The organism is Curtobacterium pusillum (assembly GCF_007673235.1).
Taxonomy (GTDB): Bacteria; Actinomycetota; Actinomycetes; order Actinomycetales; family Microbacteriaceae; genus Curtobacterium; species Curtobacterium pusillum_C.
This window is the reverse complement of record NZ_VDZH01000002.1, coordinates 215,882-265,641: the sequence shown is the minus strand read 5'-3', so window position 1 is coordinate 265,641 and position 49,760 is coordinate 215,882. Positions and strand designations below refer to the sequence as shown.

The window sequence follows — 49,760 nt, the reverse complement described above, 5'->3', positions numbered from 1 at the left end:
CCCCCCGGCGAGGGACGGGGGGCCCGCCGCGCCGGCGCCGACCGCCCCACGCGAGTCGCGCCTCCAGTCCGGTTCCCGCAGCGCGTCAGACGCGCGCCGCCAGCGACGCGTCGGCGGCCAGCAGGACGCGCGCCGCCACGGCGACGCCCTCCTCGCGCCCGAGCTCGGTGTCCTCGTGCTCGATGTTCACCCACATGTCCGGGTCGACCTCGCGCAGGGCTTCGAGGAACGCCGACCAGTAGGCCTCGTCGTGCCCCTTGCCGAGCGCGACGAAGTCCCAGGCCGACGGCTTCGGCCACTCGTTCGCCCACTCGTCCCCGCCGAGGTTCGTGCGCTGCTCGTCCGGCGACAACCGGCGGAACGAGTTGTCGAGCACGCCGTTGATCGCGGCGTGCGGGTTGATCCGGACGTCCTTCGCGGCGGCGTGGAACACGAGCGGGCCGAGGTCGCGGACGACCGCCACGGGGTCCATCTGCTGCCAGAACAGGTGCGACGCGTCGAGCTCGACGCCCACGTTGGTCAACCCACCGCGCTCCACGAGCTCACGGATCGTCGCCGGGTTGAACACGACGTTCTGCGGGTGCAGCTCGAGCGCGACCTGGACCCCGTGCTCCCGCGCGAGGGCGTCGATCTCCTGCCAGAACGGCACCGCGACGCTCCACTGGTACTCGATGACGTCGAGCGCCGCTGAGTTCCACGCGTTCACGATCCAGTTCGGACGCGTGCCACCGGGCTCCCCCGCGGGGAGGCCCGACATGGTGACGACGCGGTCCTGGCCGAGGCGTGCGGCGAGGCGGATGCTGCGGCGGACGTCCTCCGCGTGCTCCGGTCCGATCGCGGGGTCCGGGTGCAGCGGGTTGCCGTTGCAGTTCAGGCCGGCGATCGAGACGCCGGTCCCGTCGAACTGCGCGAGGAAGGCATCGCGGGCCCCGTCGTCGTCCAGGATCTCGTCGACGTTCGGCACGTGCACCGGCGGCAGGAACCCGCCGGTGTTCAGTTCGATGCCGGTGAGGCCGTTGCCCGCGATGGCCTCGAGCGCCGCGGCGAGCGGGCGGTCGTGGAAGATCGCGTTGTAGAGACCGAGCTTCATGCGTGCACTCCAGCGTTTGCGGTGAGGTCGACGCTTGCGGCGAGGTCGACGGTTGCTCCCCCGTCAGCGGCGGACCGTGCCACCGCGTCGAGGACCTCCATGTTGTGGACGCCGTCGTCGAACGTGGCGTTCGCCGGCAGCGGGTCGGTCGTGTTGCCCACGACCTCGTCGAGGAAGGCGCGCGCCTGGTACTCGAACATCTGGTTCTGGCCCCAGCCGACACCGGGGGCGTCCATCGCCATGCCGCCGGCGACGTAGGGGTGGTCCGGGCCGAGGACGACCTGGCGGTAGCCACCGAGGCGGGACCCGTCGGACTGCAGCGCGAGGCCGATCTCGGAGGCGCGTTCCTGGTCCCAGCGTGCGGCGCCGTTCTCGCAGAACACCTCGATGACGAGGCCGTTCGGGTGCGACGTGGCGACCCGCGACACCTCGAGCGACCCGACCACCGAGCCGTCGCCGAAGCGGGCGTTGAACGTGGCGTAGTCGTCGTTCTCGACGTCGGCGAACTCGCCGGTCAACGGGACGGCCTGGCCGCGCAAGGCAAACCCGGCGGCGATCGGGCGCTTCGTGATGGCGGTCGTGAACATGCCGCCGTTGACGCTCTGCACCTCGCCGGCGAGGAACTCGGCCACGTACGCCAGGTGGGACCCGACGTCGGCAAGGGCTCCGGTGCCCGGGGCTCCCGCGAAGCGCCACGAGAAGGGCACGTCAGGCGAGGAACCGTAGTCGGTCCAGTAGCGGGCGGAGACGTGCAGGACGCGACCGAGGGTGCCGTCCTCGACGAGCTGCTTGATCGCCGCGAGCCCGGGAGCCCGGCGGTAGGTGAAGCCGACCCGTGCGACGAGCCCGCGGGCGGCGGCCTCCGTCGCGGCCGAGGCCATCGCGCGGGCGTCGTCGAGCGAGTCCGACAGTGGCTTCTCGCACAGGACGTGCTTGCCGGCGGCGAGCAGCCCCTCGACGATCTCGCGGTGGAGCGTGTTGGCGACGACGACGCTCACGACGTCGATGTCGTCCGCCTCGGCGATCGCTCGCCAGTCGGTGTCGTGCCGGGCGTACCCGAAGCGCTGCGCGGACTCGGCCGCCAGCGGTTCGTAGACGTCACCGATCGACACGAGCCGCACCGGCGGCAGCGTCGATCCGAAGAGGGACGGTGCGTTCCGCCACGCGGCCATGTGGGCCTTGCCGGCCATGCCCGCGCCGATGACGGCGACGCCGATGCTGTCGCTCATGTTCTCTCCTTCGAGACGGTGGGATGCAGATTCTGGAACGTTCCAGAACGTGTCGCTAGACTGTAGCCCCACCACCCCATGTCCTGTCAAGGAGCCGCGTGTCCCGACCACCGACGATCATCGACGTCGCCACCCGCGCCGGTGTCTCGAAGTCGCTCGTGTCGATGGTCATGCGCGACGACCCGGGGGTGTCCGACGCCCGCCGGTCCGCGGTACTCGCCGCTGCCGCAGAGCTCGGGTACCGGCCGAACCGCGCCGCCGCGATCCTCGCCGGCACACGCACCCGCACGATCGGCGTCGTCGTCGACGACTTCCGGAACCCCTGGTACGTCCCGATGCTCGACGGCGTGCGCGAGGCCCTCGCCCCGCACGGCCTCCGGCTGACCCTGGCCGACACGCGCGCCAACGCGCACCTCGGTTCCTCACCGTTCGACGACCTCGTGTCGTTGCGGGTGGACGGCGTGGTCCTCGCCGCCGAGGGGTTCCCCGACCTGGTCGTCCCGGCGGACACCCCCGTCGTCATCGCGGGCGAGCGCTCCGAGGTGCCCGGCGGGCTCGACGTGGTCGCCTCGGACGAAGCCGCCGGCGGCCGGTTGGCAGCGGATCACCTCATCGGACTCGGTCACCGCCGCATCGTCCACGTCACCGGCTCGGGAGGCCCGGCTGCCGTCCGCCGCGCCGCCACCGTCGCACGGATGGTCGAGTCCGGCATCGAGCCGCTGGTGTTCGGCGACGGCCCGACCTCGGAGCAGACCGGCTACCAGGGCACACGGCGCGCATTGCAGGACCACCCGGACCTGACCGCCGTGTTCGCCGCGAACGACGTCATGGCGATGGGCGCGATCGCGGCGGTGCGCGAAGCAGGCCTCCGGGTGCCGGAGGACGTGTCGGTGGTCGGCAACGACGAGACCCCGCTCGCCGCTTCACCCCTGCTGCGCCTGACCACGGTCGACCCGCACAACGACGAGGTCGGGCGATTGGCGGCGAACCGACTCGTGGAGCTGATCGGTGCCGCCGAGCGGCCGGAGGCGACCAGGACCCTCGTGCCGCCGTCGCTCGTCGTCCGCTCGACGACCGCTCCCCCGCGCGCGTGACGGCGAGTCAGCCGGTCGACGCCGTGCGTGGGCTCTCCGGGACCACCGGGGCCGGCTGGGACCGGGTGTAGTCGACGTACGGGACCACCGTGATCGTGATCGTCGACGGCGTGCTGGTGTTCATGTGGATCTCGCTCCTCACCCTTGAGACTGCCTTCCAGCACCGTACCCACGCCGTACATGTGATCGGAATGCATTCCACATGCTCGTTACGGGGTCGTTACTCGAGTGCGCGCGGAGAACCTACGCTGGGGTGATGCTCTCCCGACGTGACGCCGCCGTCCGGCTCGACATCCCCCTCGAGATGGCGACCCACCACGGGATCCCGCCGCGCCTCAGCGAGGCCGACCTGGCGGCGATCGAGCAGGACCCGCCCGCCTGGCTCGTGCAGTCGCGAGCGAACCGAACCGGCGGCAAGAAGGTGTGGGTGCGCCTGGAGTGCGTGGTGTGCGGGTACAGCGAGACGGCGCGTCCGAAGAAGTGGTGGCCCGACTGGGACCACCTGATGTGCGACTACCACGCCCCGTACCAGGCGCCGGAACCCACCGCGGGCTTCACCCGACGCGAGGTCGAGGGCGTCGGCAGCCGCTTCGTCGCACTCGTCGACGAGCGGTCACGGTAGGAATGCCTCCGGCAGGGGCCTCGGTGCCTGCTCGCGCGGCGTGGATCGCGCTCCCGGCACAGGTCGTGCTGACCGGCGCGATCTCCTGGGTCGTCATCGCCGTCTGGATCGTCGTCGGCGGGTTGTTCACCGAGGGTCTCCAGGTCGTCGGGATCGCGGTGTTCGCGACGGCGCCCACGATCCTGGCCTTCGTCGTCGGTCTCCCGTTGCGTCTCGCGCCGCGCGCCCGGGCCTGGTGGTTCCACCGTCGAGCCTGGGCACCCGCGGTGTTCGGGGTCGCCGTTCTGGGACTCGTCTCGTCCTACCTCGTCGGGGGCGCCGGTCCGGTCCACAACGCTGCGGGACCCGAGTGGCCGGCGACGGACGGCTACGATCCGGACGTGTGGGTCTTCGCGGTCGCGCTCGGCGTCGTCGCAGTCGCGTCGATGCACCTGCTCCCGCCACGCCGCGTCTGGCCCGCGACGTCCTGACGCCGGTGGCCTGCGTGCGAACGTGCGCCTCGGCGACCGGGCCGCTTCACCGGCGTGGGAGCCCCTCACCGGCCCGGACACCATGACGCTGTGGGCGATGACGAAGGCACTGCCCGATCCCGGAGTGACGCCGGTGCGTCTCCCGATCCCGGGACGGACAGGTCGGGCGTTCCGCGACGGAGCACTCCTGCCGAGGGACGGGACCGAGGTCGTCGGACCACACCTGCGCGACTGGATCACCGGAGCCGGCCGACTGCACGGCGGCTGACCCCTGCCCCTGCGTCAGGTCGCGAGCTGCACCCAGCGCCCCTCGGAGACCACCCGCACCGAACCGCCGTCGACCGCGATGGCGGTCTGCTCGTCGATGGCGTAGGCCGGCCCGCCGATGTCGGCCGCCCACCGCTCCGCGTGGTCGAGGGTGTTCTCCGGGAACGCGTCGAGGTGCGGGAAGACCGAGAAGTCGACGATCCCCAGTGTCCGGTCGTCGACGGCGCCGTGCCACTCGACGAAGGACGCACCGATCCGCGGTGTCATGACCATGCTCCCGGCACTCACGCCCACCCACACCGTGTCGGGCAACTCGGGCAGGATCTCCGCGAGCCCGGACGCCCGCATCCAGTGACTCAGGTACGTCGCGTCACCGCCGTCGACGAGCAGCACGTCCGCCTCCCGCACCCAGGCTCCCCATCGTTCGACGCCGATCGTCGGGAGCGCGGTGAGCTCCAGGACACCGACCGAGGCCCAGCCCAACCCGGCCAGGTACCGCGAGTCGCTGCCGCCGGCCACCAGGTTCCGCACGGAGGCCGGCCCGCACATCGGGTGACCCCACTGCGCGGTCGGGACGACCAGCGCGTGGCTCTGCTCCACGGGCTTGCCGAGCATGTCCACGAGCGCCGCCCGGATCGTCCGGTTCGTCACGCCCCCTGAGGTCAGCAAGAGCTTCACGTCGTCTCCGTCTCGGGCAGGGCCAGGGTGTTCAGGGACCAGAGTGCGACACCGTGCAGCCCGAGGTCCTCGGCGAGCGCGACACGGACACGGTAGGACCGGGCGTCGGACCAGTGCAGTTCGCGCCCGTCGTCGAGCGTGGCCGACCACTCGCCGGTCCGCGCGGACCACGCCGCAGCGCTCCCCGCGGCCGCCCGCGCGGCGTCCGGGCTGAGCTGCGCGTCGCCGGAGCCACTCCAGACGTAGCCGTACCCGGCGATGCCGAGGTCGATCCGGTCCGCGGGGATGCCGGAGCGCTCGGCAGCAGCGACGACTCGCTCAGCCCACGGCAGGGACCCGATGGATCCGGCGCCGGTCCAGGGACCGTGCTGGTCGTACGTCATCAGGACGAACCGGTCGACGTGGTCGGCGAGCGCACCGAGGTCGTACCCGGTGTCGCGGTAGCCGCCCGCACTGGTCGACGCCATCACTGCCATCGACACCTCGGCGTCCTTCCCGAGCCGGTCGTCCACCGCCGTCCGGAGTGCGGCAGCGAACGCCACGAGCCCGGTGCGGTCGCGGCTCCGGAGCGACTCGAGGTCGATCTGCACCCCGTGCATGTGCTGTTCGGACGCGAGTTCCGCCAGGCGCGAGGCGACCCGCGACCGGTTCCCGGCGTCGGAGAGCAGGGCCGTGCCGACCTCGGGCGAGAAGTCCCCGATCGACTCGGAGTAGTTGCTGACGAGCAGCTCCGGAGCCGCTCCACCGTCGGTCGCCGTCCGGGCGAGCGCCCCGACGCCGGCCGGCAGGTCGTTCAGACCTGCGCCGTCGTCCGCGACCGTGACCCCGTCGATCCCGATCGTCGCCGCGCGACTGGACGCGTCGGCCACCAGCCCGGCCGAGTCGTCACCCGGCTCGACGTACCCCTCGACGGCGAGACCGGCAGCGGCACCAGCACCAGCACCGTCGGCACCGTCGGCACCGTCGGCATCCGGCCCGGCGGCGCAGCCGCCCAGGACCATCGCGACCACGACCGCACCGGTGACCACGAGACCCCTCCGCCGCACCATGCGCACACCGTAGCGCGCGGGGCGGGGAGGAGCCGCGCCTCCCGTCAGACCGTTGCGCCCTCGAGCCGGTCGACCGCGATCGCGAGCTCCTCGAGTTCCGGGACCTCTCGTGCTTCGGCGAGGGCCGCTTCCAGCGCGGCCGCGTGGATCGGCGTGGCCGCGTCGAGCAGCCGCTGCCCCGCGTGGGTCAGCTCGGTGTAGAGCCCGCGGCGGTCGTCGGCGCAGAGGACACGGGTGAGGAGCGCTCGCTCCTCGAGCCGGTTCACCAGACGGGTGGTCGCACTCGGGCTGAGCGCCGCGGCGCGGGCGAGCTGCTGCATGCGCATGTGGAAGCCGTCCTGGCGGCGGAGGGCGTCGAGGACGGTGAACTCGACGACGGAGAGGTCGACCTCGCGGAGGCCGCGCTCGAGCCGCGTCTCGATCAGGCCGTGCAGGGCTGCGAGCGTGCGCCAGCCGTGGGCGCGGACGGCGACGGACGTGTCGTCGACGGACATGGACTCTCCCAACTCGTGGTCGCGGGCGCAGATGGTTGCTTGCGCGGATACCCCGCGTGTGCAACTATCTATATCCCGCGTCTGCAACAACCAGCGTACGCGGCACAGCTGCACCGCACAACGGAAGGACATCCATGCCCGCGGGACTCATCGCCCTCGCACTCGGCGGATTCGGCATCGGCCTGACCGAGTTCGTCATCACCGGGCTCCTGCCCGAGGTCGCCGCCGACTACGGCGTGACCGAGCCGACCGCCGGCTGGCTCGTCACCGGGTACGCCCTCGCCGTCATCGTCGGGGCGCTCGGCCTCACCGCCGCCACCACCCGACTCCCCCGCAAGCCCGTGCTCATCGGCCTGCTCGTGCTGTTCGTCATCGGCAACACGCTCTCCGCGGTCGCGCCGGTGTACGGCGTCATGATGCTCGGCCGTGTGATCGCTGCACTCTGCCACGGAGCGTTCTTCGGCATCGGCTCCGTCGTCGCGTCGAACATGGTCGAGCGGTCGAAGCGCGCCTCGGCCGTCGCCCTGATGTTCACCGGACTCACCGCGTCGAACGTGCTCGGCGTCCCGTTCGGCACGTTCCTCGGTCAGGCGCTCGGCTGGCGTGCCACCTTCTGGACCATCGCCGTCATCGGCGTGGTCGCCCATGTCGGCGTGGCGCTGCTCGTGCCGAGCGTCCGCTCGGACACGGAGCAGCCCACGTCGCTCGTCCGTGAGCTCAGCGCCTTCCGCTCCGGCCAGGTCTGGCTCTCCCTCGGCATGACGGTCCTCGGCTACGGCGGCATGTTCGGCGCCTTCACGTACATCGCGTACACGCTGACGTCGGTCTCCGGCTTCGCATCGGGTGCCGTCCCGTGGCTGCTCATCGTGTTCGGCGTCGGACTCTTCGTGGGCAACTTCGTCGGCGGCAAGCTGGCCTCGAGGTCGATCGACGGCACCCTCCTGGTCGTCCTGGTCGTGCTCACCGTCGTGCTCGCGCTGTTCGCCGTCGTCGCGACCTCGCCCGTGCTCACCGTGATCGCGCTCGTGCTGATGGGGGCGTTCGGCTTCGCGACGGTGCCGGCCCTGCAGACCCGGGTGATGCAGTACGCGGACCACGCGCCGACCCTTGCCAGCGGTGCGAACATCGCCGCGTTCAACCTCGGCAACGCACTCGGGGCCTGGATCGGTGGCCTCACGATCGCGGCGGGGCTCGGCTACACCTCGCCGATCTGGGCGGGGGCCGGCATCACGCTGGCTGCGGTCGTGCTGACCGTGGTGGCCGCGGGCGCGGCACGCCGCGGCCGTTCGCACGGTGCGGTGACGACGGGGAGCGTCGCGACGGTCTGATGGTGCGTACCCACCGGCCCGGAGGCGCGGTGTCGGCTGGCACCGCGCCTCCAGTCCGTCCGTGGTCGCGGCGCCGTCCGTCCGTCGTCGCGCCGCGCGCCGTGAGTGAGCAGCAATCGTCGGGTCGCCAGCGCGCACCCGACGATTGCTGCTCAGTCGATGCCGCGCGGGACCTGCCCGGAACGACGAAACCCCGGTCCGACTGGACCGGGGTTCGTGTGGTGCGGAGACGGAGGGATTTGAACCCTCGGTCCCCTCAAAGGGGACTCCACCTTAGCAGGGTGGTGCACTCGGCCGGACTATGCGACGTCTCCAAGCACTCTCGCGAGCGCTCCGACCACCATACAGGAGGACGAGCCGAGTCTCGACCTCGGCGGCTCCCGGCCGGGCGCGGCGGGTCCCCCGAAGTGGGGACACGTGGGGGTTGTCCGGGCGTACCCCGCTCAATACCATCTACGGGACGCGGCGATCACGTTCCGGAGGGTTCCCCTCCGTAGTCGCGACACAGCACCGACGTCGCTCCCCGGAGCCGAGCTCGACGCGCCCGATCGCGGCGCTCGGCCGGGGAGCGACCGAGGGGGCGCGGCCCACCACCGCGCCCCCGACCTCGGTGGTGGCGTGCGGTGCTCGCGCGGGGCACGTTTCGGCCCAGGCGACAGTTCTCGGCTGCCTGGACGCGAGAAGTGTCGCTGGACGCGAGACTCGCGCGGCGGGTCAGGAGCCGAACGCCTTCGAGCAGGTCTGCTGGTCGGCGGACTGGCCCTGCAGGCCGTCGATCGTGTCGGACGGTGCCGTCGCCGCGGAGGTCTGCGCCGCAGAAGGGGCAGCAGCAGCCGGAGCGGACGGAGCAGCAGCCGGAGTGGTCGGCGCAGCAGCCGATCCGGCGGCGGGCGCCGAGCTGGCCGGCTGCCCCGCGGACGCCGCGCTCTCGGACCCGATTCCGGTGCTGTCCGCCCCGAGGGAGAACGACTGGTCCGCCTTGATCTTCGTGAACAGCTGCGTCGCGAGCTCGGTCGACGGCTGCACCTTGCCCGCGTACACCCCGGTGCCTCCGGTCGTGCCGGGGTACTGCACGAAGTTGACCTGCGCGAGCGGGAGATCCTGCAGCGCCCGTCCCATCTGGACCATCGTGCCGATGTCGTTCAGGCTCTGGGACAGCTGCATGTTCGACGCCGCCGCGCGGGCCAGCTTGTACAGGGTGGTCGGCGAGGTGAGGGTGTCGTTCGACTTCACCGTCCGGAGCAGCGAGGACAGGAAGACCTGCTGGCTCGAGATGCGCCCGAGGTCGGAGCCGTCACCGACACCGTGCCGGGAGCGCAGGAACGCGAGGGCCTGGTCACCCTGGAGCGTGGTCGTGCCCTGCGACAGGTCGAGCCCCGTGTACCGGTCGTGGATCGGCTGGGCGACGCAGACGGGCACGCCGCCGATCGCGTTCGACATCTCGATCACACCGTTGAACGACACCGCCGCCGAGTACTGCACGGGCAGGCCGGTGAGTCCCTGGACGGTCTGCACGACGCAGTTGAGCCCGCCCTCGCCCCACGCGCTGTTGATCGGCTGCGCGGCCATGGCCGGCGTGGTGCCGGACCCGTCGGGCTTCTGGCACCCGGGGATGGGCGTGATGAGGTCACGAGGGATGCTGACGGCCGTGGCGTTGGTGTGATCGGCGGACACGTGCAGCAGGATGTTCACGTCGTTGAGGGTGGCGTCGCGTTCGCCGTACGCGGTCCCCTGCTCCGGGTCGTTGTCCGTGCCGACGACGAGCATGTTGAACCCGCCCTTGTAGGAGCTGAGCGCCGTGGCGCCCTTGGCCTTCGGCGCAGCCTGCCCCTGGATCTGCACGCCCTCGCCGAGGTCGTCGGTCACCTGCTTGGCGGCGATCGCGGCGACGGACGCCGAACTGACGAGGGCGACCGCTGCCACACCGGAGAGCACCTGCATCGCCGTGCTGAGGGGGTGGCGGTGGCGGAGACGTCCGTGCCGTGCGATCCCGTTCGCTCGGTTGAGTCGGTGGGATCGGTCGCGGACGTCGTTCACGGGCACTCCTGTCGTGTGCGGACACAGTGCACGCCGATGGAGCTGGCGCACGGGCAGCGCCCACCCTTCCGGGCGCCGGGGCGTCCCACACGGGCCCGGTCGGTCCCGGGCCGCGGAGACGGCAACCGGACCACCCTGCCACGGGCACACCTGGCGATTCAGTGCGAGCGTCCCCGGAATCCGCGGTGAGTGTTCAGGCCGCGGTCCGGAACCGATCCGGCATCACGATGAGCGCATCGGCGAGCTCGACGAGCGCCGCGGCGCACTCGTCGAGGGCTTCACGCTCCGCCGCGACGGTGGCCCGTTCGACGATCCGGACCCGCTCGCGTCGTGCGACGACGGCGTCGATCCCGTTCGCCAGCGCGACCTCGTCCGTGAAGAACGCGTCGAGGACAGCGCGCTGCGACAGCAACCAGTCCGCGCTGACGGACGCACCGTTCCGCCGCAGCCACCACGCCCCGAGTTCCACGAACGCGCCACCCTCGGTCGCGCACTCACGCAACCACGCCACGTCGAAGCGGTCCGGACAGGTGCCAGCTCCCACGGACGGTTCGGTGATCATCGTCCGCGCGATCCGGATGCGCTCGATCATGTGATCCACCGTCCAGTGCGAGATGACGACCCCGACGTACCGCTGGACCGTGACGAGGCAGAGGGTCTCCAACGGCACGAGGGCCTCACGCACGGGGGTGCGGGAGACGCGCATGTCCGCGGCGATGGTGTCGAGTCGGATGCGCTGCCCGCGGCGGTACACGCCACGAAGGACGTTGTCGAGCAGCCGCGTGAACACGGCGTCCCGCAGGAGACTCCGCCGGATGCCGTACGGATCCTCGCCCCCGCGGCCCGCGCAGCTCGATGATCGCTCCATGTCGCCAGGATCACCCACGACCGGTCCCGCGGGGTTCCGTGGGCGCCGTGCCGTGGAGGGTGTCGGGAACGCGGGTGCTGTGGAGGAGTGCCATGCCTGCACGATGACAGGCGCCGGAACGACGTGCTAAACACTCCGCATACGGAATACTACTTCCGCGGAGCGTCGGCTTCCTTCGTCAGGACCGACAACGGCTGCGTGACGTCCTCGAGCCCCTTCCGTGCCGCGTCGACCCCGAAGATCAGCGCGACGACGCCGCCCGCGATCATCACCGCGGACCCGAGCAGGTACCCCCAGAACAGCGGCTCGCGCGACGACCCGTCGCCGATGAGCGCCCCGTAGATGAGCGGCGCGATCGCACCGAAGATCTGCGCCAGCGCGAAGAAGTACGAGATCGCCTGCGACCGGAGCTCGAGCGGGAAGATCTCGCTCACGGTCAGGTACGCGCTCGACGCACCCGCCGAGGCGAAGAAGAACGACACGCACCAGAAGACCACCTGCACGCCGGCGCTGATCGCGTCCGCCTGGAACAGGAACGCCGAGGTGGCGAGCACGAGCCCGGACACCAGGTACGTCGAGAAGATCATCTGCCGGCGACCCCAGGTGTCGAAGAACCGACCGAGGATGATCGGGCCGAGAAGGTTGCCGATCGCGAAGGGGAAGAAGTACACCGACGTCTCGGCGGTCTTCAGACCGAAGAAGTTCGTGAGCACCAGTGCGTACGTGAAGAAGATCGCGTTGTAGAGGAACGCCTGCGTGATCATCATCGTCGCGCCGACCAGGGTCCGGGTCGGGTACTGCCGGAACAGCACCTTCACGATCGTCCGGAACTTCACGTTGTCCATCGGCGTGACGGTCATCGCCTTGGACGCGTCGACCTCCGGCAGCCGGTGTCCGGTGGACTTCTCCACCGACTCCTCGATCTGCGTGACCGTCGCCTCCGCCTCGTCCTCGCGTCCGTGGGTCATCAGCCACCTCGGACTCTCCGGGATGTGCCGTCGCAGGAAGATGATCGCGATGCCGAGCACCGGGCCGAGGAAGAACCCGATGCGCCAACCGATGTTCTCGGCGAAGTTGGCCGTGTCGAGCAGGTAGATGTTCGCGAAGGCACCGAGCGCGGCACCGCCCCAGTAGGTCCCGTTGATCGCGATGTCGACGTGCCCGCGGTACTTCGCCGGGATGAGCTCGTCGATCGCCGAGTTGATCGCCGCGTACTCGCCGCCGATGCCGAGACCCGCGACGAACCGGAAGGCCGCGAGGAACCAGAAGTCCTGCGCGAGCCCCGCGATGCCGGAGCCGATCAGGTAGATGGCCAGCGTGAGGATGAAGAGCTTCCGACGACCGAGTCGGTCGGACATCCGGCCGAAGACGATCGCGCCGACGACCTGACCGATGAGGTAGATGGTGCCGAGCGAGGTCACCTGCTGCGTCGACAGGTTCAGGTCTGCCTGGAACCCGGCGTTCGACACGATCTGGATCTCGAGTCCGTCGAGGACCCAGGAGACACCGAGTCCCACCACGACACTCCAGTGGAACCGTGTCCACGGCAGTCTGTCCATCCTGGCGGGGACCAGGCTCTTGATCGCCCCGTTCGTCGTCGCGCTGCTCACGAAAGGGGAACCTACGCCGAGATCGGCGCGATGGTTCGGAGACGGAACGACACGTGTCCGGCGGCGGAGCCGGATCCCCCTATCGAATCCGGCTCCGACGCCGGAATGTCAATCATTGCAATTGCTATGAAAACTCACAAGCGGACGGGAGGCACGTGGCGGCCCCGCCACGTACCTCCAGTCCGCAACGGCGTAACGTCCAAGAGGTGACCCGACCCGACATCCGAACGGTCGGCGAGCTCCGCACCTCTGGCCACGTCCAGAAGACGGTCCGCGCCGAGATCCGCGACAACCTGCTCAGCGCCCTCCGCGAGGGCCGCGACCCCTGGCCCGGCCTGCACGGCTTCGCCACCACCGTCGTCCCGCAGCTCGAACGTGCCCTCATCGCCGGGCACGACGTCGTCCTGCTCGGCGAACGCGGACAGGGCAAGACCCGTCTGCTGCGCACCCTGCAGGGCCTGCTCGACGAGTGGACGCCGGTCATCACCGGCTCCGAACTCGGCGAGCACCCGTACGAACCGATCACGACCGCGAGCATCCGACGTGCCGAGGACCTCGGCGACGCGCTCCCGATCAGCTGGCGGCACCGCGACGACCGCTACGTCGAGAAGCTCGCGACGCCGGACACGTCCGTCGCGGACCTCATCGGCGACGTCGACCCCATGAAGGTCACCGAAGGCCGCAGCCTCGGCGATCCGGAGACCATCCACTTCGGCCTGGTCCCCCGCGGCCACCGCGGCATCGTCGCCATCAACGAGCTGCCCGACCTCGCCGAGCGCATCCAGGTCGCGATGCTCAACGTGATGGAGGAGCGCGACGTGCAGATCCGCGGGTACGTCCTGCGGCTGCCGCTCGACGTGCTCGTGGTCGCGAGCGCCAACCCCGAGGACTACACGAACCGCGGCCGGATCATCACCCCGCTCAAGGACCGCTTCGGCGCCGAGATCCGCACGCACTACCCGATCGAACTCGAGGACGAGATCGCCGTCATCCGGCAGGAGGCCCAGCTCACCGCCGACGTGCCGGACGCGCTGGTCGAGATCCTCGCCCGGTTCACGCGTGCCTTGCGCGGGTCGAGTGCGGTGGACCAGCGCAGCGGTGTCAGCGCCCGCTTCTCGATCGCGGGCGCCGAGACGATCTCCGCTGCGGCCGTCCACCGTGCCGCTCGTCAGGGCGAGGAGCACGCTGTGGCTCGTCCGATCGACCTCGAGACGGCGGTCGACGTGCTCGGCGGCAAGATCGAGTTCGAGAACGGCGAGGAGGACCGAGCCGACGAGGTGCTCGAGCACCTGCTCCGGACCGCGACCGCCGAGACGGTCCGCTCCCGGTTCCGCGGGCTGGACTTCGCGGTCCTCGTCGAAGCGCTCGACGGCGGCACGATGGTGACCACCGGCGAGCAGGTCAGCGCCCGGGCGTTCCTCGAGGGCCTGCCGAGCATCGGCGAGTCCGACCTGTACGACCAGGTCTGCGAACGGCTCGGGGCGACGAACGACGGCGAGCGTGCCGGCGCGATCGAACTCGCACTCGAGGGGCTGTACCTGGCCCGGCGCATCAGCAAGGAGTCCGGCGGGGGCGAAGCCGTCTATGGCTAGACAGAACCGACGGCTGGCGCGCGATGCCCGGTACGGCAAGTACGAGGACGGGCCCGACCCGCTCGCTCCCCCGGTCGACCTGGCCGAGGCGCTCGACGCCATCGGCGAGGACGTGATGGGCGGCACCTCGCCCGAGCGCGCCATCCGGGAGTACCTGCGGCGCGGTGGGCGGGACCAGCGCGGCCTGGACGACCTGGCCCGTCGCGTGGCCGAACGACGGCGCGAACTGACCGCGAAGAACAACCTCGACGGCACGCTGCAGCAGGTCAAGCAGCTGCTCGACGAGGCCGTGCTCGCCGAACGCGGACAGCTCGCCCGCGACACCGACCTCGACGACGGCGACCGTGCGCTCGCCCAGATGCAGCTCGACAGCCTCTCCCCGTCGCCGGCGTCAGCCGTCCAGGAACTCGGCGGCTACGACTGGAAGAGCCCCGCCGCCCGCCAGAAGTACGAGGAGATCAAGGACCTGCTCGGCCGCGAGGTGCTCGACCAGCGCTTCGCGGGCATGAAGCAGGCGCTCGAGGGCGCCACCGACCAGGACCGCGAGGACGTCGCTGCGATGATGCGCGACCTCAACGCACTGCTCGAGGCGCACGCCCGCGGCGAGGACACCCCCGAGCAGTTCGACGCGTTCATGGCGCAGCACGGGCAGTACTTCCCGTCGAACCCGCAGGACGTCGAGGAGCTGCTCGACGACCTCGCCGCCCGGGCCGCCGCCGCTCAGCGGATGCGGAACTCGATGACCCAGGAGCAACGCGACGAACTCGACGCCCTCGCGCAGCAGGCGTTCGGATCCCCCGACCTCATGGGCCAGCTCTCCCAGCTCGACGACACGCTCCGCGCACTCCGGCCGGGCGAGGACTGGGGCGGGTCCGAGCGGATGGAGGGCGAGCAGGGGCTCGGGCTCGGCGACGGCACCGGCGTGTTCCAGGACATCGCCGACCTCGATGCTCTCGCCGACCAGATCGCGCAGTCCGGCCCGGGCTCCGACCTGGACGACCTCGACCTCGACGCCCTCGCCCGCCAGCTCGGTGCCGAAGCCGCCGTCGACGCGCAGACCCTGCAGCGGCTCGAGAAGGCGCTGCGGAACTCGGGAGCGATGCGCCGGGGCGCGGACGGCGCGCTCCGGCTCACCCCGAAGGCGATGCGGCAGCTCGGCAAGAGCCTGCTCAAGGACGTCGCCGAACGGATGTCCGGCCGACAGGGTGCACGGGACCTCCGACGCTCCGGTGCCGCCGGGGAGCCGTCCGGCTCGACCAGACAGTGGCAGTACGGCGACACCGAGCCGTGGGACGTGACGCGGTCCATCACGAACGCCCTCACCCGCACGGCCGCGTCCGGTCGGATGGGCCCCGGCGTCCGGCTCGAGATCGACGACGTCGAGGTGCAGGAGACCGAGGCGCGGACCCAGGCCTGCGTGGCGCTGCTCGTCGACACCTCGTTCTCGATGGCGATGGAGGACCGCTGGGTTCCCATGAAGCGCACCGCCCTCGCGCTGCACACCCTCGTGTCGACCCGGTTCCGCGGGGACGACCTGCAGCTGATCGCCTTCGGACGCGAGGCCGAGGTGATGGACATCGAGCAGCTCGTCGGCCTCGACGCCATGTGGGACAAGGGGACCAACCTGCACCACGCGCTGCTGCTCGCGAACCGGCACTTCCGGAAGCACCCGACCGCCCAGCCCGTGCTGCTCATCGTCACCGACGGCGAGCCCACGTCGCACCTCGAACCGAACGGCCAGGTGTGGTTCGGCTACCCGCCGGACCCGATCACGATCGCGCTGTCCGTCCGGGAACTCGAGAACGCCGGACGTCTCGGCGCGCAGACGACGTTCTTCCGACTCGGTGACGACCCCGGCCTCGCGCGGTTCATCGACGCGATGGCGAAGCGGGTCGACGGGACCGTGGTGGCGCCGGAGAACGACGACCTCGGGGTCGCAGTGGTCGGGTCGTACCTCGGGTCCCGACGTGGCGGCACACCGCTCTTCGACTGGTACGGCCGCGACCCCTGGGGGTCCTGAACCGCGGCTTCCGGTACGGACCCTGTTGCGGACGGCGCCCCCGGTCGTATGCTGTCGCCACAGCTGCCCCAGACCCCGGCCGCGACCACCGTTCCACGCGCACCGACGACATCGGCGTGCGTGGACCCGGCCGACCGAGTGCACCTGATCCGCCCTCGACCGGCCGACCCCCGTGGAGTCCCGGAGAGCAACGGCGCTCGCCGCCAGACCTGCCACGGGTATCCGCGCCCCGGCAGGCGGGGCGCGGTGCGGGTCGGTGGGCTCTGTACCCGACGGAGCCCACCGACCCGATCTCCGTCGGTGTCGGCGCTAGAACAACGGCCAGGGCACCGCGGGACCGTGCCCGGCGGGCGGTGGGAAGACCGCGACCGCCCGGAGCGCGGCGCACCGTGCGCGGAGCGTGTCCACCTCGGCGACCGTGAGGTGCTCGTCGAGTGCGGCTCCGAGGTCACCGTGCAGCGCCTCGGTCACACGGTCGATGCCCTCGAGTTCGTCGGCGTCGAGCGGCTCCCCGATCCACCCCCACAGCACCGTGCGGAGCTTGTGCTCGACGTGGAACGCGAGCCCGTGGTCGACGCCGAACCGGTGCCCGTCGGGCATGGCGAGCACGTGCCCGCCCTTCCGGTCGGCGTTGTTCACGACGACGTCGAACACGGCCATCCGCCGGAGCGTCGTGGTGTCCTCGTGCACCAGGGTCACCGGACGGTCCTGCTCGTCGATCGCCTCGAGCACGGGCAGCCACGGAGTGTCCTCGGCGTCGGCGTCCTCGGTGGGGACGAGGTCCACGGCGTCCTGCTCGGGGTCGATGTCCTGCCAGCGCTGGACCATGCCCCGACCGAACGGCCCGTCGCCCATCCACGTCGGCGGGACGACGCCCCACCCGAACGCCTCGGAAACCAGGTACGCGGCGACCTCGCGGTCGGCCAGCGTGCCGTCGGGGAAGTCCCACAGCGGGCGCTCCCCCTCGATGGGCTTGTAGACCACGGGTTCGCCGTCGAGGTCGGCCAGGAACGTGGCGTTGGATGCTTCGCGGATGCGTGCCCGGATGGACAGGGATCCGTCGCTCATGCGTCGCCGGGAGGACGGCCGGCAGCGACGATCTCGCGGGTGCGCGCGACGAACGCGCGGGCGGTGCCGACCGGGATCTTCACCTGGAACAGCTCGGCGGGTTCGGGGATCTCGACGACGGCCTCGATCTCCTCGCCGTCCTCGTCCGTCTCCGCCACGATCTCGATCTCGTCGTCGATCGGGTACGCCTCGATGACCACCTGCGCGGTCGCCGGGTCGAACCCGAGGCTCAGGGCACCCGCGCGGAACTCGGCCTCGACCGGCTGGTCGAGCGGCGCACCGTCGTGGAGTTCGGTCGGAGCCGACGGCGGGACGCTGAAGCGGTTGTCCTCCACCGTGGCGACCTCGTCGAGGAGCTCGTCGATCTTGTCCGCGAGGACCGCCGACTGCTCCTTCTCGAGCGCGACGCTCGTCACACGGCGGCCGTCGCGCGCCTGGAGGTAGAAGGACCGCTCGCCCGGGAGGCCGACGGTCCCGACGACGAGACGGTCCGGCCAGTCGAAGCCGTGCACGATGGTGGGCATACCCGCATTGTAGGAGCGCCGGCCGACACGCGTTCAGGCCCGGTCGGTACCCGTCTCGGTCGCAGCCGTCGTCCCGTCCCCGTGACCGGCACCACCGCCGACCGCCGCGTCCCCGGACGGCGCGGGAGCGGCGGCGAGCCAGGCGAGGTCACCGGACTCGGTGTTCGACGCGACGACCTCGGGCCGGTGCTCCCCGTAGCGCACGATGGACACCGACGCCGGGCCGACCGCGATCCGCTGGAACAGGTCGAGGTGCATGCCGAGGGCGTCGGCGAGCACGGACTTGATGACGTCGCCGTGGCTCACCGCGACCCACACGGCGTTGGGCCCGTGCGCCGCCTCGACCTCGGCGTCGATGCGCCGGATCGCCGCGACCGCGCGGGACTGCATGCCCTGCATGGACTCACCGCCCGGGAACACCACCGCGCTCGGGTTCGCCTGGACGGTCCGCCAGAGGGGCTCCTTCGCGAGGTCGGCGAGCTTCCGCCCCTGCCAGTCGCCGTAGTCGCACTCGGTGATCGCCCGTTCGATGCGGGTCTCGGGCGTGCCCGGCTGGCGTTCGAGCACCGCGCGGGAGGTCTGCCGGCAGCGCTCGAGGGGGCTGGACACCACCGCGGCGAGGGGAACCGCGGCGATCCGCTCGGCCGTGCGCGCGGCCTGCTGTCGTCCGACGGCGTCGAGCGCCACCCCCGCTGTCCGTCCGGCGAGCAGGCCGGTCGCGTTCGCGGTGGTGCGTCCGTGCCGGACGAGGAGGACGGTCGCCATGTGCCCGATCCTAGGCGGCGTCCACCGCGGCAGCCGCGCGAGACGCCGGAGCCGCGGAGGCCACGGAAGCCACGGAAGCCGCGGGCACCGTGTCGACCACCCGCCCGTCGACCACCGTCACGAGTTCGTCGAGCACGTCCCGGTGCACCATGTCGTGCGTCACGAGCATGGTCGCCGTGCCACGGTCGTGGGTCAACTGCGCGATGAGGCCCATGATCGCCGCACCCCGCTCCTGGTCGAGTGCGCTCGTCGGTTCGTCGACGAGCAGGACGTCCGGCCCGTGCACGAGCGCCCGGGCGATCGCGACGCGCTGCCGCTGTCCACCGGAGAGTTGCGCCGGACGCTTGTCCGCGTGCCCGGACAGTCCGACCGCGTCCAACAGCTCGTCGACGCGGGCGCGGGTCACCGTCCCGCGACGACCTGCGACCCCGCCGCCGAGGTGCGCCATGACGAGCACCTGCTCGCGGGCGGTCAACGACGGCAGCAGGTTCGACTGCTGGAACACGATGCCGATCCGCTCCCGACGGAGCGCCGTGGCCTCTCCGGGCGAGAGCGCAGCGACGTCGACGACGGAGCCGGAGCCGGAGCCGGAGCCGATCAGCACCCGCCCGGAGTCGGGTCGGATGAGCGTCGCAGCGACCGCGAGCAACGAGGACTTCCCGGAGCCGGACGGGCCGGTGATCCCGGTGACCACGCCGGCCCGAGCGGTGAGGGACACGTGGTCGACCGCGGTCACGCGCCGGTCGCCGTCGGGGAAGGTCAGGGTGACGTCGTCGAGGGTGATCATCGGTTGCTCCCGAGTGCGGTGAGGGGGTCGGCTGCGGTGACGGTCCGGAGGGCGACGGCCGCTCCGGCGAGTCCGAGCGCGGCCATGGCGACCGCGGGGACGAGGGTGGTGAGCGGACTGAGCAGGAACGGCAGGGCTCCACCGGCGAGCGCTCCGAGCCCGACGACGGCGGCCGTCCCGACCCCGATGCCGACGACGAGCACGACGAGCGCCTGCCCGAGGGCATCGCGGACGAGCGACCCCGTGCTCGCGCCGAGCGCCTTGAGCACCGCGACGTCGCCCGCGCGCTGCATCGTCCACACGGTGAAGAAGGCGCCGACGACCAGGGCGGACACCCCGAACAGCATCGCGATCATCAGGGCGAGGGACCCGACCTCCGACTTGAACGTCTCGAGCGCCGTCAGCGAGCCGAGGTGCGACGCCGCCGACGTGTGCGTCCGATCGGCCACGGCGTCCCAGTCGGGCGAACCGCTCACCGCGAGCGCGGTCGGTGCTCCGTCCCCACCGAGCCGGCGGTCGGCAGCAGCCCAGGCGTCCGGCGTCATCGCGAGCACCGGTGTGTGGCTGTACCAGGCGTCACCGCCCACCGAGGCGACCCGGTAGGTCGTGCCGGTGATCGTCACGCGGTCGCCGACCCCGACGCCGAGGTCGGACGCGGCGGCGGCCGACAGGCCGACCTCGTCGTCGCGGTCCGGCGCGAGCGAAGCGACGGTGCCGGCACCGGAACCAGCAGCCGGCAACCCGAACAACGCGACGCCGACGGCCGAAGCCGCACCCGCGGTCGCCCGTCCCTGCACGATGCCCACCGGGACCACCTCGTCGACGCCGGCCGCCGTCTGCCAGCCGACCCGCGCCTCCCGGCCGATCGTGGACTCGCCGAAGGACGGCTGCCCGCTGGACGACTGCTGCAGCACGAGTCGGTCCCCCGGCAGACCCAGCACGGCCGAGACGTTCTGGGCGGCGAGCCCGCCGGTGAGTCCCGCGAGGAACCCCACGAGCAGGGTGATGAGCGCGACGACGGAGCCGATGAGCACGAAGCGTCCGCGGGCGAACCGGAGATCGCGCCAGGCGACGAACACGGTGGTCCCTTCCCGGTCGCGGACCGTCCGCAACCGTGATTCCAGCCTCGCGAGACCGGGCCGGGACGACATCGCCGACCGGGTTGGTCCTCCGATCGAACTTTCGGTTGATCCGCCGCGCCCCGCCGCTCCGTACGCTGGGAGGGACATGGCGCACAGCACCCTCACCCCGGTCTTCGTCGGTCTGCGGACCGGCCTGCACGTGCTGTTCGCCGCGCTCCTCGTGCTCGTCGTCGTCCGCATCGTGGTCGTCGGCGCACCGGGCTCGTGGATCCCGCTCGCACTGTCGATCGTGTTCGCGGGGGTCTACCTGCTCGGCGCCCTCGTCGCCCGGAGTGCCTCGCGGCGAGGACTCGCGGGAGCCGCCTGGATCCTCGCGCTGACCCTCGTCTGGATCGCGCTGCTGGTCCTGGTGCCGGAGGCCGCGTACCTCGTCTTCCCGCTCTTCTTCCTCTACCTGCACGTGCTGCCGCGCGTGGTCGGTCCCGTCGCCGTGGTCGTCGCGACCCTCGTCGCGGTCGTCGCGCTCGGGCTGCACGGCGGCTTCACGGTCGGCGGCGTCGTGGGCCCCCTCGTCGGTGCCGGGGTCGCCCTCCTCATCGGTCTCGGCTACCGGGCGCTCGCGCGGGAGGCCGTCGAGCGCGAAGCCCTCGTCGCCGAGCTCCTCGCCACCCGCGACCGGCTGGCCGCCACCGAGCACGAACAGGGCGTGCTCGCCGAGCGCGCGCGACTCGCGCGGGAGATCCACGACACCGTCGCGCAGGGCCTGTCGAGCATCCAGATGCTCCTGCACGCCGCGGAACGTGCCGACGGCGAGCGCCCCGGGCTCGAGCACATCCGGCTCGCCCGGGAGACCGCGGCCGACGGTCTCGCCGACACCCGGCGGTTCATCCGCGAGCTCACACCCCCGTCGCTCGACCAGGGGCTCGGTGCAGCGCTGCGGCGTCTGGCCGAGCAGCAGTGGACGCGCGACGGGCTGACCGTGGAGGTCGACGTGCCGGAGGTCTCGCTGCCGATGGACGTGCAGACGGCGCTGCTGCGCATCGCCCAGGGCGCGGTCGCGAACGTGGTGCAGCACGCAGGCGCGGCGACCGTCCGGCTGTCGCTCGCGGTGGACGGACGGGAGGCGCGACTCACGGTCGCGGACGACGGCGTCGGTTTCGAGCCGGTCACCGCCCGGGACCGCGCGTGGTCGACCGACTCGTTCGGGTTGCGTGCCATGGAGGACCGCGTCGGGCAGTTCGGCGGTCGGCTCGACATCACCTCGGCCCCGGGTGGCGGCACCACGCTCGTCGCCGTCCTGGAGGTGCCGTGATCCGGATCCTCATCGCCGACGACCACCCCGTCGTCCGGGCCGGGTTGCGGGCGCTCCTCGACGCCGAGGACGACCTCGACGTCGTGGGCGAGGCGTCGACCCCGTCCACCGCGGTCACCCTCGCCGAGTCGTTGGCGCCGGAACTCGTGCTGATGGACCTGCAGTTCGGACAGGACGCCACCGGCGCGGACGCCACGCGCCGGATCCGGGCACTCGACGCCGCACCGTACGTGCTCGTGCTGACGAACTACGACTCCGACGGCGACATCCTCGGCGCGGTCGAGGCGGGTGCGAGCGGGTACCTCCTCAAGGACGCGCCGCCGCACGAGCTCGTCGCAGCAGTCCGCGCCGCGGCATCGGGGCAGAGCGCGCTCGCGCCCGCGATCGCCGGGCGGCTGATGGCCCGGATGCGGTCACCGCAGGTCGCGTTGTCGGCCCGTGAGATCGAGGTGCTGCGGCTCGTCGCCGAGGGCGCCTCGAACGGTGACGTCGCCGCGCGCCTGCACATCAGCGACGCCACCGTGAAGTCGCACCTGGTCCACGTGTTCTCGAAGCTCGGGGTGTCCTCCCGCACGGCCGCGGTGTCCGAGGCACGATCCCTCGGCATGCTGCGCTGATCCCTTGACTCCGCCCGTGTGGGACGTTCTGATGGACCCATGATCGGGCGCCACCGCGCGGCACTCTTCGCCACGTCGACGATGACCGGGTTCGGGATCGCCTCGTGGATCACCCGCACACCCGCGGTCCGTGACGAGCTCGGGGCGTCGATCGAGGCGATGGGCATCGTCCTGCTCGGCCTGTCGATCGGCTCGATGATCGGGATCCTCGGCGCCGGGGTGCTCGTGCGCCGCCTCGGCACGCGGCCGCTCATCGTGCTCGGCGGGATGCTGCCCGTCGCCGGAATGCTCCTCGTCGCGCTGCTCGCCCCCGCGCAGGTCGCGGTCGGGGTGTGGGCCGGGCTGTTCCTCGTCGGGTTCGGGTCGGGCGTCGCCGAGATCGGTCTCAACGTCGAGGCAGCCGCGGTCGAACGACAGCTCTCCCGCCCCGTCGTGCCCGTGCTGCACGCCTGCTTCAGCCTCGGCACCGTCATCGGTGGCGCCGCCGGCATCGTCCTGACCGCCGTCAGCACCCCCGTGGTCGTGCACCTGCTCGTCGCGGCCGTCGTGATGGCCGGGCTCGCCACCTTCGCCGCCGTGAACCTGCGGCCCGTCCCCCGGGCCGTGCCGGACCCTTCCGCCGCAGCAGTCGCCACGCCGCGCCTGCGGTCGGTGATCACCTGGCAGGTGCTGCTCATCGCCGTGATCACGCTGGCGATGGCCTTCGCCGAGGGTGCGGCGAGCGACTGGCTCCCCCTGCTCATGACGACCGACCACGGCGCTCCGGAGGCGGTCGGCTCGCTCGTGTTCACCGGCTTCGCCCTCGCCATGTTCGTCGGCCGGTCCGCCGGCACGCCGCTCGTGGCCCGGTTCGGACGCGCGCCCGTGATCCGGGTGTGCGCCGCGGTCGGGGTCGTCGGCGTCCTGCTCGTCGTCGTGTCGCCGAACCCCGTCCTCACCGCGGCGGCCGCCGGGGTCTGGGGCCTCGGGATCGCCCTCGGGTTCCCCCTCGCGATCTCCGCCGCTGGCGACCACCCCACCGACGGAGACCGACGCGTGTCCGTCGTCGCGACCGCTGGCTACATCGCGTTCCTCGCCGGGCCGCCCGCGCTCGGGTTCCTCGGGGAGCACCTCGGGTTGCAGACGGCGATGCTCGTGCCGGCGGCGTTGCTGGTGGTCGCACTGCTCGCGGCGCCTGCCACCCGGAGCCGGGCGCTCAGCCCGATCCAACCTGCGGCAACCCCGACCCACACCGGGCGAGGATCGGGGTAGATCGACCAGCCCCGCTCGTCGAATACTGGATACGCAGACCCCCCTGCGGTACCGCAGATCAGGGGGTCTCACTGTGACTGGTGGCGTTCGACGCCCGCCGATGGTCGAACGCGGACACACACCGATTCGGACCTTGTCAGCGCGCGCCAGCCCTGCCTTCCCGACGTACGACGGCCGAGAGATCCACGCTCGCGCCAACATGTGACGAGAGGACTCGCGCGTCCGCGCGAGTCCTCTCGTCTGATTGCGACCGGCGAAATCCTCAGATCTTGATCGTGCTCGTGCTGTGGAACGGGATGGTGCAGTGGACGTACTTGTTTCCGACCAGCTGGACCGCGCCGCCGATGGTCGCGGAGAAGTTACCCGAGCCAGAAACCGTGCGGCTCGACGAGTAGTTCGTGCTGTACATCGGCGAGACATCGGCGAAGCTGCTGCCACCCGCGGGTCCCCATGCGACTGCGATCTCGCGGAAGACGATGAATCCGGTGTTGATGTGCATGCCCCAGCTGACGCGGCCCTTGTGGGTGCCGATCTTGTCGACGTAGATCGACGACGTGCCGCAACTCCCCGAAACGCTGCCTCGCGTGGACCCCTGCTCCCCTGAGACGAACTCACTGAGATCGCAGTCGGGGTACTCCGGAGCGCAGGTCGGGACCATCTTGACGGTGATCTCCGAGTGCGTCGCTGTTCCCGCATCACTCAACGCTTCAGCGTTTGCTACCCCCGGCATCGCGATCGTGGCCAACACCCCTGCGGTCATGAGCGCCGCAGCGGCTCCGATGCGTGATGACTTCACTGCTTTGTACATGTTTCCCCAATATTCTGGACTCTGCTCACTGCAATGTTAGTTTCGCCAAACTATCGGGTCTGTGCATTCGCGTCAACGAGGGCCCGCCAGCCAGCCAGCATCGGACGAACATCGTCCAGTTCCGTGATGACGACGTCCGGGTCGATGTCCGCTCGACAGAACAGTCCGACGACAGCTCCATCCATGTCACCCACCCACGCGTGCCGAAATCCCGGAGCGGTCACCTGTCCCATCGGGACGAGTCCGCCGTCCTTGCCGCGCAGAACCGGACGGTCACCATCTGACCCCAGTGATCCGGGCGTGAACTTCCTGCGCTTGCGCAGGTCATGGCCAGAGCCCGCGACAGCGAGTTCGATCGGCGGCAACTCCAGCCCGACCGGCTGCTCGGGCCAGCGGCCCGTCCAGACGAACACCTCGTCGTTCTCAGCCGACTCGCTGTCGATCATCGCCGCGAAACCGCGCCCGCCGACGATGTCGAATCCTCGCAGAAGCCGATTCCCATCGAGGAAGCGGGCCGTGACCCGATCGAGATTCGCGTCGCGCTCCTGTGGAGTGATGTGTGTGCCATACATGCGCGTCATGCTAGGCGGTGAAACTCCACGACGTCGAGCCTCAGACTTTCATGATGTCACGCTGCGCTGACGGTATGCGGACAGCGGTTCGCGCCCGCGCCCGACCCGCACCAGTATGGAGCCGTGCTCGTCTCCATCGTCTACATGAGCCGCGCGGCCGTCCCCTTCGACGACGCTGCACTCGCCCAGCTCTTGCGCGACGCACGGCTCCGGAACGAGGCACTCGGCGTCTCCGGGCTGCTGCTCGCGAAGGACGGCCGGTTCATGCAGCTGCTCGAGGGCCCGGCGTGGAGCGTCGACGACCGGTTCGCGGCCATCTCGCGCGACCCTCGGCACGGTGAGGTGAAGTCGCTCATCCGCGAGGACGTCGAGCGTCGACGGTTCGACGGCTGGTCGATGGCCTACCGTGCGCTCGACGACGCGGACGTGGATGCCGAGGAGGGGTTCAGCCCGTTCCTGACCGACACCGTCGACTTCCCCCGCTCGTTCGACAGCACCAGCGCCGCCTGGCTGCTGAAGTGGTTCCGCGATCGCGAGCTCCACGACCGCTGATCGGTGGTCAGCCCCGTGCGAACGCCAGGCTCTCCGAGACGAAGCCGACGACCGTCGCGAGTTCGTCCTCGTCGCGGGGGCCGTAGACCATGAACTCCGTGCCGAAGTCCGCGTAACCGTGCGGTTCCGCCCACCCGAGGTCGACCAGCTCGCGTCCGCGGGCCTCGGGCAGGACGAGGTGCACGCTCGTGTCGTCGACGCCGTGCAGGTGCACGGGTTCGAGCCGCTTCCCGGGCGCGAGTGAGCGCTCGGGGGACGACTCGACCTCGCGGTCGGCGAGGAAGACTGCTCGCGAACTCGCCGGCGACACCTGGCTGTGGCCCTCGACGACCTCCGGCAGGGCGAACACGGCCGCGACCAGGCGACCCCACAACTCGGGCGGTGCGACCTGATCGATCTGCCGGTGCGGCCCTTCCGTCGAGGTCGTCGGCGTCGATCCGCGTCGAGGAAGTGTCATACCGTCAGTCTGCCGCGGGCCCGGGCGACTCCGGCGACGACACCCGTGACGGCGAGCAGCACGAGGCCGACGCCGCCCACTGCGTACGCGAACAGCGCGAGGATCCCCGCACCGATGTTCGCCCCGCCGCCGTCGTCCACGGTGAGGAACAGCGACCACATCGCGACGCCGAGTCCCGTGAACCCGACGGCGAGCAGCACGGTGGCGATGACGTGGAGTGATCGGAGGGCAGCGCGCATGCCGTCAGTCTTGTGTGCGGAACGCCTCCGCCACGACCCCCAGCAAGCGGGTCCGGTGCCGCGGGTCAGCGATGGCGGCGAGGAGCACGTGCCACATCGTCGCGACCGCTGGGTACAGGTCGGCCCGCCCGGTCCGGACGTCGGACACCAGCTGCACGCCCGTGAAGTACGGCACGACCGTGGCTCCGAGCTGCTCGGCGGACAACTCCGTGCGGAGTTCGCCCGCGGCGACGGCGAGCCGGAAGACGTCGACGATCCCCGCGATCCACTGCTCGTAGAAGCTCGCGGTCGCGGCGGCGAACTCACCACGCTCCAGCGACAGCCGGATGCCCGCGCGCACGATCGCATCGGTGCGGAGCAGGTCGGCGATGCCCTTGGACGCGCCGATCAGCGCCGACGTGGGTGAGCTGTCGGTGTGGCTGACGACGTCGAACGTGCGGACGTTCTGCTCGTCGATGACGGCGAGCGCCATCGCGAGCTTCGTCGGGAAGTGGAAGTGCAGCGCCCCCTGGGACACGCCCGCCGTGCGGGCGATGCCCGCCACCGTCGCGCTGGCGAAGCCGGCGCGGTCGAACTCCTCCGCCGCGGCCCGCAGAATCTGCTCACGTCGTTCCACGTGACCAGTCTCACGGACTGGAGGCCCGGTGCGGGCCCGCACCGCGCCTCCAGTCAGGGGGTGGCCGCGTCAGGCGGCGTGCCGTGCCAAGGTGATTCGCGCCTCCGGGACGTCCTGCAGGTCGCGTCCACGGAACCACCGCAGCAGCCAGTCGGCGGGTGACCCCGAGAGCTCGGCTGGCAGTCCGGAGCGCTCAGTGAGGAACGTGCTGAAACCGGGTTCGTCGCGGACCTCGGTGCCAGACGGGTTCCCGAAGGCCATCGCCCACCCGTCGAAGCGGCGCGCGGTGATCCGTTCCCGCGAGACGGTCTTCACCTCGCGGTGACGGGGGTCGCGCTCGATCGCGGCGAAGCGGTCCTCGACGGCCCATGCGGGCCCCTCGAGGACCTGCATGAACCGGCCACCCTTCGCCAGGAGCAGGCCCGAGACCCCGAGCGCCTGGTTGGTCAGCCGCGCCTGACGGAGCATGGCCACCAGCTGGTCGTCGGTCAGGTCGTCGACGGCGACGGACATGTACACGAGGGTCTCGAGGGAAGTCATCGCCCGCAGTCTCGGTCGTGCCCCCGGCACGGGGCAAGGATCGTCCGCACACCGCATCGAGGACTGCGGTGTGCGGACGAACACGCCGCTCAGGTGAGCGCGAGCAGCGTGTTCACCTGCTCGTTGATGCCGGTGAGCGTCCTGATCGACTTCCCGTTGGCGTACACGTCGTCGAACGCGGGCTGCAGCAGCGCCTGCACGTCCGCGGGGTTGCGGGTCACCGGGAAGAGGAAGGTGGTCTTCTCCTCGACCTGGCGGGTGAACGCGGAGACGTCCAGCCCCCGCTTCCGGAACGACGCGACGGCTGCTTCGGTACCCGCAGGCCGTGCCGGGAACACGATGCCGGCCTTGCCGACGATCGTCTGCGCCGCGTCGCTGCCGAGGTACGCCACCCACTTCGCGGCCGCCTCGGGGTCCTTCGCCTGCTTCGTGATCGAGTCCCCGAGCCCGTTGAACATCGAGGCGCGGTGCCCGACCGGTCCGACGGGCGTGGGGGCGACCGCGATGTCGAGGTCCTTCATCCCGAGGTACGTGCCGATCATCCACGAGCCGTTGAAGGACAGCGCGCACTTCCCGGAGCCGAGCTGCACGTCGGGGCCGGTGGTGGTGGAGAACACCCCGTACTTCGCCATGTAGCCCTTCTCGGCGAGGCGGTAGTACCAGGCGAGGGTGTCCTGCACGACCTTCTCGTCGTAGCGGAACTTGTCGCCCCAGGGGTTCTCGTTCGTGTAGAACCAGTCGATCGACCCGGTGAACGGTGACCACTGGGTCTGCCCGAAGCCGTCGCCGCCGGACCCGTTCGACGAGATGCCGTAGACCGCGACGTCGTGCTTGTCGAAGCCCCGTTCGTCCCCGCGCCGCCCCTTGGAGTCGACGGTGAGGTGGGCGAGCATCCGCTCGAACGAGCCGCCGTCGTCGGGGTTCCACTCGAGGTCGGCGAGGTCGGCGTCGGACACGTCGGCCTTCGCCATCGCCTTCCGGTCGTAGAACATCGCGATGGTGTCCCAGTCCTTCGGTGACCCGTACCGGTGGCCGTCCTTGCCCTTCCAGAGCTCGGCGAGCCCTGATTGGTAGTCGGCGTCCCGGATGCCCTTGGTGGCCTCGAGTTCGTCGAGCTTGTAGAGCACGTCGAGGTCGGAGTACTGCGGGAACTTCGTCAGGTGGTCGGTGAACACGTCGGGCGCGGTGCCGGCGATGAACCCGGCGGTGAGCTTCGTCCAGTAGTCGTTCCACCCGAGCTGTGTGATCTTCACCGTGATGTCGGGGTTCTCGCGGTGGAAGGCGTCGGCCACGGCCTGGTAGGCGGGCAGCTGGTTGGAGTCCCAGAGCCAGTAGCTGACGGTCCGGGTGCCGCTCCGCGACGTGGAACCACGGCCGGGCGACGAGCACGCGGCGAGCGCGCCGAGGGCCAGGGCGGAGGCGCCGCCGGCGAACAGGGCGCGGCGGGAGAGCGAGTTGGTCATCTGGTGCCTACTTGATTCCGGAGAAGCCGATGGAGTTGACGATGCGCTTGGCGAAGACGCCGAACAGCACGATCATCGGGAGCGCCGCCACCAGGGTCGCGGCCATGAGCCCGGCCCAGTCGGTGCCGGACTGCGGGGTCTGCGACTTGAAGACGCCGAGCGCGACGGTGAGGACCCGCGAACTGTCCGTGTACGAGACCATCAGCGGCCAGAAGTAGTCGTTCCAGCTCGTGATGTACGTCAGGACGGCGAGGGTGGCGATCGGGGCGGCAGCCATCGGGATCACCAGGCGGAAGAACACCCGGACCTTGCCGGCGCCGTCGATGAGGGCGGCTTCCTCGACCTCCTTCGAGATGCCGAGGAAGAACTGCCGCAGGAAGAACACCGCGAACGGGGTCATGAACATCGTCGGCAGGGCGATCCCGAGCAGGTTGTCGACGAGCCCGAGCTGCTTGATGAGGGTGAAGTTCGGCAGCAGCGTGAAGATCGCGGGGACCATCAGGCCGGCGAGGAACACCGCGAAGACCTTGTCGCGTCCGGGCCAGCGCAGGCGGGCGAAGGCGTAGGCGGCAGCGGCGGAGAAGAACACCTGGCCGACGGTGACGAGGGTCGAGACGATGACGGAGTTGCCGAGGTAGCGCCAGAAGTTGAGCGCTGCGCCGGAGCCGCCCTGCTCGAGGGCCTCCTTCGTGGACTGCAGGCCGAAGACCCGCTCGAACCCGCCGAGGCTGAACCCGACGGGCAGCAGGGAGGTCGGGTCGGAGTTGATCGCGCCGTTCGACGACAGGGCCGTGCGGAGGATCCAGTAGAAGGGGAAGAGCGTGATCACGATGACGGCGATCATCGCGACCCACGCGAGGATCCGGCCGATCGAGGGGCGACGACGGTGCGCGGCGCCCGGACGGGGCTGGCGCTTCGTGGTGACGGAACGGGTGAGTGTCGTGGTCATGGTCGGACGCTCCGTTCAGTCCAGGTCCGACTCACCCGAGCGGGTGAGGCGGTACTGGATGATCGTGATGATGCTGAGGACGATGAGGAGCGCGACCGACACGGCGGACGCGTAGCCGAACTGGAACCGGCCGAAGGCCAGGTTGTAGATGTAGTTCTGCACGACGTTCGTGGCGTTCGCGGGACCACCCTGCGTGGTCACTGCGACGGTGTCGAACACCTGGAACGACCCGATGACGGTGATGATCAGCACCAGCGACAGGATCGGGCGGAGCAGCGGCACGGTGATGCGCCAGAACATCTTCCACTCGCTCGCGCCGTCGATGCGCCCGGCCTCGTAGACCGTCTCGGGCAGCGACTGCAGGCCGGCGAAGATGAGGAGCGCCGTGTAGCCGACGTGTCGCCAGACGTTGATGAGTGCGATCGACGGGATGCCCCACACGTCGCTCTGCAGGAACGGGATGCGGTCGAGGCCCAGGGCGGCGAGCATCTCGTTGCCGATGCCGAGCTGGGTGTCGAGGATCCACAGCCAGACGAGTGCCGCGACGACGTTCGAGACCAGGTACGGCGCGAGGACGATGCCGCGCACGAAGGTCGACTTCGTCAGGCGGTGCATCATCACGGCGATGAAGAGCGCCACGACCGTCTGGATCACGATGTTGATGACGACGTACTCGACGGTGACGACCATCGAGTGCCAGAAGATCGAGTCCTGCGCGAGTCGGACGTAGTTCTGCATGCCGGTGAACTCCGGCGGGGTGAGCAGGTTGTAGGACGTGAAGCTGAGGTAGATGCCACGGACCGTCGGCCACGCCAGGAACACGGCGAAGCCGATCGCCGCCGGTGCGATGAACACCAGCGCGAGCCAGAGGTCGTTCCGGGGGCGACGCCTCGGCGAGGTCGTCCGGGCACGGGCGAGGGTGGCTCCCCTGCTCCGTGGGCGGGTGGTCGTCAAGGGTGACGACACAGGGCTCTCGGTGGCCATCGCGACTCCTTCGTCTGCGGTGGACTGACGTGCAGCAGTCCGTGAGCCGGGAATCTACACGTGGGGACTTGCGGTGGCAAGAGCGATTTTTGTGCGCAGATGTCGGGGTTGTCACGAGTAGACAACCGTGCCAGGATGGCCCCCGATCGCATCGGAGCGACCTGCTCGGCGACGCATCCCACACCCCTGGAAAGGTCACTGATGATCTCAATCGGAATGGTCGGCGCAGGCCAGTTCGCCCCGCAGTTCGCGAAGCTGTTCAAGCTGCACCCCGACGTCGACCGGGTCTTCGTGACCGACCTCGTCGACGACCGCGCATCGGAACTCGTCGAGTCGCAGCACCTCGACGGCACGTTCGACGACTTCGACGCCGTGCTCGCATCGGACGTCGACGCGGTGGCGATCTTCACGCAGCGGTGGACGCACGGCCCCCTCGTGGTCAAGGCCCTCCGCGCCGGCAAGCACGTGTACTCGGCCGTACCGATGGCGATCTCGGTCGAGGAGATCAGCGCCATCATCGAGGCCGTCCGCGAGACCGGCCTCACCTACATGATGGGCGAGACGAGCTACTACAACCCGGCGACGGTGTTCGCGCGGAAGCAGGTCACCGAGGGTGCGTTCGGCCGCGTCTTCTACGCCGAGGGCGACTACGTCCACGACATGGACCTCGGCTTCTACGCCGCGTACCAGTTCAGCGGCGGCGACCAGTGGAAGCAGACCGCCAGCTACCCGCCCATGCTCTACCCGACGCACTCGGTCGGTGGCGTCCTCGGTGCCATCCCCGGCCACGCCGTCAGCGTCAGCTGCATCGGTGTCAAGGACGACCGCGGCGACGGGGTGTTCGACAAGGACGTCAGCCAGTTCGACAACGACTTCTCGAACGCCACCGCCCTGTTCGAGCTCGACAACGGCGGGGTCATGCGCATCAACGAGATGCGCCGCGTCGGCTACCCGTCGCACATCCGCGAGTCCCGCTTCCGCTACTTCGGCACCGAGGCCAGCTTCGAGCAGCTCGCCAAGGTCAGCGTCTGGCAGGACAAGGAGGACTCGCACGACATCAGCGACCGGATCAACACCAAGGCGACGATGGACCTCGACGACCCGCGCCTGGCCGGGGTCGATCCCTCGCTGCGCGACGCGTTCGTCTCCGGGTACGCCGAGGTGCACGACACCGACCGCCTGCCGGCCGAGTACGCGGGGGTCCCGACCGGACACGAGGGCAGCCACCAGTTCCTCGCCGACGACTTCGTCCGCGCCGTCGTCGACCGGACCCTGCCGCCGGTGAACGCCTGGACCGCCGCACGGTTCACGCTGCCCGGGATCATCGCCCACCAGTCCGCGCTGCAGGGCGGCGTCCGCCTCGAGGTGCCGGACTTCGGCGACGCCCCCGCGACGGCCGATGCCGCGTCCGCCAGCGGTGCGAGCGCCGTCTAGGATCACAACAACCGTCGTTCGGGTGCCGATCCGCACGGATCGGCACCCGAACTCGATCCAGGAGGCGTCCGTGACCAGCCCGACGACCCCGAGGGCGGTCACCCGCGCAGACGTCGCCCGGTACGCGGGCGTCAGCACCTCCGTCGTCAGCTACGTCGTGCACGACGGCCCCCGCCCGGTCGCCGCCGAGACGGCAGCCCGGGTCCGCGACGCCATCCGGGTCCTCGGGTACCGCCCGAACGCGAGCGCGCAGGCCCTCCGCACCGGGTCGTCGAAGATGCTCGGGCTCATCGTCCCCGAGCTCGACAACCCGCTCTGGTCCGAGGTCGCGATCGCCGTCGAGCAAGCCGCCGCGGCACGGGGCTACGACGTCCTCATCTCGAGCAGCGACGGCGACGTCGCCCTCGAGCGCGACCGCATGCGCAGCCTGTCCGCCCGCCAGGTCGACGGCCTCATCGTCACGAGCATCATGACCCGCCCCGACCTCTCCACCGTCGTCGATCCGGGGCTGCCGATGGTCCTGCTCAACACCTTCTTCGAGGTCCCCGACTTCGCCAGCACTGGCGTGGACGCCCGCCGCGGCGCGTTCGACGGGACCGCGCACCTCGCCGGGCACGGGTACCCGTCGATCGGGCTCGTCATCGGGCACGCGGGTTCCGACACGGACCTCCGCGAACAGGGCTGGCAGGACGCGCTCCGCGAGCACGGCGTGCAGGACGGCCCCATCGTCCGCACCGAGTTCTCCCGCGCGGGCGGCTACACCGCCGGCCTCCGCATGTTCGGGTCCGCCAACCGACCGCGCGCCGTGTTCGTCAGCTCCGACATGCAGGCAGTCGGGGTGCTCCGCGCCCTGTACGAGCTCGGGCTCTCCGCGCCGACGGACGTCGCGATCGTGTCGTTCGACGGCACCGCCGAGGCCGACTTCACGAACCCGCAGCTCACCGCGGTGCGACAGCCGATCGACGCGATGGCGGCCGGCGCGGTCGACCGGGTCCTCGGGCGGGTGGCGGGCGAGCAGTGGCACCGTGACCTCGTCCCGGCCGCGTTGGTGCTCGGCGCGAGTTGCGGGTGCGACGTGCGTCGCTGACGCACCCACCTGTCGGCCTGGAGGCACTGTGCGGGCCCGACCCGCGCCTCCCGGCCGTCACCTGGTCACGTTCCGGACGTGTGCCCCAGCACCGCCTTGAGGTCGCCGAGCGGGACGCGGCGCTGCGCGACGCGCGTGACGGCGGCAGCCTCGACCGGCTCGCCGGTCTCGGCGTCGACGAACCGGAGGTCCGACTTCAGGTCGGTGCGGCGGTGCCGATCCGCCCACCCGCCGAGCGCGAGGAGCACGAGCGAGAGGTCGCGCCCCGCGTCGGTGAGGACGTACTCCTCGCGGACGCGACCGCCCTCCGGCTTGTAGGCGGTGCGTTCGAGCACACCGCCCTCGACGAGGGAGCCGAGACGGGCGGTGAGGACCTCGCGCGGGATGCCGAGGCTCTGCTGGAACTGACTGAAGCGGGTCGAGCCGGCGAGGGCGTCGCGGACGATCATGAGCGTCCACTTCTCGCCGAGGACGTCGAGGGAGCGCGCGATGGGGCAGCGCTCGTCGCCGCCGAGGATGCCGAGCATGCCGTCATCCTATCTGGGTTCGGAATGCAGACACAACGTGCTAGGTTCGGTTTCCGTACTCAACCTCTCTCGACTGGAGCACCCATGACCGACCTCACCGACGCGATCGTCCTCGTCACCGGAGCGAACGGCGGCCTCGGCGCCGAGTTCGTGCAGCAGGCCCTCGACCGCGGCGCCGCCAAGGTCTACGCGACCGCACGGAACCCCCGCACCTGGGACGACGAGCGCATCGTCCCCCTCCCCCTCGACGTGACCAGCCAGGCGAGCGTCGACGCCGCCGCCCGCACGGCGGCGGACGCCACCATCGTCGTGAACAACGCCGGCGTCGGTGGATCGGCCCCGCTGCTCGAGACCTCTGTCGAAGACGTCGAGCGCGTCTTCGCCACGAACGTCTTCGGTGCCCTGCGGGTCGCCAAGGCCTTCGCACCGACCCTGGCCGGCGGCGCCCTCGTCGACGTGCACTCCGTGCTGAGCTGGATCGCCCTCGGCAACGGGTACTCCGCGTCGAAGGCGGCGTTCTGGTCGCTGACGAACTCGCTGCGCCTCGAGCTCGCACCGCAGGGCACGCAGGTCGTCGGCGCGCACCTCGGGTACACCGACACCGGGATGACGGCGGACCTCGACGTCGAGAAGGCCGACCCCGCGGTGATCGTCGCCGCGATCTGGGACGCGGTCGAGGCCGGGGAGCACGAGGTGCTGGCCGACCAGATCAGCCGGGACGTCCGCGCCGGGCTGAGCGCTCCCCTGGTGGCGCTGTACCCGGGGCTCGCCGCGGCGGTCTGACCTCGGCGACCGCAGCCCCCGCCGCTACCATGACCGCATGGTGACGACGGGGGCGGTCGCGGTACGACGGACGGGGTGGACGTCAGCGAGGTGGGCGGCGCTGTACTGGGTGACGGTCGCGCTCGGGGTGGTCGGCGGGGGCGGGTCGTGGCTCTGGCTGTACCTGGCCTCCGAGGAGGCCACGCGCGGGGCGACACCGGACCGCACGGGCGCGAACCCCGGCATCCCCATGGGGCTGACCGGACTCGTGCTCGGCCATCTGGTGGGGGCGGTCCTGCTGCTCATCACAGCGCGGCTCGCTCGACGCCGGGGTCGTTCGGCTGTGGTGTTCGCGATCGCCGGGCTGGTGATCGGATCCGGCATCGGGTTGGCGCTGTCCCTCCAGTTGACCGAGGGGCACGTGGTCGTGCCATGGCCCCACGAGCCGTTCGTGCCCTGAGACACAGCCTGCCGACCGGCGTCAGCCGTGGGCCCGTAGAATCCTGTGCATGGCCGGGAACGCGCTCCTGATCCCGCTCGCGACGGCAGCGGACCTCATCCGCGATGCCCTCCGAGCAGGGCGCACTGCTGCCGCGGACCGCGCTCTCACCGATGCTGTCAGCCGGATCCTCCACGCCGCTCCGGGGACCACCGTCAGCGAGGACGTCACCCGACCGGCACCGAGCGTCGGTGACGAGCACTACGACGCGCTGCTGACGACCTCGTTCGCGTGGGCCTTGCTCCGGATGGGTGTCGAGCCACCACAGTGGATGCTGGACGCCCAGCCGCTCGAGCGCGAGTGGTTGTGGGACGGCGACGACGAGGCGTCGCCCGAGTGGCGGTCGTTCATCAAGGAGCGGACCCCGGAGATGTTCCTCGGAAAGAACATCCTGCTCCGCGAGCGCGACCTCGAAGCTGCATGACCGAGCAGTACCGTCTCCTCTCCGGCGACGAGGTCATCGAACTACTCGGCGAGATGCTCAACCGACTGGCGGAGCGCGGCGTCGAGGTGGAGACGTACATCGTCGGCGGCGCAGCCATCGCCGTCCATCTCGGGCGAGACGAGGTCACACCTGACATCGACGGCCTGTTCCGACCGATGGACGAGGTGCTCGTCGAGGCGCGAGCGATGGCACGGGAGCACGGACTGGACCCGGAGTGGATCAACTCCCGCGCGTTCTCCTTCATGGAGTTCTCGCCGAGCGACGACGTGGAGGCGCTCCACACCACGATCCACGACCGCCCCGTCGTCGTCGCTTCGAAGCAACGCCTCCTGGCCATGAAGCTCGCAGCCTCCAGGCCGAAGGACCGCACGGACATCAACCGTCTCATCGTGGACCTCACATCCACGACGCGGATGACCTTGTCGCGATCGCTCGTGAGGCCTACGGCGAGCACAGCATGACGCTGCCGAACGATCCCGACGAAGTCCGTCTGATCGCGGAGGAAGCGCTCCGGCGTGCCGATACTTGGCGAAACCGGCGCGCCGGGGAGCGCTGAGGTTCAACCTCGGCACCGGGGTCCGGCATGACGTGCGAGGATCGGGCAGTGCAACTCCCTTCCCCCGTCGCGGTCGTCATCGCAGCCATGAGCGAAGAGGTGTCCGCGTTCGCATCGCTCTTCGAAGGTGTCCCGATCCTCGACGGGCCCGTCGGCGGGCACGACGAACACCACCTGCTCGACATCGACGGAGCCACGGTCGCGGTGCGCCGGAGCGGCATCGGGTTCGCGAACGCCACAGCCGCGGTCGCGCACGCCTTCCACGACTTCGGATCGGGGGTCCCGGTGATCAGCGTCGGGACGGCCGGCGGACTGATGCACGGCGTCGAGATCGGCGAGGTCGTCGTCGGGGACCACTACGTCAACCTCAATGCGGACGCCACAGCCTTCGGCTACGCACTCGGGCAGGTCCCGGGCATGCCGACCGGCTACGAACCCGACGACCGACTGGTCGGACTCGCGCTCGCCTCCGACGCCGGGTACCGCATCCGGGCGGCGACGATCGGCTCGAGCGAGATCTTCGTGACCGAGGGTCGAGCGCGCACCCTCCGCGCAGCCTTCCCCGCGGTCGCGGCCGTCGACATGGAGTCCGCCGCGATCGCGCAGTTCGCGCACGTCCACGACATGCCGTTCGTCTCGGTCCGGTGCATCAGTGACCTGTGCGCGCCGGACGGCGACGAGTTCAAGGAGCACCTCGACGGAGCGGCCGCACGTGCCGCCCGCGTGGTGCACGACGTGGTGGCGGGTCTCGTCATCTGATCGCGGGACGCGACCGCGTCCCCATGGCGGAGGGTGTGGGATTCGAACCCACGAGACATCTCTGCCCACCTGTTTTCAAGACAGGCTCCATCGGCCGCTCGGACAACCCTCCGTGACGCGACCACGTGGCGAGACGTGACCGCGTCCCGAGAAGTCTAGCCGAGCCTCCAGGCCGCGCAGCGGGACCGACGCAACGTGCGCTGTCCCGCGCAGTGTGCGAGGCGAACTCCCTGGCACGGTGCGCGGAACCTCGCACCGTACGAACCAGCGCCGACGCGAACCGTCGGACCCGCGCGCGTCAGCGCGGCAACGAGTCGAGCGCGGCCGCCAGGCCGTCGTCGGTGACGCCGCCGGTGAGCTCGTTGCCCGCGTCCACGACGTCGTCGGGCGCCTGGCCCATGACGACCCCGCGGCCCGAGGTCGACGCCCACCGGAGCATGTCGATGTCGTTCCGCCCGTCGCCCGCGGCGAAGACCCGGGAGCGCGGGATGTCGAGCCACTCGCGGACCCGCTCCATCGCGGTGGCCTTCGTCACGCCCTCGGGAGCGATGTCGAGCCACGACGTCCAGCCGACCGAGTACGAGACCTTGTGCAGCCCCATCTGCTCGACGACCTGCAGGAAGTCCTCGGTGTCGTGCCCGGGCGAGATGACGACGACCCGGGTGGCCTCGACGCCGAGCAGCCGCTCGAACGGGACGTGCTCGCCGGCTACGGTCATGGCGTCGTCCGGGAAGTTGCCGGAGAGCAGGAACTGCCCGGCCTCGTCCTCGACGCCGAAGGCCGCGTTGGCGAGCGCGCCGTGCACGGTCTGCAGGACCTCGGACGGGTCGAACTTCTCGACGTGCACCCGCTCGTAGGAGCCGTCCGGACGGCGAGCCAGGGTGAGCGCACCGTTGGCGCAGACGAGGTACTTCGGCTCGATGCCGAGCGTGTCGAGCAGGGGCACCGTCATGCCCTCGCTGCGGCCGGTGGAGAGCATGACCTCGTGCCCGGCGGCCTCGACGTCACGCAGAGCGGCGATCACGGCCTCGGTGACGACACCGTCCTCGCGCATGGTGGTGCCGTCGATGTCGAGCGCGACCAGCCAGCGCTTGGTGCGCACGGAACCGCCGGACCCCGAACCGCCGTCGACGAACCGCCCCTGCGTGCTCATCGGGGTTCGATCACCTCGACGCCGCCGAGGTACGGACGGAGGACCTCCGGCACCACGACCGAACCGTCGGCCTGCTGGTGGGTCTCGAGGATCGCGACGATCCACCGGGTGGTCGCGAGCGTGCCGTTGAGGGTGGCGACGGGGGCGGTCTTGCCGCTCTCGGTCCGGTAGCGGATGTCGAGGCGACGGGCCTGGAACGTGGTGCAGTTCGACGTCGAGGTGAGCTCGCGGAAGGTGCCCTGCGTCGGCACCCAGGCCTCGATGTCGTACTTCTTCGCCGCGCTCGTGCCCAGGTCGCCGGCAGCGGTCTCGATGACGCGGTAGTGCAGCCCGAGGTCCTGCAGCATCTGCTCCTGGTACGACACGAGGCGCTCGTGCTCCGCCTCGGCCTGGTCCGGGTGCACGTACGAGAACATCTCGAGCTTGTTGAACTGGTGCACGCGGAGGATGCCGCGGTTGTCCTTGCCCGCCGAGCCGGCCTCGCGTCGGTAGCAGGTCGACCAGCCGGCGTAGCGGTGCCCCTCGCCCGACTCGTCGAGCGACAGGATCTCGTCCGAGTGGAACCCGGCGAGGGCGACCTCGCTCGTGCCGGTCAGGTAGAGGTCGTCGGCCTCGAGACGGTAGACCTCCGCAGCGTGCTCGCCGAGGAAGCCGGTGCCCGCCATCGTCTCGGGGCGCACGAGCGTCGGGGTGATCAGCGGTTCGAAGCCGGCGGCGATCGCACGGTCGAGGCCGAGCGACATGAGGGCGATCTCGAGCCGGGCACCGAGGCCGCGCAGGAAGTAGAACCGCGAGCCGGAGACCTTCACGCCGCGCGGGATGTCGATGATGCCGAGGTGCTCGCCGAGGTCCGCGTGGTCCTTCGGTTCGAAGTCGAACTCCGGCTTGGTGCCGACGGTGCGGAGCGTGACGAAGTCGTCCTCGCCACCGGCGGGAACGCCGGGCAGGACGACGTTCGGGATGGACCGGACGACGCTGTTGAACGTGTCCTCGGCGGCGGTGACGGTGGCCTGCGCCTCCTTCACCTTCGCGGCGAGTGCCTGGGCCTGCTGCACGAGCGCGGCCTTCTCGTCCTTCGGGGCCTTCGCGACGGTCTTGCCGAAGGCGTTCTGCTCGGCGCGGAGGGACTCGAACGAGGTGATCGCGCTCCGCCGTGCCGCGTCCGCGGCGACGGCCTCGTCGACGACGGCCACGGAGGCGCGGCGCGCCTCCTGCGAGGCCTTGATGACGTCCGGGTTGTCGCGCAGCAGCTGGGGATCGATCACCGCTTCATCCTAAAGGGACGGACTGGAGGCGCGTGGCGGCGCCGCCACGCGCCTCCAGTCCGTCACCGGGTCACGCCGGGCGTCCGCTCGCAGCATCCGATCGGTACCGTTGGTGCATGTCGACCCCTTCGGAGACCGCGCCCGCGGACCAGGACGCCCTCCAGACCGAGCAGCGGACGGCCGCGGTGGTCTACAACCCCGTCAAGGTCCACCTGCCGACCCTCAAGCAAACCGTCGAGAAGCACCAGCAGGAGGCCGGCTGGGCCGAGACCCTGTGGTTCGAGACGACCGAGGAAGACCCGGGCGGCGGGATGGCCCGCGCCGCGCTCGAGGCCGGAGCCGACGTCGTCGCCGCTGCCGGCGGAGACGGCACCGTCCGCGCCGTGGCCGAGGTGGTGCACGGCTCCGACGCCTCGCTCGCGCTGCTCCCGAGCGGCACGGGCAACCTGCTCGCGCGGAACATGAAGCTGCCGCTCGACGACCTCGGCGGCATGGCGAAGGCGATCTTCTCCGGCAACGACCGCTCCATTGACTTCGGGCAGATCGGCGTCGAGCGTCCCGACGGCTCCCGCGACGAGTTCGGCTTCCTGGTGATGGCCGGCCTCGGGCTCGACGCCCGGATGCTCGCGAACACCCGGCCCGGGCTGAAGAAGCGCGTCGGGTGGTTGGCCTACCTCGACTCGCTGTTCCGCTCCGTGCGGGACACCGACGGCTTCGAGTTCAAGTACCGGCTGGACGAGTCGGCGCGCAACGGCTCCGTGCGCGCGCACTCCGTCATCGTCGGCAACTGCGGCATGCTGCAGGCCAACGCGATGCTCCTGCCCGACGCCGAGATCGACGACGGGGTGTTCGACATCGTCGTGATGCGTCCCCGTGGGTTCTTCGGCTGGGTGCGGATCGGCGCGCGGGTGTTCTGGGAGAACGCGATCCTGCGCTGGTTCCACCGCTCGTCACTCGGCAACACCGTCGTCGGGCGTCGGATCACCACGGCGGCGAAGCAGGAGCGGCCACTGCGCTACATGCGTGGCGAGGAGTTCGTGCTGCGGCTGACGAAGCCGGACGAGTTCGAGATCGACGGCGACCCCGTGGGCGAGATCGTGGCGTTCCGCGCGCAGATCGACGCCGGGTCGCTGGACGTGCGGGTCCCCGTGATCGAGCCGCACACCGGGCGCGGTCGCAAGAAGTAGGGGCGGCCCGACCTCGCACGGTGCGAGGTCGGGCTCGCAGTGTGCGAGGTTCCGCGCAGTGTGGGACGCGATCGTCGTCCCACGGTCGTCGGAACCTCGCACGCTGCGGACGGCGCGCAGCGCGCAGCGCCCGCGTCAGTGCGCGTCGGGCTCGCCGGAGACGATCGCGCGGAGCCAGTCCCGGGCCTCGACGAACGCCGCGTCCGAGTAGCGCGTCGGGACCTCGGGGCGGATCCCGTCGGCCCGTGGGTACGACCCGAGGAACGTCACGCGCGGGCTGAACCGACGCAGGCCGAGCAGGGCGTCGGCCACGCGTTCGTCCTGCACGTGCCCGTCGAGGTCGATGACGAACCGGTAGCGGCCGAGCTCGTCACCGATCGGCCGCGAGGACAGCAGGCCCATGTTGATGCCCCGGGTCGCGAACTGCTCGAGCATGTCGACCAGCGCCCCGGGGTGGTCGGCGGGCAGCTCGACGATGACGCTCGTCTTGTCGGCGCCCGTCGGTTCGGGGAGCGCCAGCGTCTTGGAGACCAGGACGAAGCGGGTGACGGCGGAGGCGTTGTCCCCGATCGAGGACGCCAGCACCTCGAGCGCGTAGTGGTCGGTGATCCCCGGGGGTGCGACCGCGGCGTCGGCGGTCGGGTGCTCGTCGAGCAGGGCAGCGGCGGCCGCGACGTTCGACGACGCCGGGATGTGCCCGTGCCCGCGGACGTTCGCCTCGAGCCAGTTGTGGGTCTGCGCGTAGGCCACGGGGTGGGCGTTCACGGTGCGGACGTCGGCGAGCGCGGTGCCGGGGCGGGCGACGAGCACGAAGTCGACGGGGACGAGGTACTCCCCCACGATCCGGACGCCGGGGATCCGGGCGAGGGCGTCCTGCGTGGCGCTGACCCCGCCGTCGACGCTGTTCTCGATCGCGATCACGGCGCCGATCGACCGGCCGCTGACGACGTCGTCCAGGGCTTCACCCACGTTGTTGACGCTGCGCCAGGGCTTCCCGGCAGCGGCGTCGACGAGCTTGAGCGCCGCCTCGGTGAAGGTGCCGGCGGGTCCGAGGTAGGAGTACGTGTCGGACGGCGCGGCGGGCTGGCTCATGGGGCGAGCCTATTGCAGGGCCGCACGGCGGCCACGACGGGCCGCACGACCGCCGCGACCGTCAGTCGGTCGCCGTGCCGGTCAGCCGTGCCTCGCAGATCGCGGTGTCGTCGTCGTCCCGCGGGTAGGTCAGGGCGGCGAAGCGCCGTTCGGGGTCGAGCCGGGTGAGCAACGCCGCGGCGATGCCGTCGAGCTGGCCGACCTGCTCCTCGGTGAGGGCGTCGATGACCACGCGACGGGCGGTGCGCACGTGGTCGGGGGCCGCGTCGACGATCGTGGCGTAGCCGGCGTCGGTGAGCCGGACGTCGGTCGCACGCCGGTCGTCGGTGGACGGGCACCGCGAGACGAGCCCGCGCTTCTCGAGCCGGGACACCACGTGGGACAACCGCGGCAGGGACGCGTTCGTGGCCGAGGCGAGCGCCGACATCCGGAGGGTGCGGGACTCGGTCTCCGAGAGCATCGCGATGACCATGTAGTCGAAGTGCGTCAGGTCGGCGTCGCGCTGGAGCTGCTGGTCGAGCGCCGCCGGCAGGAGCTCCATGACGGCGACGAGCTTCATCCACGCGCGGAGCTGGTCGCGCGTGAGCCACGGGGTCTCGTCGGTCATACCGGCATCCTAGCGAATGGTTGTCGGTTCAACCAGTAGACGGCGTCGTCCGCCGACGCCGTGCAGCGACGACCAGCACGGCGGCCACCACGAGGACCAGCACGCCCTCGACGACGAGCAGGCGCAGACCGTAGTCGAACGGCAGCACCGTGTCGTTCTTCGTCCCGTGCGCCTTCGCCGCGATCTCCGGCAGGACGACCAGCGCGAGGACACTGCCGAGCACCACCACCGCCTGCACGACGACGAGCGCCCAGACCCGGAGCGTCCGCCCGGCCCGACGGAGCAGCAGCCCGACGGCGACGACGAACGGCGACAGGATGGCGTCGTGCAGGATCACCGCGCCGAGCAGCCACGTCGCGAGGCCCCAGATCCGGTTCGGCCGCACGGTCGTCACCATGACGTACGCCCCGAACGCGATGACCAGGACGCCGACCACGACCAGCACGATGCGTGCGACCTTCACCGGATCACCTCGATCTTCTCGATCCACTTCGTCTGCAGCACCCCGGGCCGCCCCGGAGCGATGATGCGCGCCGGGAACCCGTGGTCCAGGTCGAGCTTCTTCCCGTTCAACTCGAGCGCGACGAGGGTCGTCGGGTCCTCGGCGTACTCGGGACCCATGTCCATGATCCGGTAGCCGCCGTGCCGCTCGAGGCTCGTGACGCGCACGTGCGACCCCGGCGGGGCCTGGACCGCGGCGAGCAGGTCGCGCATCCGGACGCCCTTCCAGGAGGCCATCTGACTCCAGCCCTCCACGCACGAGATCGGGAGGTCGACCTGGGTGGTGCCCAGTGCGACGAGCTCGGCGCGCACGAAGGTCCGGCTGACGTCGTGGCCGACGACCGTGAGGGTCCAGTCCGCGGCCGTCGCGGTCGCGAGGACACCGGCGGCCCGGGCCGTGCGGTTCACCGGCAGGTCGTTCGGGCCGCGGTGCCGCTGACGCGCCCCGAAGACGTTGAACGGTTCGGCGAGCTTGTTGGACTGCCCGGCCGTCAGGGCGACGACACCGACCGTCGCCGCTGCGACACCCGCGAAGAAGCCGCGTCGGGCGACGCGCTCACGTCGACCCTGGGTCGCCTCGGGAGACTGCCTGGAGGCGCGGCTCGCCTCCGTCGCATCGGCCTGCGTGGTCGGAGCGGGAGCGCCGTCGACCCAGCGCAGGACCCTGCCGGTGAGGCCGCGGGGGTAGGAGGCGACCACGGACGCGACCGCAGCCGGCGGGACGGAGTCGGTCCGTGCCTCCAGGCCGGGAGGCAGCAGCTCGCTGCCCACGGTCGTGTCCGCGACGAACCGACCGTGGGCGTCGTACGCGTCGCGCTTCCGCCAGTACCGCGCGATGATCCGCAGCTTCGTGCCGATGTGCAGTACGAGGGACCCGATGAGCACGTACGACAGTGCGTAGTGCACCTGGCGGAACGGGAACGGCCACGGGTACCACTGGTACGTGTTGACCAGACCGGTGGCGACCTGCACCAGCGCAGCCGACACGAACACCGCGATCGACACGCGCTCCAGCAGGTGCAGCACGCCTCGCACGGGTGGGACCTGCGCGAGAGCGGGCATGACAGCGTTGAGCTTCGCGACGAGCAGCGGGATGATCGCGATCCCTGCCGTGATGTGGAGCCCCTGCGTGAACTGGTAGAGCTGCGTCGGCCGCGTCGCGAACCGCATGCCGGGCAGGGGGTCCTGCAGGAAGTGGCTGAAGAGGCCGGTGCCGAAGCACACGAGGAACGCCACACCGAGCAGTCGTCCGAGCACGACGGCCGAGCGCGCGTTGCGGTTGGGGGACGCCATCGTCGCCCGGGCGTCCAGCAGCAGCCGCCGCAGCACGGATAGCCTCAGGACACGATGAGCGAACGACTGCGCCCCGGCCGACTCCTGCCGACCGTCCTGGCCGTGGTCGGGGTGCTGGCCCTCGCGGGCGTCATCGCCGTCGGCGTCACGCATCTGGGCTTCCTCCGATCCGGTCATCGTGCTCCATTCGTTGCGTGGACCCTGATCGCTTGGACCGTGTTCGCCGGAGCGGTGCTGGCGTTGCGGTTCGTCCCCGCGAAGTGGATGACGTGGCTCGTGGTCGGCGGTGGCCTGGTGGTCGGGCTCGCCGCCATCGCCGGGCCGCCGAACACCAGCACCGATTCTGCTCGGTACGCCTGGGACGGCATCGTCCAGCACGCCGGGATCTCCCCGTACGCGCACACGCCGCAGTCGACGGCATTGTCCGGTCTGCGCCCCGATTGGCTGTTCCCGGACAAGATCGACGGCACGTGCGACCCGCTGCAGCCCCGGTACCGCGGCCTCGGCGACGGCGCGCAGGGGCACTGCACCGCGATCAACCGGCCGGACGTGACGACGATCTACCCGCCGATGGCCCAGCTGTGGTTCGCCCTCGTCCGCGCGTTCGTCCCGGCCACGGCGCAGTACATGCCCTTCCAGATCGCGGGCCTCATCGTCTCGCTCGGCGTCACGCTCGGGCTGGTCGCGGTGCTCCGTCGGCTCGGTCGCCCGACCTGGTGGGCGGCGCTCTGGGCGTGGTCGCCGCTCGTCGCCTCCGAGGCGGTCACGAACTCGCACGTCGACCTGCTCGGCGCCGCACTCGCCACGGCCGGCGCCGTGCTCGTCGCGTTCGGACGGCCGATCTGGGGCGGCATCGCCCTCGGGGCGGCCACCGCGACGAAGCTCATCCCCGCGATCGTCTACCCGCCGTTGCTCGGGCGGTGGCGGAACTGGTGGGCGATCCCGGTCGGGATCGCCGTGTTCGGGCTGCTCTACGTGCCGTACGTGCTCACCACCGGCCTCGACGTGCTCGGGTACCTGCCGGGCTACCTGTCCGAGGAGGGCTACGAGGACGGCTCCCGGTTCGCGCTCGTCTCGCTGGTCTTCAAGGGCGACGCCGCGACGATCGTCGTCGGGCTGCTCGTGCTCCTGGCGGCGTTCGTGGCCTGGCGGTTGTCCGACCCGTCGCGGCCGTGGTCCGGCGAGGTCCTGATGATCGGCGTGACCTTCCTGGCGGTGAGTCCGCGGTACCCCTGGTACGCCCTGCTGCTCATCCCGTTCGTGGTGCTGTCCGGCCGGTGGGAGTGGCTGTCGATCGGCCTCGCCATCGCGCTGCGCGGCGTGTGGCCGTCGGTGGACGCGTACCGGTGGTGGCTCGCCGCGGCGGTGCTCGTCATCGTCGTCGTCACGCTCGTGCGCACGCGTCGATCGGACTGGGTGCGCTGGGGACGGCTGTTGTCGTTCCGTCGGCTCGACCACGTACGCTGACGCCCATGGCACCCGCGACCCTGCTCGGTTCGACCGGCGCGTCCGCCTCGTCGGACCCGTCCGGGCTCGTCGACCGGTTCGGCCGTCGCGCCGTCGACCTGCGGGTGTCGCTGACCGAGCGCTGCAACCTCCGCTGCACGTACTGCATGCCCGCCGCCGGACTGCCGTTCGCGCCCGACGACCAGCTGATGACCGCGGCCGAGATCGAGCGGCTCGTCCGGATCGGGACGTCCAGGTTCGGCGTGCGCAAGGTCCGGTTCACGGGCGGGGAGCCGATGCTCCGTCACGACCTCGTCGACGTGATCGCCCGGTGTGCCGCGCTGCCGGACGCCCCCGAGCTGTCCCTGACCACGAACGCGATCGGCCTCTCGCACCGCGCCGCCGCCCTGTACGCCGCCGGACTCCGGCGGGTGAACGTGTCGCTCGACACCGTCGACCCCTCGGTGTTCGCCGAGGTCACACGACGACCGTTCCTCGACAAGGTCATCGCCGGGCTGTCGGCCGCGCACGACGCCGGACTCGCGATCAAGGTGAACGCCGTCCTGCTGCGCGGGGTCAACGACGCCCTGGCGCCGGACCTCATGCGCTGGTGCCTCGAGCGCGGCTACGAACTGCGGTTCATCGAGCAGATGCCGCTCGACCCCGACCACGCGTGGGACCGCACCTCGATGGTCACCGCGGCCGAGACGCGTGCGATGCTCTCGGAGTCCTTCGAGCTCGTGCCGGACGACGCTCCGCGCGACGGCGCCCCGGCCGAACGGTTCCGGGTGCTCGCCCGCACGGCCGACGGGGGCGTCGGTCCGGAACTCGGCACGATCGGCATCATCGCGAGCATCACCGAGTCCTTCTGTGCCGACTGCACCCGCACCCGCCTCACCGCTGACGGACACGTCCGGAGCTGCCTGTTCTCCGACGAGGAGACCTCCGTCCTCGGTCCGATGCGCGACGGCGCGAGCGACGACGAGGTCGCCGAGCTCTGGCGCCGGGCGATGTGGGCGAAGCCGCGCGACCACGGCGACGACACCGACGACCTCGTGCACCCGACGCGGGGCATGAGCGCGATCGGCGGCTGAGGGTGACGACGATCCGGTTCTTCGCGGCTGCCCGGGCGGCGGTCGGCGTGGACGAGGTCACCGTGACGGCGCCGGACCTCGGCACGGCGCTGGGCGGTGTGGACGCCACCGATCCGTCACGGTGGCTGGCGCTGCAGGAACGGTGCTCGTACCTGGTCGACGGCGTGACCACCCGGGACCGGTCGACCTCGCTCGAGGGCGTTGCGGTCGTCGACGTCATGCCGCCCTTCGCCGGGGGCTGAGCGGGGCGCGGGAAGCCCTGCCGTCCTGTTCGCGTCGGCGTCGTTCTGTCCCATCACGCATGCAGGAGGAAGCGCTTTCGCGCATGGGGTGCAGGAACTTCCGGCCTCCTACGCGCGGAACAGCCTCCTACGCGCGAAACAGCCTCCTACGCGCGGAACAGCTGCCGACGCGCGGAACGGCCCGGGCCCTACGGGGAGACCGACAGCACGATGAACGCGGCGAAGATCACCAGGTGCACCCCGCCCTGCAGCCGCGTCGCACGTCCGGGCAGCACCGTGAGCACCGCCGCGACGATCGTCAGCGCGAGCAGCACGATCTGACTCGGTCCGAGCCCCAGCAGCAGCGTGCCGGGCATGAACAGGGACGCCACGGCGATCGACGGGATCGTGAGGCCGATCGACGCCATCGCCGAGCCCATCGCCAGGTTGAGGCTCGTCTGGATCCGGTTCCGGGCCGCTGCCTTCGACGCCGCGATGCCCTCGGGCAGCAGGATGAGCAGCGCGATCACGACGCCGACGAACGACGGCGGGAACCCGACCGCGGCGACGCCGGCCTCGATCGCGGGTGACTCGACCTTCGCGAGTCCGACGACCGCGACGAGCGCGAGCAGCAGCAGCCCGAGCGAGGTCAGCGTGGCGCGGCCCGTCGGACGCGCGGCGTGGGCGTCCTCCGATTCCTCGAGCACCCCGCCGGACCGGCCGACCGGCAGGAAGAAGTCACGGTGGTGCACCGTCTGCGTGAACACGAAGAGCACGTAGAGCGCCAGCGAGGCCAGGGCGACGAAGACGAGTTGCGCGCCGGTGAACGACGAGTCGTCGGTGCCGGTGGTGAACGTCGGCAGCACGAGGGTGAGGACCGCCAGTGCCGCGACGGTCATGGTCGCCGCGGACGCACCCTCCTGGTTGAAGCGCACGGTGTTGTGCCGGAGCGTGCCGATCAGGATCGCAAGCCCGACCAGACCGTTCATCGTGATCATCACCGCCGAGAAGACGGTGTCCCGCGCCAGCGTCTCGGCCTTCGCCCCGCCCGAGCTGGAGAGCGCGATGATGAGCGCCACCTCGATGATCGTCACGGCGACGGCGAGGACGAGCGACCCGAACGGCTCCCCCACCCGGTGCGCGACGACCTCGGCGTGGTGCACCGCCGCGAGGACCGTGCCGGCCAGGACGACGGCCACGACCACCACGACGAACGTTCCGAGGTCGTGCCGGCCGAACGACAGTGCGAGGACGATCGCCGCGATCACGGGGATGCCGACGGGCCAGGACTTGGCGATCCAGTTTGTCACTGGGACATCTTGGCACCGGCCGGCTCGTAGACCGTCACCTCGGCCGCCGGCACGACGATCCGGACGGGCTCGCCCGTTGCGAGGGCGAGGGTGGCGGCGACCGAGACGGTCACGTCGGCGGCGAGCTCCCCCGCGCGCACGCGGACCAGCCCGTCCCGCGGTTCGAGCGCCGTGACCGGACGCTCGGGCCCGGCGCCGTCCCGCGTCGGGCGCGCGGCCGTCGGGTGGTAGACCGCCAGCACGGGCCGGCCTGGAGGCACGGTGTGCGTCCTCGACGCCAGCGCACCCCCGCCGTCGATCGCGATCCCACCCCGCGTGGCGGTCCCGCGGACGAGCGTCAGCCCGGAGAAGGACGCCGCGAACGCGCTGGTCGGGCGACCGAGGACGTCGGCGGTGGTCCCGGACTCGACGACGCGTCCGGCTTCGAGCACGACGATGCGGTCCGCGAGGGCGACGGCCTCGAGGGGGTCGTGGGTGACGAGGAGCGTCGGACGACCGGCGCGGGCGGTGCCGAGGGCAGCGCGGACCTCGGCGCGTGCATCGACGTCAAGAGCCGAGGTGGGCTCGTCGAGGAGCAGGAGCGCCGGATCCGTGGCGACGGCCCGGGCGATCGCCACGCGCTGGGCCTGCCCACCGGAGAGCGTCCCAGGTGCCCGATCTGCCAGGCCGGCCACGCCGACGGCCGCGAGCGCCGCGGACGACCGGTGTCGTGCCTCCCGGCCGCCTGATCCGGTCGCGCGCGGTCCGTAGGCGACGTTGCGGGAGACGGAGAGGTGCGGGAACAGGTCCGCGCGCTGCGCGACGAGGCCGACCCCGCGGCGGTGCGGCGGGACGCGCGTGAGGTCCCGGTCACCGAGCAGGACCTCGCCGTGCCGGGTGCGCAGCAGCCCGGCGAGCGCCTCGACGACCGTGGACTTGCCAGCGCCGTTCGGCCCGACGAGCGCGACGCACTCCGCTGAGCCGATCTCGAGCCGGACGTCGACGTCGCGCTCCGGGACGAGGACGTGGGCGCGCAGGCCGCCGGTCACGCGACGACCGCCCGGGTCCGGAGGGCCGAGGCCCCGATCACGACGAGCGCGACCACCACGAGCACGAGGGCGAGCGCGACGGCCGTGTCCGGGTCGATCTCCCGCTGCAGGTAGATCTCGAGGGGCAGGGTGCGGGTCACGCCCTGCAGACTGCCCGCGAACGTCAGGGTCGCACCGAACTCGCCGAGGGCACGGGCGAAGCAGAGGACGAGTCCGGACAGGATGCCCGGCAGGACCCGCGGCGTCGTGACGGTGAGGAACGTGCGGGTCGGACCGGCACCGAGCGTCGCCGCCACGCGTTCGAACCGATCACCGCCGACGCGGAGCGCACCCTCGATCGACGACACCAGGAACGGCATCGCGACGAACGTCTGCGCGATGACGACGGCGGTCGTGGTGAACGCGATGCGGAGGCCGTGGTCGTCGAGGAACGCCCCGACGACACCGAGGCGGCCGAACG

Annotated in this window: 54 protein-coding genes and 2 tRNA genes (1 of these 56 cut by a window edge); 22 read left to right on the top strand and 34 right to left on the bottom strand. The window is 71.0% G+C overall.

What is annotated here, in order from left to right; all coding sequences use genetic code 11:
* Positions 1–85: 85 nt before the first annotated feature.
* Together FS532_RS05960 and FS532_RS05955 are read right to left on the bottom strand one after the other, a co-directional pair.
* Positions 86–1,090 carry a sugar phosphate isomerase/epimerase family protein gene (locus FS532_RS05960; protein ID WP_144751344.1) on the bottom strand — a complete coding sequence of 335 codons (1,005 nt, stop codon included), beginning with the start codon at positions 1,088–1,090 and terminating at the stop codon, positions 86–88.
* Positions 1,087–2,319 carry a Gfo/Idh/MocA family protein gene (locus FS532_RS05955; RefSeq protein WP_144751341.1) on the bottom strand — a complete coding sequence of 411 codons (1,233 nt, stop codon included), beginning with the start codon at positions 2,317–2,319 and terminating at the stop codon, positions 1,087–1,089. Before FS532_RS05955 ends, FS532_RS05960 begins: the two co-directional genes overlap by 4 nt.
* Positions 2,320–2,417: 98 nt before the next feature.
* On the opposite strand from FS532_RS05955, the gene FS532_RS05950 reads away from it, so the two are divergent.
* From FS532_RS05950 to FS532_RS05935, 4 genes are all read left to right on the top strand, one after another.
* Positions 2,418–3,413 (top strand): LacI family DNA-binding transcriptional regulator, encoded by a 996-nt coding sequence (locus FS532_RS05950; RefSeq protein ID WP_144751338.1) that lies wholly within the window; start codon positions 2,418–2,420, stop codon positions 3,411–3,413.
* Positions 3,414–3,669: 256 nt separating this feature from the next.
* Entirely contained in the window at positions 3,670–4,035 is a 366-nt protein-coding gene (locus tag FS532_RS05945) for a hypothetical protein (protein WP_144751335.1), read from the top strand.
* Between the two features lie 23 nt (positions 4,036–4,058).
* On the top strand, positions 4,059–4,505 hold the full coding sequence (locus FS532_RS05940) for a hypothetical protein (RefSeq protein WP_144751332.1): 447 nt from the start codon (positions 4,059–4,061) through the stop codon (positions 4,503–4,505).
* 22 nt (positions 4,506–4,527) lie between these two features.
* Entirely contained in the window at positions 4,528–4,773 is a 246-nt protein-coding gene (locus tag FS532_RS05935; protein WP_144751329.1) for a hypothetical protein, read from the top strand.
* Positions 4,774–4,787: 14 nt separating this feature from the next.
* On the opposite strand, the gene FS532_RS05930 is transcribed toward FS532_RS05935, so the two are convergent.
* Genes FS532_RS05930 through FS532_RS05920 form a run of 3 tightly spaced genes read right to left on the bottom strand, consistent with a single transcriptional unit; the run spans position 4,788 to position 6,993 of the window.
* A complete protein-coding gene (locus FS532_RS05930) occupies positions 4,788–5,450 on the bottom strand; it encodes a Type 1 glutamine amidotransferase-like domain-containing protein (protein ID WP_144751326.1) in 663 nt (220 codons plus the stop codon).
* Positions 5,447–6,499 (bottom strand): glycosyl hydrolase family 18 protein, encoded by a 1,053-nt coding sequence (locus tag FS532_RS05925; protein WP_144751323.1) that lies wholly within the window; start codon positions 6,497–6,499, stop codon positions 5,447–5,449. Before FS532_RS05925 ends, FS532_RS05930 begins: the two co-directional genes overlap by 4 nt.
* Before the next feature lie 44 nt (positions 6,500–6,543).
* Positions 6,544–6,993 (bottom strand): MarR family winged helix-turn-helix transcriptional regulator, encoded by a 450-nt coding sequence (locus FS532_RS05920; RefSeq protein ID WP_144751321.1) that lies wholly within the window; start codon positions 6,991–6,993, stop codon positions 6,544–6,546.
* 134 nt (positions 6,994–7,127) lie between these two features.
* On the opposite strand from FS532_RS05920, the gene FS532_RS05915 reads away from it, so the two are divergent.
* Positions 7,128–8,321 carry an MFS transporter gene (locus tag FS532_RS05915; protein ID WP_144751319.1) on the top strand — a complete coding sequence of 398 codons (1,194 nt, stop codon included), beginning with the start codon at positions 7,128–7,130 and terminating at the stop codon, positions 8,319–8,321.
* A 224-nt stretch (positions 8,322–8,545) separates the two neighbouring features.
* Here FS532_RS05915 and FS532_RS05910 read toward each other — a convergent pair.
* The 4 genes from FS532_RS05910 to FS532_RS05895 all read right to left on the bottom strand — a co-directional run bounded on the left by FS532_RS05910 (position 8,546) and on the right by FS532_RS05895 (position 12,836).
* Positions 8,546–8,635, bottom strand: a tRNA-Ser gene (locus FS532_RS05910).
* Positions 8,636–9,035: 400 nt separating this feature from the next.
* Positions 9,036–10,358, bottom strand: a complete 1,323-nt coding sequence (locus tag FS532_RS05905) for an LCP family protein (RefSeq protein WP_144751316.1) — start codon at positions 10,356–10,358, stop codon at positions 9,036–9,038.
* Positions 10,359–10,551: 193 nt separating this feature from the next.
* Complete coding sequence (locus FS532_RS05900; RefSeq protein ID WP_144751313.1) at positions 10,552–11,226, bottom strand: GntR family transcriptional regulator; 675 nt, start codon at positions 11,224–11,226, stop codon at positions 10,552–10,554.
* A gap of 149 nt (positions 11,227–11,375) precedes the next feature.
* Complete coding sequence (locus FS532_RS05895) at positions 11,376–12,836, bottom strand: MFS transporter (RefSeq protein ID WP_313957230.1); 1,461 nt, start codon at positions 12,834–12,836, stop codon at positions 11,376–11,378.
* A gap of 206 nt (positions 12,837–13,042) precedes the next feature.
* Here FS532_RS05895 and FS532_RS05890 point away from each other — a divergent pair, with 206 nt between their 5' ends.
* Positions 13,043–14,428, top strand: coding sequence for an AAA family ATPase (locus tag FS532_RS05890; protein ID WP_144751310.1), 1,386 nt, complete (start codon positions 13,043–13,045; stop codon positions 14,426–14,428).
* A complete protein-coding gene (locus tag FS532_RS05885) occupies positions 14,421–16,448 on the top strand; it encodes a vWA domain-containing protein (RefSeq protein WP_144751307.1) in 2,028 nt (675 codons plus the stop codon). The genes FS532_RS05890 and FS532_RS05885 overlap by 8 nt, the downstream gene beginning before the upstream one ends.
* 309 nt (positions 16,449–16,757) lie before the next feature.
* Here the strand turns inward: FS532_RS05885 and FS532_RS05880 are convergent, their stop codons facing one another.
* Genes FS532_RS05880 through FS532_RS05860 form a run of 5 tightly spaced genes read right to left on the bottom strand, consistent with a single transcriptional unit; the run spans position 16,758 to position 20,671 of the window.
* Positions 16,758–17,516, bottom strand: coding sequence for an SCO1664 family protein (locus tag FS532_RS05880; protein ID WP_144751304.1), 759 nt, complete (start codon positions 17,514–17,516; stop codon positions 16,758–16,760).
* Positions 17,513–18,040 carry a DUF3090 domain-containing protein gene (locus FS532_RS05875; RefSeq protein ID WP_144751301.1) on the bottom strand — a complete coding sequence of 176 codons (528 nt, stop codon included), beginning with the start codon at positions 18,038–18,040 and terminating at the stop codon, positions 17,513–17,515. The genes FS532_RS05880 and FS532_RS05875 overlap by 4 nt, the downstream gene beginning before the upstream one ends.
* A 33-nt stretch (positions 18,041–18,073) precedes the next feature.
* Entirely contained in the window at positions 18,074–18,805 is a 732-nt protein-coding gene (locus FS532_RS05870; RefSeq protein ID WP_144751298.1) for a histidine phosphatase family protein, read from the bottom strand.
* 10 nt (positions 18,806–18,815) lie between these two features.
* Complete coding sequence (locus FS532_RS05865) at positions 18,816–19,592, bottom strand: ABC transporter ATP-binding protein (RefSeq protein ID WP_144751294.1); 777 nt, start codon at positions 19,590–19,592, stop codon at positions 18,816–18,818.
* On the bottom strand, positions 19,589–20,671 hold the full coding sequence (locus FS532_RS05860) for an FtsX-like permease family protein (protein ID WP_144751291.1): 1,083 nt from the start codon (positions 20,669–20,671) through the stop codon (positions 19,589–19,591). Before FS532_RS05860 ends, FS532_RS05865 begins: the two co-directional genes overlap by 4 nt.
* Before the next feature lie 148 nt (positions 20,672–20,819).
* On the opposite strand from FS532_RS05860, the gene FS532_RS05855 reads away from it, so the two are divergent.
* The 3 genes from FS532_RS05855 to FS532_RS05845 are packed head-to-tail and all read left to right on the top strand — an operon-like array spanning position 20,820 to position 23,854.
* Positions 20,820–21,986 (top strand): sensor histidine kinase, encoded by a 1,167-nt coding sequence (locus FS532_RS05855; RefSeq protein ID WP_144751289.1) that lies wholly within the window; start codon positions 20,820–20,822, stop codon positions 21,984–21,986.
* Positions 21,983–22,603, top strand: coding sequence for a response regulator (locus FS532_RS05850; RefSeq protein WP_144751286.1), 621 nt, complete (start codon positions 21,983–21,985; stop codon positions 22,601–22,603). Before FS532_RS05855 ends, FS532_RS05850 begins: the two co-directional genes overlap by 4 nt.
* 39 nt (positions 22,604–22,642) lie before the next feature.
* Positions 22,643–23,854, top strand: coding sequence for an MFS transporter (locus tag FS532_RS05845; RefSeq protein WP_144751283.1), 1,212 nt, complete (start codon positions 22,643–22,645; stop codon positions 23,852–23,854).
* A gap of 262 nt (positions 23,855–24,116) precedes the next feature.
* On the opposite strand, the gene FS532_RS05840 is transcribed toward FS532_RS05845, so the two are convergent.
* Together FS532_RS05840 and FS532_RS05835 are read right to left on the bottom strand one after the other, a co-directional pair.
* Positions 24,117–24,662: a hypothetical protein gene (locus FS532_RS05840; RefSeq protein ID WP_144751280.1), complete on the bottom strand. Its 546-nt coding sequence runs from the start codon at positions 24,660–24,662 to the stop codon at positions 24,117–24,119.
* 50 nt (positions 24,663–24,712) lie between these two features.
* Entirely contained in the window at positions 24,713–25,234 is a 522-nt protein-coding gene (locus FS532_RS05835) for a hypothetical protein (protein ID WP_144751277.1), read from the bottom strand.
* Positions 25,235–25,357: 123 nt separating this feature from the next.
* Here FS532_RS05835 and FS532_RS05830 point away from each other — a divergent pair, with 123 nt between their 5' ends.
* The gene (locus FS532_RS05830; protein ID WP_144751274.1) at positions 25,358–25,786 is read left to right on the top strand and encodes a BLUF domain-containing protein; all 429 of its coding nucleotides are present in this window, start codon (positions 25,358–25,360) and stop codon (positions 25,784–25,786) included.
* A 7-nt stretch (positions 25,787–25,793) separates the two neighbouring features.
* On the opposite strand, the gene FS532_RS05825 is transcribed toward FS532_RS05830, so the two are convergent.
* From FS532_RS05825 to FS532_RS05795, 7 genes are all read right to left on the bottom strand, one after another.
* A complete protein-coding gene (locus FS532_RS05825; protein ID WP_260852586.1) occupies positions 25,794–26,243 on the bottom strand; it encodes a luciferase domain-containing protein in 450 nt (149 codons plus the stop codon).
* Positions 26,240–26,482: a hypothetical protein gene (locus FS532_RS05820; protein ID WP_144751270.1), complete on the bottom strand. Its 243-nt coding sequence runs from the start codon at positions 26,480–26,482 to the stop codon at positions 26,240–26,242. Before FS532_RS05820 ends, FS532_RS05825 begins: the two co-directional genes overlap by 4 nt.
* 4 nt (positions 26,483–26,486) lie before the next feature.
* Positions 26,487–27,098: a ScbR family autoregulator-binding transcription factor gene (locus FS532_RS05815; protein ID WP_186321932.1), complete on the bottom strand. Its 612-nt coding sequence runs from the start codon at positions 27,096–27,098 to the stop codon at positions 26,487–26,489.
* 69 nt (positions 27,099–27,167) lie between these two features.
* Positions 27,168–27,638, bottom strand: coding sequence for a BLUF domain-containing protein (locus FS532_RS05810; RefSeq protein WP_186321931.1), 471 nt, complete (start codon positions 27,636–27,638; stop codon positions 27,168–27,170).
* Between the two features lie 89 nt (positions 27,639–27,727).
* The gene (locus FS532_RS05805) at positions 27,728–29,101 is read right to left on the bottom strand and encodes an ABC transporter substrate-binding protein (RefSeq protein ID WP_144751261.1); all 1,374 of its coding nucleotides are present in this window, start codon (positions 29,099–29,101) and stop codon (positions 27,728–27,730) included.
* Between the two features lie 7 nt (positions 29,102–29,108).
* Entirely contained in the window at positions 29,109–30,050 is a 942-nt protein-coding gene (locus tag FS532_RS05800) for a carbohydrate ABC transporter permease (protein ID WP_176505504.1), read from the bottom strand.
* A gap of 15 nt (positions 30,051–30,065) precedes the next feature.
* Positions 30,066–31,034, bottom strand: a complete 969-nt coding sequence (locus FS532_RS05795) for a carbohydrate ABC transporter permease (protein WP_260852585.1) — start codon at positions 31,032–31,034, stop codon at positions 30,066–30,068.
* 198 nt (positions 31,035–31,232) lie between these two features.
* On the opposite strand from FS532_RS05795, the gene FS532_RS05790 reads away from it, so the two are divergent.
* A complete protein-coding gene (locus FS532_RS05790; protein ID WP_144752561.1) occupies positions 31,233–32,468 on the top strand; it encodes a Gfo/Idh/MocA family protein in 1,236 nt (411 codons plus the stop codon).
* Positions 32,469–32,538: 70 nt separating this feature from the next.
* The gene (locus FS532_RS05785) at positions 32,539–33,555 is read left to right on the top strand and encodes a LacI family DNA-binding transcriptional regulator (protein ID WP_260852584.1); all 1,017 of its coding nucleotides are present in this window, start codon (positions 32,539–32,541) and stop codon (positions 33,553–33,555) included.
* 65 nt (positions 33,556–33,620) lie between these two features.
* On the opposite strand, the gene FS532_RS05780 is transcribed toward FS532_RS05785, so the two are convergent.
* Positions 33,621–34,082: a winged helix-turn-helix transcriptional regulator gene (locus tag FS532_RS05780; RefSeq protein WP_144751257.1), complete on the bottom strand. Its 462-nt coding sequence runs from the start codon at positions 34,080–34,082 to the stop codon at positions 33,621–33,623.
* A gap of 84 nt (positions 34,083–34,166) precedes the next feature.
* On the opposite strand from FS532_RS05780, the gene FS532_RS05775 reads away from it, so the two are divergent.
* The 5 genes from FS532_RS05775 (at position 34,167) to mtnN (ending at position 37,103) form a co-directional block, all read left to right on the top strand.
* Complete coding sequence (locus tag FS532_RS05775; protein WP_144751255.1) at positions 34,167–34,865, top strand: SDR family oxidoreductase; 699 nt, start codon at positions 34,167–34,169, stop codon at positions 34,863–34,865.
* Positions 34,866–34,902: 37 nt separating this feature from the next.
* Positions 34,903–35,304 carry a hypothetical protein gene (locus FS532_RS05770; RefSeq protein ID WP_144751253.1) on the top strand — a complete coding sequence of 134 codons (402 nt, stop codon included), beginning with the start codon at positions 34,903–34,905 and terminating at the stop codon, positions 35,302–35,304.
* A gap of 49 nt (positions 35,305–35,353) precedes the next feature.
* Positions 35,354–35,767, top strand: a complete 414-nt coding sequence (locus FS532_RS05765; RefSeq protein WP_144751251.1) for a hypothetical protein — start codon at positions 35,354–35,356, stop codon at positions 35,765–35,767.
* Complete coding sequence (locus FS532_RS05760; RefSeq protein WP_144751249.1) at positions 35,764–36,249, top strand: nucleotidyltransferase; 486 nt, start codon at positions 35,764–35,766, stop codon at positions 36,247–36,249. Before FS532_RS05765 ends, FS532_RS05760 begins: the two co-directional genes overlap by 4 nt.
* 143 nt (positions 36,250–36,392) lie before the next feature.
* Positions 36,393–37,103, top strand: a complete 711-nt coding sequence (mtnN, locus tag FS532_RS05755; protein WP_186321930.1) for a 5'-methylthioadenosine/S-adenosylhomocysteine nucleosidase — start codon at positions 36,393–36,395, stop codon at positions 37,101–37,103.
* 24 nt (positions 37,104–37,127) lie between these two features.
* Here the strand turns inward: mtnN and FS532_RS05750 are convergent.
* The 3 genes from FS532_RS05750 to serS form a co-directional block, all read right to left on the bottom strand.
* Positions 37,128–37,215 (bottom strand) — tRNA-Ser (locus tag FS532_RS05750).
* Positions 37,216–37,401: 186 nt separating this feature from the next.
* Positions 37,402–38,256 (bottom strand): HAD family hydrolase, encoded by an 855-nt coding sequence (locus tag FS532_RS05745; protein ID WP_144751245.1) that lies wholly within the window; start codon positions 38,254–38,256, stop codon positions 37,402–37,404.
* Positions 38,253–39,521 (bottom strand): serine--tRNA ligase, encoded by a 1,269-nt coding sequence (gene serS / locus FS532_RS05740; RefSeq protein WP_144751243.1) that lies wholly within the window; start codon positions 39,519–39,521, stop codon positions 38,253–38,255. The genes FS532_RS05745 and serS overlap by 4 nt, the downstream gene beginning before the upstream one ends.
* Positions 39,522–39,637: 116 nt before the next feature.
* On the opposite strand from serS, the gene FS532_RS05735 reads away from it, so the two are divergent.
* On the top strand, positions 39,638–40,708 hold the full coding sequence (locus FS532_RS05735) for a diacylglycerol/lipid kinase family protein (protein WP_144751242.1): 1,071 nt from the start codon (positions 39,638–39,640) through the stop codon (positions 40,706–40,708).
* A gap of 135 nt (positions 40,709–40,843) precedes the next feature.
* Here the strand turns inward: FS532_RS05735 and pheA are convergent, their stop codons facing one another.
* The 4 genes from pheA to FS532_RS05715 form a co-directional block, all read right to left on the bottom strand.
* Positions 40,844–41,800 carry a prephenate dehydratase gene (gene pheA / locus FS532_RS05730; protein WP_144751240.1) on the bottom strand — a complete coding sequence of 319 codons (957 nt, stop codon included), beginning with the start codon at positions 41,798–41,800 and terminating at the stop codon, positions 40,844–40,846.
* Positions 41,801–41,861: 61 nt separating this feature from the next.
* A complete protein-coding gene (locus FS532_RS05725; protein WP_079236889.1) occupies positions 41,862–42,407 on the bottom strand; it encodes a MarR family winged helix-turn-helix transcriptional regulator in 546 nt (181 codons plus the stop codon).
* A gap of 28 nt (positions 42,408–42,435) precedes the next feature.
* The gene (locus FS532_RS05720) at positions 42,436–42,870 is read right to left on the bottom strand and encodes a hypothetical protein (RefSeq protein ID WP_144751238.1); all 435 of its coding nucleotides are present in this window, start codon (positions 42,868–42,870) and stop codon (positions 42,436–42,438) included.
* Entirely contained in the window at positions 42,867–44,237 is a 1,371-nt protein-coding gene (locus tag FS532_RS05715) for a molybdopterin-dependent oxidoreductase (RefSeq protein ID WP_260852583.1), read from the bottom strand. The genes FS532_RS05720 and FS532_RS05715 overlap by 4 nt, the downstream gene beginning before the upstream one ends.
* Positions 44,238–44,255: 18 nt before the next feature.
* Between FS532_RS05715 and FS532_RS05710 the strand changes: the two genes are divergently transcribed.
* Genes FS532_RS05710 through FS532_RS05700 form a run of 3 tightly spaced genes read left to right on the top strand, consistent with a single transcriptional unit; the run spans position 44,256 to position 46,983 of the window.
* Entirely contained in the window at positions 44,256–45,668 is a 1,413-nt protein-coding gene (locus FS532_RS05710) for a glycosyltransferase family 87 protein (RefSeq protein ID WP_144751236.1), read from the top strand.
* Positions 45,669–45,673: 5 nt separating this feature from the next.
* The gene (gene moaA / locus FS532_RS05705) at positions 45,674–46,741 is read left to right on the top strand and encodes a GTP 3',8-cyclase MoaA (RefSeq protein ID WP_144751234.1); all 1,068 of its coding nucleotides are present in this window, start codon (positions 45,674–45,676) and stop codon (positions 46,739–46,741) included.
* 2 nt (positions 46,742–46,743) lie between these two features.
* A complete protein-coding gene (locus tag FS532_RS05700) occupies positions 46,744–46,983 on the top strand; it encodes a MoaD/ThiS family protein (RefSeq protein ID WP_260852582.1) in 240 nt (79 codons plus the stop codon).
* Between the two features lie 188 nt (positions 46,984–47,171).
* On the opposite strand, the gene FS532_RS05695 is transcribed toward FS532_RS05700, so the two are convergent.
* The 3 genes in view from FS532_RS05695 to FS532_RS05685 are tightly spaced (each overlapping or abutting the next) and all read right to left on the bottom strand, a layout consistent with a single transcriptional unit that may run on beyond the window.
* A complete protein-coding gene (locus tag FS532_RS05695; RefSeq protein ID WP_144751232.1) occupies positions 47,172–48,272 on the bottom strand; it encodes a calcium:proton antiporter in 1,101 nt (366 codons plus the stop codon).
* Positions 48,269–49,300: an ABC transporter ATP-binding protein gene (locus tag FS532_RS05690; RefSeq protein ID WP_144751229.1), complete on the bottom strand. Its 1,032-nt coding sequence runs from the start codon at positions 49,298–49,300 to the stop codon at positions 48,269–48,271. The genes FS532_RS05695 and FS532_RS05690 overlap by 4 nt, the downstream gene beginning before the upstream one ends.
* Positions 49,297–49,760, bottom strand: the 3' portion of a protein-coding gene (locus FS532_RS05685) for an ABC transporter permease (protein ID WP_144751228.1). 328 nt of this gene lie beyond the right edge of the window; 464 of the gene's 792 nt are visible here — the last part of the coding sequence; its start codon lies beyond the right edge, outside the window; its stop codon occupies positions 49,297–49,299. The genes FS532_RS05690 and FS532_RS05685 overlap by 4 nt, the downstream gene beginning before the upstream one ends.

Bases quoted from the DNA above. Each gene is read 5' to 3' on its own strand.
- FS532_RS05745 (WP_144751245.1), bottom strand. From the start codon at position 38,256: ATGAGCACGCAGGGGCGGTTCGTCGACGGCGGTTCGGGGTCCGGCGGT.
- FS532_RS05780 (WP_144751257.1), bottom strand. From the start codon at position 34,082: ATGCTCGGCATCCTCGGCGGCGACGAGCGCTGCCCCATCGCGCGCTCC.
- FS532_RS05925 (WP_144751323.1), bottom strand. From the start codon at position 6,499: ATGGTGCGGCGGAGGGGTCTCGTGGTCACCGGTGCGGTCGTGGTCGCG.
- moaA (WP_144751234.1), top strand. From the start codon at position 45,674: ATGGCACCCGCGACCCTGCTCGGTTCGACCGGCGCGTCCGCCTCGTCG.
- FS532_RS05870 (WP_144751298.1), bottom strand. From the start codon at position 18,805: ATGGCGACCGTCCTCCTCGTCCGGCACGGACGCACCACCGCGAACGCG.
- FS532_RS05795 (WP_260852585.1), bottom strand. From the start codon at position 31,034: ATGGCCACCGAGAGCCCTGTGTCGTCACCCTTGACGACCACCCGCCCA.
- FS532_RS05800 (WP_176505504.1), bottom strand. From the start codon at position 30,050: ATGACCACGACACTCACCCGTTCCGTCACCACGAAGCGCCAGCCCCGT.
- FS532_RS05920 (WP_144751321.1), bottom strand. From the start codon at position 6,993: ATGTCCGTCGACGACACGTCCGTCGCCGTCCGCGCCCACGGCTGGCGC.
- FS532_RS05955 (WP_144751341.1), bottom strand. From the start codon at position 2,319: ATGAGCGACAGCATCGGCGTCGCCGTCATCGGCGCGGGCATGGCCGGC.
- FS532_RS05945 (WP_144751335.1), top strand. From the start codon at position 3,670: ATGCTCTCCCGACGTGACGCCGCCGTCCGGCTCGACATCCCCCTCGAG.
- FS532_RS05900 (WP_144751313.1), bottom strand. From the start codon at position 11,226: ATGGAGCGATCATCGAGCTGCGCGGGCCGCGGGGGCGAGGATCCGTAC.
- FS532_RS05725 (WP_079236889.1), bottom strand. From the start codon at position 42,407: ATGACCGACGAGACCCCGTGGCTCACGCGCGACCAGCTCCGCGCGTGG.
- FS532_RS05915 (WP_144751319.1), top strand. From the start codon at position 7,128: ATGCCCGCGGGACTCATCGCCCTCGCACTCGGCGGATTCGGCATCGGC.
- FS532_RS05855 (WP_144751289.1), top strand. From the start codon at position 20,820: ATGGCGCACAGCACCCTCACCCCGGTCTTCGTCGGTCTGCGGACCGGC.
- FS532_RS05885 (WP_144751307.1), top strand. From the start codon at position 14,421: ATGGCTAGACAGAACCGACGGCTGGCGCGCGATGCCCGGTACGGCAAG.
- FS532_RS05810 (WP_186321931.1), bottom strand. From the start codon at position 27,638: ATGACTTCCCTCGAGACCCTCGTGTACATGTCCGTCGCCGTCGACGAC.
- FS532_RS05880 (WP_144751304.1), bottom strand. From the start codon at position 17,516: ATGAGCGACGGATCCCTGTCCATCCGGGCACGCATCCGCGAAGCATCC.
- FS532_RS05825 (WP_260852586.1), bottom strand. From the start codon at position 26,243: ATGACACTTCCTCGACGCGGATCGACGCCGACGACCTCGACGGAAGGG.
- FS532_RS05865 (WP_144751294.1), bottom strand. From the start codon at position 19,592: ATGATCACCCTCGACGACGTCACCCTGACCTTCCCCGACGGCGACCGG.
- FS532_RS05835 (WP_144751277.1), bottom strand. From the start codon at position 25,234: ATGTATGGCACACACATCACTCCACAGGAGCGCGACGCGAATCTCGAT.
- FS532_RS05820 (WP_144751270.1), bottom strand. From the start codon at position 26,482: ATGCGCGCTGCCCTCCGATCACTCCACGTCATCGCCACCGTGCTGCTC.
- FS532_RS05805 (WP_144751261.1), bottom strand. From the start codon at position 29,101: ATGACCAACTCGCTCTCCCGCCGCGCCCTGTTCGCCGGCGGCGCCTCC.
- FS532_RS05775 (WP_144751255.1), top strand. From the start codon at position 34,167: ATGACCGACCTCACCGACGCGATCGTCCTCGTCACCGGAGCGAACGGC.
- FS532_RS05840 (WP_144751280.1), bottom strand. From the start codon at position 24,662: ATGTACAAAGCAGTGAAGTCATCACGCATCGGAGCCGCTGCGGCGCTC.
- pheA (WP_144751240.1), bottom strand. From the start codon at position 41,800: ATGAGCCAGCCCGCCGCGCCGTCCGACACGTACTCCTACCTCGGACCC.
- FS532_RS05710 (WP_144751236.1), top strand. From the start codon at position 44,256: ATGAGCGAACGACTGCGCCCCGGCCGACTCCTGCCGACCGTCCTGGCC.
- FS532_RS05770 (WP_144751253.1), top strand. From the start codon at position 34,903: ATGGTGACGACGGGGGCGGTCGCGGTACGACGGACGGGGTGGACGTCA.
- FS532_RS05760 (WP_144751249.1), top strand. From the start codon at position 35,764: ATGACCGAGCAGTACCGTCTCCTCTCCGGCGACGAGGTCATCGAACTA.
- FS532_RS05765 (WP_144751251.1), top strand. From the start codon at position 35,354: ATGGCCGGGAACGCGCTCCTGATCCCGCTCGCGACGGCAGCGGACCTC.
- FS532_RS05960 (WP_144751344.1), bottom strand. From the start codon at position 1,090: ATGAAGCTCGGTCTCTACAACGCGATCTTCCACGACCGCCCGCTCGCC.
- FS532_RS05735 (WP_144751242.1), top strand. From the start codon at position 39,638: ATGTCGACCCCTTCGGAGACCGCGCCCGCGGACCAGGACGCCCTCCAG.
- FS532_RS05845 (WP_144751283.1), top strand. From the start codon at position 22,643: ATGATCGGGCGCCACCGCGCGGCACTCTTCGCCACGTCGACGATGACC.
- FS532_RS05875 (WP_144751301.1), bottom strand. From the start codon at position 18,040: ATGCCCACCATCGTGCACGGCTTCGACTGGCCGGACCGTCTCGTCGTC.